General features: G+C 47.7%; 59 protein-coding genes (2 of these 59 running past the window's edge). 19 read left to right on the plus strand and 40 right to left on the minus strand.

Annotated features, from left to right (window positions below; genetic code table 11):
* The 3 genes from pfkA to PBN151_RS15825 all read right to left on the minus strand — a co-directional run.
* Window positions 1-747 carry the 5' portion of a 6-phosphofructokinase gene (gene pfkA / locus PBN151_RS15815; protein ID WP_028533856.1) on the minus strand. The gene continues 225 nt to the left of window position 1, outside the view, so 747 of the gene's 972 nt are visible here — the first part of the coding sequence; it begins with the start codon at window positions 745-747; its stop codon lies off the left edge, out of view.
* A gap of 24 nt (window positions 748-771) precedes the next feature.
* Window positions 772-1854: a tetraprenyl-beta-curcumene synthase family protein gene (locus PBN151_RS15820; RefSeq protein WP_021253243.1), complete on the minus strand. Its 1083-nt coding sequence runs from the start codon at window positions 1852-1854 to the stop codon at window positions 772-774.
* A 132-nt stretch (window positions 1855-1986) separates the two neighbouring features.
* The gene (locus PBN151_RS15825; RefSeq protein ID WP_021253244.1) at window positions 1987-2304 is read right to left on the minus strand and encodes a hypothetical protein; all 318 of its coding nucleotides are present in this window, start codon (window positions 2302-2304) and stop codon (window positions 1987-1989) included.
* 190 nt (window positions 2305-2494) lie between these two features.
* Between PBN151_RS15825 and PBN151_RS15830 the strand changes: the two genes are divergently transcribed.
* On the plus strand, window positions 2495-3691 hold the full coding sequence (locus PBN151_RS15830; protein ID WP_021253245.1) for an MFS transporter: 1197 nt from the start codon (window positions 2495-2497) through the stop codon (window positions 3689-3691).
* 93 nt (window positions 3692-3784) lie between these two features.
* Window positions 3785-4438 (plus strand): nitroreductase family protein, encoded by a 654-nt coding sequence (locus PBN151_RS15835; protein ID WP_021253246.1) that lies wholly within the window; start codon window positions 3785-3787, stop codon window positions 4436-4438.
* A gap of 129 nt (window positions 4439-4567) precedes the next feature.
* Here the strand turns inward: PBN151_RS15835 and PBN151_RS15840 are convergent, their stop codons facing one another.
* Window positions 4568-5461, minus strand: coding sequence for a helix-turn-helix transcriptional regulator (locus PBN151_RS15840; protein WP_072729767.1), 894 nt, complete (start codon window positions 5459-5461; stop codon window positions 4568-4570).
* A 154-nt stretch (window positions 5462-5615) separates the two neighbouring features.
* Between PBN151_RS15840 and PBN151_RS15845 the strand changes: the two genes are divergently transcribed.
* Window positions 5616-8912, plus strand: coding sequence for a glycoside hydrolase family 2 TIM barrel-domain containing protein (locus PBN151_RS15845; RefSeq protein WP_227774718.1), 3297 nt, complete (start codon window positions 5616-5618; stop codon window positions 8910-8912).
* A gap of 200 nt (window positions 8913-9112) precedes the next feature.
* On the opposite strand, the gene PBN151_RS15850 is transcribed toward PBN151_RS15845, so the two are convergent.
* A complete protein-coding gene (locus PBN151_RS15850; protein ID WP_005546053.1) occupies window positions 9113-9310 on the minus strand; it encodes a cold shock domain-containing protein in 198 nt (65 codons plus the stop codon).
* A 262-nt stretch (window positions 9311-9572) separates the two neighbouring features.
* On the opposite strand from PBN151_RS15850, the gene PBN151_RS15855 reads away from it, so the two are divergent.
* The 3 genes from PBN151_RS15855 (at window position 9573) to pepF (ending at window position 12067) form a co-directional block, all read left to right on the plus strand.
* Window positions 9573-9806, plus strand: coding sequence for a hypothetical protein (locus tag PBN151_RS15855; RefSeq protein WP_021253250.1), 234 nt, complete (start codon window positions 9573-9575; stop codon window positions 9804-9806).
* Between the two features lie 13 nt (window positions 9807-9819).
* Complete coding sequence (locus tag PBN151_RS15860; protein WP_072729768.1) at window positions 9820-9999, plus strand: hypothetical protein; 180 nt, start codon at window positions 9820-9822, stop codon at window positions 9997-9999.
* A 274-nt stretch (window positions 10000-10273) separates the two neighbouring features.
* Window positions 10274-12067 carry an oligoendopeptidase F gene (gene pepF / locus PBN151_RS15865; protein WP_072729769.1) on the plus strand — a complete coding sequence of 598 codons (1794 nt, stop codon included), beginning with the start codon at window positions 10274-10276 and terminating at the stop codon, window positions 12065-12067.
* Between the two features lie 156 nt (window positions 12068-12223).
* Here the strand turns inward: pepF and PBN151_RS15870 are convergent, their stop codons facing one another.
* A complete protein-coding gene (locus PBN151_RS15870) occupies window positions 12224-13831 on the minus strand; it encodes an FAD-dependent oxidoreductase (RefSeq protein ID WP_072729770.1) in 1608 nt (535 codons plus the stop codon).
* A gap of 184 nt (window positions 13832-14015) precedes the next feature.
* Between PBN151_RS15870 and PBN151_RS15875 the strand changes: the two genes are divergently transcribed.
* From PBN151_RS15875 to PBN151_RS15890, 3 genes are all read left to right on the plus strand, one after another.
* The gene (locus PBN151_RS15875; protein ID WP_072729771.1) at window positions 14016-14405 is read left to right on the plus strand and encodes a LapA family protein; all 390 of its coding nucleotides are present in this window, start codon (window positions 14016-14018) and stop codon (window positions 14403-14405) included.
* Between the two features lie 248 nt (window positions 14406-14653).
* Window positions 14654-15739, plus strand: coding sequence for a M42 family metallopeptidase (locus tag PBN151_RS15885; protein ID WP_072729772.1), 1086 nt, complete (start codon window positions 14654-14656; stop codon window positions 15737-15739).
* A 120-nt stretch (window positions 15740-15859) separates the two neighbouring features.
* Window positions 15860-16867 (plus strand): acrylyl-CoA reductase family protein, encoded by a 1008-nt coding sequence (locus PBN151_RS15890; protein ID WP_072729773.1) that lies wholly within the window; start codon window positions 15860-15862, stop codon window positions 16865-16867.
* Window positions 16868-16982: 115 nt separating this feature from the next.
* Here the strand turns inward: PBN151_RS15890 and PBN151_RS15895 are convergent, their stop codons facing one another.
* The 9 genes from PBN151_RS15895 to hemE all read right to left on the minus strand — a co-directional run bounded on the left by PBN151_RS15895 (window position 16983) and on the right by hemE (window position 27284).
* Window positions 16983-17513: an STM3941 family protein gene (locus tag PBN151_RS15895; protein ID WP_072729774.1), complete on the minus strand. Its 531-nt coding sequence runs from the start codon at window positions 17511-17513 to the stop codon at window positions 16983-16985.
* A gap of 103 nt (window positions 17514-17616) precedes the next feature.
* Window positions 17617-19542: an ABC-F family ATP-binding cassette domain-containing protein gene (locus PBN151_RS15900; protein WP_072729775.1), complete on the minus strand. Its 1926-nt coding sequence runs from the start codon at window positions 19540-19542 to the stop codon at window positions 17617-17619.
* A 247-nt stretch (window positions 19543-19789) separates the two neighbouring features.
* A complete protein-coding gene (locus PBN151_RS15905) occupies window positions 19790-20368 on the minus strand; it encodes a TetR/AcrR family transcriptional regulator (protein WP_083545163.1) in 579 nt (192 codons plus the stop codon).
* Between the two features lie 115 nt (window positions 20369-20483).
* Window positions 20484-21353 (minus strand): DUF92 domain-containing protein, encoded by an 870-nt coding sequence (locus PBN151_RS15910; RefSeq protein WP_072729777.1) that lies wholly within the window; start codon window positions 21351-21353, stop codon window positions 20484-20486.
* Between the two features lie 29 nt (window positions 21354-21382).
* Window positions 21383-22066, minus strand: coding sequence for a fumarylacetoacetate hydrolase family protein (locus tag PBN151_RS15915; protein WP_072729831.1), 684 nt, complete (start codon window positions 22064-22066; stop codon window positions 21383-21385).
* 52 nt (window positions 22067-22118) lie between these two features.
* Complete coding sequence (locus PBN151_RS15920) at window positions 22119-23372, minus strand: CapA family protein (RefSeq protein ID WP_072729778.1); 1254 nt, start codon at window positions 23370-23372, stop codon at window positions 22119-22121.
* A 380-nt stretch (window positions 23373-23752) separates the two neighbouring features.
* The gene (gene hemG / locus PBN151_RS15925; protein ID WP_072729779.1) at window positions 23753-25231 is read right to left on the minus strand and encodes a protoporphyrinogen oxidase; all 1479 of its coding nucleotides are present in this window, start codon (window positions 25229-25231) and stop codon (window positions 23753-23755) included.
* A gap of 26 nt (window positions 25232-25257) precedes the next feature.
* The gene (gene hemH / locus PBN151_RS15930; protein ID WP_072729780.1) at window positions 25258-26202 is read right to left on the minus strand and encodes a ferrochelatase; all 945 of its coding nucleotides are present in this window, start codon (window positions 26200-26202) and stop codon (window positions 25258-25260) included.
* 32 nt (window positions 26203-26234) lie between these two features.
* Window positions 26235-27284, minus strand: coding sequence for a uroporphyrinogen decarboxylase (hemE, locus tag PBN151_RS15935; protein ID WP_072729781.1), 1050 nt, complete (start codon window positions 27282-27284; stop codon window positions 26235-26237).
* Between the two features lie 499 nt (window positions 27285-27783).
* On the opposite strand from hemE, the gene PBN151_RS32305 reads away from it, so the two are divergent.
* From PBN151_RS32305 to PBN151_RS15950, 3 genes are all read left to right on the plus strand, one after another.
* Complete coding sequence (locus PBN151_RS32305) at window positions 27784-28158, plus strand: spore germination protein (protein ID WP_175560730.1); 375 nt, start codon at window positions 27784-27786, stop codon at window positions 28156-28158.
* A complete protein-coding gene (locus PBN151_RS32310) occupies window positions 28127-28747 on the plus strand; it encodes a spore germination protein (RefSeq protein ID WP_139295357.1) in 621 nt (206 codons plus the stop codon). Before PBN151_RS32305 ends, PBN151_RS32310 begins: the two co-directional genes overlap by 32 nt.
* A gap of 209 nt (window positions 28748-28956) precedes the next feature.
* Window positions 28957-30168, plus strand: a complete 1212-nt coding sequence (locus PBN151_RS15950; protein ID WP_072729784.1) for an MFS transporter — start codon at window positions 28957-28959, stop codon at window positions 30166-30168.
* 143 nt (window positions 30169-30311) lie between these two features.
* Here PBN151_RS15950 and PBN151_RS15955 read toward each other — a convergent pair whose 3' ends face one another.
* Window positions 30312-31301 (minus strand): LacI family DNA-binding transcriptional regulator, encoded by a 990-nt coding sequence (locus PBN151_RS15955; protein WP_021253270.1) that lies wholly within the window; start codon window positions 31299-31301, stop codon window positions 30312-30314.
* 153 nt (window positions 31302-31454) lie between these two features.
* Between PBN151_RS15955 and PBN151_RS15960 the strand changes: the two genes are divergently transcribed.
* Window positions 31455-32318 (plus strand): Cof-type HAD-IIB family hydrolase, encoded by an 864-nt coding sequence (locus PBN151_RS15960; protein ID WP_227774719.1) that lies wholly within the window; start codon window positions 31455-31457, stop codon window positions 32316-32318.
* A gap of 68 nt (window positions 32319-32386) precedes the next feature.
* On the opposite strand, the gene PBN151_RS15965 is transcribed toward PBN151_RS15960, so the two are convergent.
* The 3 genes from PBN151_RS15965 to PBN151_RS15975 form a co-directional block, all read right to left on the minus strand.
* Window positions 32387-33727 carry a sodium-dependent transporter gene (locus PBN151_RS15965; protein WP_072729786.1) on the minus strand — a complete coding sequence of 447 codons (1341 nt, stop codon included), beginning with the start codon at window positions 33725-33727 and terminating at the stop codon, window positions 32387-32389.
* A gap of 76 nt (window positions 33728-33803) precedes the next feature.
* Window positions 33804-35150, minus strand: coding sequence for a sodium-dependent transporter (locus PBN151_RS15970; RefSeq protein WP_072729787.1), 1347 nt, complete (start codon window positions 35148-35150; stop codon window positions 33804-33806).
* A 113-nt stretch (window positions 35151-35263) separates the two neighbouring features.
* Window positions 35264-35899, minus strand: a complete 636-nt coding sequence (locus PBN151_RS15975) for an O-methyltransferase (protein WP_072729788.1) — start codon at window positions 35897-35899, stop codon at window positions 35264-35266.
* Window positions 35900-35981: 82 nt separating this feature from the next.
* On the opposite strand from PBN151_RS15975, the gene PBN151_RS15980 reads away from it, so the two are divergent.
* Both PBN151_RS15980 and PBN151_RS15985 read left to right on the plus strand, forming a co-directional pair.
* A complete protein-coding gene (locus PBN151_RS15980) occupies window positions 35982-37142 on the plus strand; it encodes a THUMP domain-containing class I SAM-dependent RNA methyltransferase (RefSeq protein ID WP_021253275.1) in 1161 nt (386 codons plus the stop codon).
* Between the two features lie 246 nt (window positions 37143-37388).
* A complete protein-coding gene (locus PBN151_RS15985; protein ID WP_083545166.1) occupies window positions 37389-39371 on the plus strand; it encodes an LTA synthase family protein in 1983 nt (660 codons plus the stop codon).
* A 121-nt stretch (window positions 39372-39492) separates the two neighbouring features.
* On the opposite strand, the gene PBN151_RS15990 is transcribed toward PBN151_RS15985, so the two are convergent.
* The 8 genes from PBN151_RS15990 to racE all read right to left on the minus strand — a co-directional run bounded on the left by PBN151_RS15990 (window position 39493) and on the right by racE (window position 46222).
* Window positions 39493-40434 (minus strand): IS3 family transposase, encoded by a 942-nt coding sequence (locus PBN151_RS15990; protein WP_139295358.1) that lies wholly within the window; start codon window positions 40432-40434, stop codon window positions 39493-39495.
* Complete coding sequence (locus PBN151_RS15995; protein ID WP_072729789.1) at window positions 40368-41057, minus strand: helix-turn-helix domain-containing protein; 690 nt, start codon at window positions 41055-41057, stop codon at window positions 40368-40370. Before PBN151_RS15995 ends, PBN151_RS15990 begins: the two co-directional genes overlap by 67 nt.
* Window positions 41058-41205: 148 nt before the next feature.
* Window positions 41206-42735 carry a glycine betaine uptake BCCT transporter gene (locus PBN151_RS16000; protein WP_021253277.1) on the minus strand — a complete coding sequence of 510 codons (1530 nt, stop codon included), beginning with the start codon at window positions 42733-42735 and terminating at the stop codon, window positions 41206-41208.
* 116 nt (window positions 42736-42851) lie between these two features.
* Window positions 42852-43133, minus strand: a complete 282-nt coding sequence (locus PBN151_RS16005; protein ID WP_005545996.1) for a hypothetical protein — start codon at window positions 43131-43133, stop codon at window positions 42852-42854.
* A gap of 106 nt (window positions 43134-43239) precedes the next feature.
* Window positions 43240-43461, minus strand: coding sequence for a YuzB family protein (locus PBN151_RS16010; protein WP_072729790.1), 222 nt, complete (start codon window positions 43459-43461; stop codon window positions 43240-43242).
* Window positions 43462-43586: 125 nt separating this feature from the next.
* Window positions 43587-43865: a YkvA family protein gene (locus PBN151_RS16015; protein ID WP_081820002.1), complete on the minus strand. Its 279-nt coding sequence runs from the start codon at window positions 43863-43865 to the stop codon at window positions 43587-43589.
* 99 nt (window positions 43866-43964) lie between these two features.
* Window positions 43965-45167, minus strand: a complete 1203-nt coding sequence (locus PBN151_RS16020) for a M14 family zinc carboxypeptidase (protein ID WP_072729791.1) — start codon at window positions 45165-45167, stop codon at window positions 43965-43967.
* Window positions 45168-45361: 194 nt separating this feature from the next.
* On the minus strand, window positions 45362-46222 hold the full coding sequence (gene racE, locus PBN151_RS16025; RefSeq protein ID WP_227774722.1) for a glutamate racemase: 861 nt from the start codon (window positions 46220-46222) through the stop codon (window positions 45362-45364).
* A gap of 149 nt (window positions 46223-46371) precedes the next feature.
* Between racE and PBN151_RS16030 the strand changes: the two genes are divergently transcribed.
* Entirely contained in the window at window positions 46372-47544 is a 1173-nt protein-coding gene (locus tag PBN151_RS16030) for a phosphodiester glycosidase family protein (protein ID WP_021253283.1), read from the plus strand.
* A gap of 109 nt (window positions 47545-47653) precedes the next feature.
* Here PBN151_RS16030 and PBN151_RS16035 read toward each other — a convergent pair whose 3' ends face one another.
* The 7 genes from PBN151_RS16035 to PBN151_RS31345 form a co-directional block, all read right to left on the minus strand.
* On the minus strand, window positions 47654-48061 hold the full coding sequence (locus tag PBN151_RS16035) for a YtxH domain-containing protein (protein WP_072729792.1): 408 nt from the start codon (window positions 48059-48061) through the stop codon (window positions 47654-47656).
* Window positions 48062-48093: 32 nt separating this feature from the next.
* On the minus strand, window positions 48094-48534 hold the full coding sequence (locus tag PBN151_RS16040) for a DUF948 domain-containing protein (protein ID WP_028533839.1): 441 nt from the start codon (window positions 48532-48534) through the stop codon (window positions 48094-48096).
* 218 nt (window positions 48535-48752) lie between these two features.
* Complete coding sequence (locus PBN151_RS16045; protein WP_072729793.1) at window positions 48753-49400, minus strand: helix-turn-helix transcriptional regulator; 648 nt, start codon at window positions 49398-49400, stop codon at window positions 48753-48755.
* A 92-nt stretch (window positions 49401-49492) separates the two neighbouring features.
* The gene (locus PBN151_RS16050; protein ID WP_021253287.1) at window positions 49493-49921 is read right to left on the minus strand and encodes a DUF86 domain-containing protein; all 429 of its coding nucleotides are present in this window, start codon (window positions 49919-49921) and stop codon (window positions 49493-49495) included.
* 179 nt (window positions 49922-50100) lie between these two features.
* Complete coding sequence (locus PBN151_RS16055) at window positions 50101-50478, minus strand: cupredoxin domain-containing protein (protein WP_021253288.1); 378 nt, start codon at window positions 50476-50478, stop codon at window positions 50101-50103.
* A gap of 191 nt (window positions 50479-50669) precedes the next feature.
* Complete coding sequence (locus tag PBN151_RS16060) at window positions 50670-51566, minus strand: AraC family transcriptional regulator (RefSeq protein ID WP_065293618.1); 897 nt, start codon at window positions 51564-51566, stop codon at window positions 50670-50672.
* Between the two features lie 70 nt (window positions 51567-51636).
* On the minus strand, window positions 51637-51801 hold the full coding sequence (locus tag PBN151_RS31345) for a hypothetical protein (RefSeq protein ID WP_155987360.1): 165 nt from the start codon (window positions 51799-51801) through the stop codon (window positions 51637-51639).
* A 189-nt stretch (window positions 51802-51990) separates the two neighbouring features.
* Between PBN151_RS31345 and PBN151_RS16065 the strand changes: the two genes are divergently transcribed.
* The gene (locus PBN151_RS16065) at window positions 51991-52245 is read left to right on the plus strand and encodes a hypothetical protein (RefSeq protein WP_021253290.1); all 255 of its coding nucleotides are present in this window, start codon (window positions 51991-51993) and stop codon (window positions 52243-52245) included.
* A 251-nt stretch (window positions 52246-52496) separates the two neighbouring features.
* Here the strand turns inward: PBN151_RS16065 and PBN151_RS16070 are convergent, their stop codons facing one another.
* On the minus strand, window positions 52497-53228 hold the full coding sequence (locus PBN151_RS16070) for a CPBP family intramembrane glutamic endopeptidase (protein WP_227774724.1): 732 nt from the start codon (window positions 53226-53228) through the stop codon (window positions 52497-52499).
* Window positions 53229-53402: 174 nt separating this feature from the next.
* On the opposite strand from PBN151_RS16070, the gene PBN151_RS16075 reads away from it, so the two are divergent.
* Together PBN151_RS16075 and PBN151_RS16080 are read left to right on the plus strand one after the other, a co-directional pair.
* Window positions 53403-53675: a hypothetical protein gene (locus PBN151_RS16075; RefSeq protein WP_072729795.1), complete on the plus strand. Its 273-nt coding sequence runs from the start codon at window positions 53403-53405 to the stop codon at window positions 53673-53675.
* 17 nt (window positions 53676-53692) lie between these two features.
* Window positions 53693-53992 (plus strand): hypothetical protein, encoded by a 300-nt coding sequence (locus PBN151_RS16080; RefSeq protein WP_227774726.1) that lies wholly within the window; start codon window positions 53693-53695, stop codon window positions 53990-53992.
* Between the two features lie 210 nt (window positions 53993-54202).
* Here the strand turns inward: PBN151_RS16080 and PBN151_RS16085 are convergent, their stop codons facing one another.
* The 5 genes from PBN151_RS16085 to PBN151_RS16105 form a co-directional block, all read right to left on the minus strand.
* The gene (locus PBN151_RS16085) at window positions 54203-54529 is read right to left on the minus strand and encodes a hypothetical protein (RefSeq protein ID WP_072729796.1); all 327 of its coding nucleotides are present in this window, start codon (window positions 54527-54529) and stop codon (window positions 54203-54205) included.
* A gap of 3 nt (window positions 54530-54532) precedes the next feature.
* A complete protein-coding gene (locus PBN151_RS16090; RefSeq protein ID WP_072729797.1) occupies window positions 54533-55135 on the minus strand; it encodes a 4-hydroxybenzoate synthetase in 603 nt (200 codons plus the stop codon).
* 81 nt (window positions 55136-55216) lie between these two features.
* On the minus strand, window positions 55217-56239 hold the full coding sequence (locus tag PBN151_RS16095) for a bifunctional 3-deoxy-7-phosphoheptulonate synthase/chorismate mutase (protein ID WP_175560733.1): 1023 nt from the start codon (window positions 56237-56239) through the stop codon (window positions 55217-55219).
* A 52-nt stretch (window positions 56240-56291) separates the two neighbouring features.
* Complete coding sequence (locus tag PBN151_RS16100) at window positions 56292-57533, minus strand: phenylacetate--CoA ligase family protein (protein WP_072729799.1); 1242 nt, start codon at window positions 57531-57533, stop codon at window positions 56292-56294.
* A 77-nt stretch (window positions 57534-57610) separates the two neighbouring features.
* Window positions 57611-57671 carry the end of a phenylacetate--CoA ligase family protein gene (locus PBN151_RS16105; protein WP_072729800.1) on the minus strand. Its footprint extends 1283 nt past the window's final position, so only the last 61 of its 1344 coding nucleotides appear in the window; its start codon lies off the right edge, out of view — the gene reads right to left on this strand; its stop codon occupies window positions 57611-57613.

Here is a 57671-nt window from a genome sequence, read left to right on the forward strand (position 1 = left end):
CGTAACGCGCGGCTCAACAGTTGGGCAGCGTTCAATGATGGCGTTCGCGACATCTTCACCGCGTCCAACACCTTCCGCTACGATAACGATGCTGTGACGCTTGCCGCATTCGAAGTTCTCACGCATACGACCTGCAACTTCATCGATGTTATGGTCAACTTCAGGTACAAGAATCGATTCCGCACCACTAGCAAGACCTGCATACAGCGCTATATCTCCACAATGGCGACCCATCACTTCTACGACGGAAGAACGCTCGTGGGAGCTCATCGTATCGCGAAGCTTGTTTACTGCGTCAACTACGATGCTGACAGCTGTGTCGAAGCCAATTGTATAATCTGTAAAGGAAATATCATTATCAATTGTTCCTGGCAGACCCATTGTCTTGATGCCAAGCTTGCTCAACTTGTTCGCACCTTGATAGGAACCGTCGCCACCGATAACAATCAAGCCATCGATGCCGTGCTTGCGCAAAATGTCTGCACCCTTTTGCTGGCCTTCTGGAGTTCTGAACTCTTGGCAGCGAGCGGATTGCAGAATCGTTCCGCCACGTTGAATGATGTCACCTACACTGCGAATATCCATTGGGCGAATATCTTCGTTCAATAACCCTTGATAGCCGCGCTGAACTCCATAAACCTCAATTCCATTGAATATAGCTGCACGCACTACTGATCGGATTGCAGCGTTCATACCTTGTGAGTCTCCGCCGCTTGTCAATACGGCAATCTTTTTTACAGCAGACATGATTCGTTTCCTCCCTCATAATCCTCAATACATATGTTTACGTATCCAAAGACTGTTCAACCAGAAAAATAATCGCATAAGCGGACTATTCTTCATGAGACGCTTGGATACTTGTTGAACCGCGGCCTGTTCCCTTACTTTCGGATCTGATAAATATAGAGCTAGCAGCCCTTCTATAATCATACGATGAAATCGTCCATCCGGCAGTGAGCTAACTCGCACCGTTGCAAGGTCTGCAAAGTGGCCAATCCGGTTCACGACCAAGCTCTGATCGTCGTAATAATTGCAGAAATTCAAGTCTCCGCCGGCACGATCTTCTTCTTGGTCAATTAAATAATCTAACATAATATGCAGTCCACATACATATGGAAAATATGCCTCTAGAATGCGGTCTGCATCTGCTTGCGTCAGACTCTCGTCCGCCGCAGCCAAAAATAACTGGAACACACCTAGTGTGGAGCCGGTCGCCGCAGCGAATTCATTCCAGCCCAGCTCCGTATAAGCCGATTCATGCAGACTCCACCAATCCAGCAGCGCCTGCTCCCGGGAATCCGGGTGAATATGCTTGTACACCTGAAGGTCTGTATACAGTCCGACGAGACGAACAATATGCGGCTGTGCGATTCCATACGCCGGCAGTGAAGCAATACTATCTCTGCACGTCTGTACTAGATCACGCAAATAGCCCCCGTCCTCTTGATCATCACGGAGCGCATAATAGTCTTTGAGCGGTTCGTCCGGTTGGACCGCATCCAGCATAGCCTGATGGAGCAAGCGGAAATCCTCCGCATCCATCGAGGTGCTTCGGTCGCACAGGTTGTCCAAATAGTCACTGATCGTCTGAAAAGCAACAATGAGCGGGATCAATATATGGCGTACATCTAACCTAGCCGCAGCGTATACCGCACCGCCCTCACAATGAAATTGCTTGCTAGCGATGCTCGCGAGCGCCTGCTTGCGCAGCTCCTCGTTCGGAATTCGTTCAGCCCGCGTCTGCCAGCTTGCCAACGATTGACGAACCCCCGGCAATATATACTTATATACGCGGTACATGAGTCCGAGCGGCTCTTTCGGAGCTCGCGTACGGCGTTGCCTCACCTGATTCAAGAAAATCCTCCGTCCTCTGTGTAGGTCAACTTCTACGAGATGATGTTACTCACACTTATTGAGTACCCATTTTAACCACACCTATTATATTACGAAGTGACTAATTGCACAAACGATTGCATGCGATATTCACTAGTGGTGATTTTTGGCATCTACGTCCTGATGAACCCGGTACCACAAATTCAAATCGATAATTTGCGAAGCAAGCTCTGCGATCTCGCTATTCAGCCGGCAGGAAGCCTCAAATTGCTCCTCCTCATTCAGCGCATTCTGCTTCAAAACAATCGTACGTTCCAGCTCTTTAATACGGTCGGGAATTCTGCCGCGAGTGTGTTCCCACTTGTCCATAATGAGCACTTGTTCGTCCCAGCTCATTCCATCCCAAGAATCCTCAACTATGGGCACTTCAATACCAAGCCGTTCGTCGAATTCGAACCAATCATTCACCATGCTGCCGCACCTCCGGTAAATAGGATGCATCATTAATGCTGTTAATGTACCATGCCGCTTGCGAGGATGTAAATGACGAAACCGCCCCAATCCACAGGAAGCATGCTATACTAGGGATTATTCCATTTTTACTTGCTCAATTGACAACTCCGATTTATACACATTCATCTACTTCATGGAGGGAACACGCATGGCGTATCCGGCACCCCGGAACACAGAAGCGCATTGGCTGCGCGCCTTTACATTTATGATCTTTATGACCTCTTCGGTCGTTGTATCGTATTTGCCGCTCTACTACAAATCATTGCAGTTTACAAGTGTCCAGATCGGGCTTCTCTATTCCATTGGACCGCTCATCTCTATCATTTCCAACCTATTCTGGGGCGTAACCAGCGATAAACTCGGTACGTTGAAAAAAGTGCTCATCACGTTGTTGGTCGCACAAATCGTATTATCTGTGGCACTTGCTCAAGTATCCTCGTACGGGTTGGTTGCTCTGCTTCTCGTTTGCTTTTATTTCTTTTACTTTCCGATATATCCATTGAACGACAGCTTCGCGATTATGACTGCACAGGCTCAAGGCAAGAGCTTTATCGGCATTCGTGTTTTTGGATCGATCGGTTTCGCGGTATCTGCACTTTTATTCGGATTCATATTACGCTCGGTAGGCGCTTCGTACAGCATATGGGTCATTGTTCTGCTTGGCTTGCTGTCGCTGGGGCTTGCCTTCCCCCTTACGGATAAGCGCGCCACGATGAAGAAGATGGAACTGTCCGGACTGTGGGTTGTCCTGCGGCAGCGAGAAGTACTATTGTTCTTCCTGTTCGTGCTGCTGCTTGCCATCGGGCATCGTCTGAATGAAGCCTTCCTCGGATTGTCATTGTCCCAGATTGGGGCAGATGAATCTTTGGTTGGATGGGCTTGGATGCTCTCAGCGCTTAGTGAAATTCCAATCTTCTTCTTATTGAATGCCTATGGGGAGAAATTCAAGGAACTGCCGCTATTAGCATTCTCCGGGTTAACATATACCATTCGGCTTCTGCTTATTGCAGTGCTGCAAGATCCAACATGGATTGTTTCTACGCAGTTGCTGCACAGCGTGTCATTCGGGATCTTTTATTTCGTTGCCGTTCGCTATATAAGCCGTGTCATTCCTGACGAATATCGTTCAACAGGGCTTGCACTGTATACGATCGTCTGGTCCAGCATCGCAGGGCTCATAAGCGGAACTTTCGGTGGAATCTTAATGCAATCCTTCGGCAAGGATGTGCTATATGAGGTTGCAGCAGGGTTCTCATTTATAGCCTGCCTCGGCTTTATAACTATGGCTATCATTGCCCGTCATAGTGAAACAGCGACAATCCAAGCGTCCAGCAGACACAGCTAATTGCATTTTTTCAACTGTACCGTATAATAGTAGTAGGTCTTAATACAAGGTCTTAAAGCAATCATACTACTCGTTCGGTGGAGGGTCACCAATATGACAACAACGTATGAGACAATAAAGGAAGTCATTCATGGGCGCCGCAGCGTTCGTCGCTACGATGAACGTCCCGTGTCTGTCGACGACATTAAAGAGCTTGTGGATTGTGCGCGTTACGCGCCAAGCGACACAAACTCCCAAACATGGGAGTTCATCGCCGTTGTGAATCGTTCGATGATCAAGCAAATCGAGCAGCTTACATGGGATGCACTGCATGCCAAGGCTCAAATAGCGGAAGAGCAAGGATTAAACAAGGAAGCGAGAATGCTGCTCAAGTCCTTCGGGCCCTATGCAACGGCCTTCTCAGACGCACCAGCACTCATTGTATGCTTAGCGACGCCTTACACTTCGAAATTCCGTGAGCGCATCTTCGATCCGATTCAACTGGTGCCGACTGCGGTATGGGAAGAAGAGGGCATTAAGAGCAGCTGCTTGGCCATTCAAAATCTGATGCTAGCCGCTCATGCGCAGGGCTTAGCTACCTGTCCAATGACTGGCCCTGTCCTACTGGCTGCTGATGCAATCAAGTCACTGCTTGACATTCCAGAAGACCGCCAGGTCAACATGGTGCTTGCACTCGGCTATCCGCTGGAAACACCGGCCAAGCTCCCACGCAAGCCGGTCGAAGAGATACTGCGCATCATTGAATAACAGGGCATGTCCACGTACCAATCGCACATGAAGCCCCTTAGCTCCCCACAATAACTGTGGCGGAGCAAGGGGCTTCTCTTTTGGGGATTCGTATTATTCCTGCTATAAGATCTGATAATATTGCCTGATCTATGTTCCATTCACTTCCGTAGCATCAAATACACGATGATCACCCATCAGTTTCCCCGCATGAAGGAGACGGAACTGGACTGGCGTCATTCCCTCTTGCTGCTTGAATCGATGAATGAAATAACTCGTGTGCATGAAGCCAACCTCCTGTCCCACCTGCTGGACAGACAGCCTCGGGTAAGCGAGTAGAAGCTGCTTCGACTTACGAATCCGCAGACGTATCACATATTGAAGCGGCCGCATATCAAGTGTTCTTCGAAACAGCTTGCATACATATTGCGGAGTAACACCTATCTGGTCGGCCATCTGCTGAAGTGTAAGCTCCTGATGAACATGTTCTTGAATCCACTCCAACAACGGCGTTAACGGATCATTATCCACGTGCCGCCCTTCCCTGACCAGAGTCTCCCATCCGGATTGAGTCCACGCCATAATCAGCTCATAGGCAAGTCCTGACAGCATTGTGCCTTGTCCCTCATTGAACGAGGATCGGTTCAATAGAGCAATCGCCCTCTTGATTGGCTCTAGCGTGAGCTCAGGGTTCATTGGAGTAATCCTTGTCGATTGATACAATTGAGCCGCAGTCAGCAGCTCCTGCGATAAGCTTCCTTGAAATCCAAACCAATAGATTCCCCACGGCTCCTCAATTGGCCTATATTCATGCGGTATATGGGGAAATAAGATAACACCCTGCCCAGTCTCAACAACGATAGGCTCGTTCATCCCCTTCCACCAGAACTCGCCGCGGCCGGACGTGCATTGCAGCCACTGGTAATCAGGATATCCGCTCAGTCGCACAATTTCCTGTTGGCTTACCCAGCTTCCTACCGTGGTTACAACGAGTGGCAGTGACCGATCACGCTCGCTTATCATTGGAAAATGAAAATGCTGCATCGACTTCACCTGTTTCGAGTTTCATATATTGTTATTTCAAATAAAATCGTTAGATTGATTGAGCGTCTTTTTTCATTTTAACATATATACAATCAATAGCCTTTTACATTCATATCGTGATATTGAGTCTATAGCATTTGAAGGGAAGATGAGAATGTCAGTAGAACAAATGAACCTGGTAGATCCGCACAATGAACAAGCTTCATTAACACTGAATGAATTATTGCAGTCACCTACTGTATTGCATCAACAACGCCTCCATGACCGTGCCTACTTCATTCCTTGTGCAAGCGCCTCTGAAGCATTGACGTACGAGCGCGGTGCATCGGCCTATTTCCAGCAGCTGAGCGGCACCTGGAAATTCAGCTACGCAGCGAATCCCGAGCAAGCACCGGCACCGTGCTGGATGCCCCAGTACGATGATTCCGATTGGGACGAGATTCCGGTACCTTCGAATTGGCAAATGCACGGCTACGGAAAACCAGAATATACGAATATCCTCTATCCGTTCCCAGTTGAACCGCCCTTTGTTCCCCATGAGAATCCTACAGGAACGTACCGCAGGACTTTTTGGATTGAGCCAAGCTGGATGAAGCAGCGGGTCGTCCTTCGATTCGAAGGTGTGGACAGCGCATTTCGAGTATGGGTGAACGGGCACTTTATTGGCTACAGTCAAGGAAGCCGCATTCCTGCGGAATTCGACATCCGTCCCGCCCTGCAGCAAGGTATGAATCAAATTACCGTTCAGGTATACCAATGGTGCGACGGCTCCTATCTGGAAGATCAGGATATGTGGTGGTTAAGCGGTATTTTCCGCGATGTGTATTTGCTGGCCTTCCCGACGGAGCATATGTGGGACTTTACGGTTCGCACGCACCTGCTCGACAATGGTGAGCGTGCTCAACTGGACGTTGATGTCGAGCTCTGCATCAGCGAGGAGGCTGCGCAGTCACATACATTTGCATGGACATTATTGAATGCTGCCCGCCAGCCAATTTCACCGACGAACACAATCTTGGTATGTGATCGATGCCAGCAATCAGAGCCAATCATCCGGGTAAGCACTACCGTAGAAGCCCCTACACTATGGTCAGCGGAGACCCCTTATTTGTATCATCTCGTGCTGGAGCTTCGAGACAAGAACCAAGAGGTCATTCAAGTAATCTCGCAGCGAATCGGATTCAGAGAAGTGAAGCTTACCGGTACGAATCTTCTCGTAAACGGGAAGGCCATCATGTTCAAGGGCGTCAATCGGCATGAATTCCATCCGGATCATGGACATGCGGTTCCCTATGCCACAATGGTCGAAGATGTGCGCTTAATGAAGCAGTTCAACTTGAATGCTGTGCGGACCTCACACTACCCGAATGATCCGCGCTTCTACGCCTTATGTGATGAGGCAGGGCTATACGTAATCGACGAAGCGGACTTGGAAACACATGGATTTCAAGCTGCCGGGTGTTGGTCACTGCTCAGTGAGGATGAGACGTGGAAACAGGCCTATGTGGAGCGAATGCAGCGGATGGTAATCCGTGACAAAAATGCGCCGAGCGTCATCATGTGGTCGCTTGGCAATGAATCCGGCTGCGGGCCCAATCATGCAGCCATGGCTGAGTGGGCACAGCAATATGATCCGACTCGCCCCGTTCATTACGAAGGCGATTGGAGCAACATGCTTGAACTCGGCATCCGCTCGACGATGTACCCAACACTCGAAGCCATTGAGAAGGTTGTCCAGTCTGATGACGATCGTCCGTATATTTTATGTGAATTCGCGCATGCAATGGGCAACGGACCGGGAGCGCTTAAGGACTACGTGGAAATGTTCTATCGCTACCCGAAGCTGCAAGGTGCGTTCGTCTGGGATTGGGTCGATCAAGGCATTCGGCGTGAGCGAGAGGATGGCCGCCAAGAAATGGCGTATGGCGGTGACTTCGGCGAGCTTATTCATGACGGAAACTTCTGCTTGAATGGACTCATCGACGGAGACCGTAAGCCGTGGCCCGCTCTGCATGAATACAAAAAAGCGATCGAGCCTGTCAAAGTCTATGCCAGCAGTGAACCAGGAGAATATATCATCGAGAACCGGTACGACTTCCTTCCATTATCATGCTTGCGCGGTCACTATTCCATCATTGCCGATGGTGAACTAATTGCCGAAGGGACATTCGAGGTGCCCGAAGTACCTCCACGTGAGCGCGCTGCATGGCGGTGGGATGCGCGGACAGCGATTCGAGCCGCGTTCGGCCATACGATATCTGAACCGGCATTTCAGCATATGTGGCTTCGGTTCTCCTTCCGTTCGGGTAGCGGCACTTATGGCACAATCCCCTGGCTTCCTGTGGGTCATGAAGTGGCATGGGCTCAATTTGAGCTTGAGCCTTCGCAGGTTCTTCAGCTACAGCATATCGATTGCATACAGGAGACAGCAGCTTCCTCTACCATATCATCGTCTAAGAGCAGCCTGACATCCGGCTTCGGTATTAATACTGCCCCTGCAGGCATGATGTCGCTGAAGCCCATTTCGATCCATGACCAAGGAGCTAGCCTCATCCTTACAGGCAGCAGCTTTACTATGGAGATCAATCGGTCAGACGGAAGCCTTCTCTCTTGGCGTTTCCATAACACAGATTTGCTAACTGGCAGTCCCCGCCTTCAATTATGGCGTGCCGTTATCGATAATGATCGCTATCTGGTGACGGATTGGCGGAATGCTCGACTACATCAATTGAAGGAACGGATGAAACAGGTGACCATCGATTCATCACGCGCAGCAGAGGGGATGATTACCGTAACGACCTGCTTCCGGTTAGGAGCACCTGCCTTCATGTGGGGATTGGCCTGTGAGCAGATCATGACCATACAAGGAAATGGGATCATACAGCTGCACATTGACGTACGGCCTGAAGGATGCCATCCAGAGGTTCTCCCTCGTTTTGGCTACGAGCTTGGCATCCCTGCCGGCTTGAATTCCTGCAGCTGGTATGGACGCGGTCCAGGCGAAAGCTATGTCGACAGCAAGCAAGCAGCTGCAATTGGCTGGTACGAAGCGAAGGTCGATGATCTTATGGTGGCATACGAGAAGCCGCAGGAGAATGGCAATCGTACAGATACAAGATGGGTATCTTTTGTGAACACTCAAGGCACGGGACTATTCTTTACAAGCAGTTCTGGAGTGGACACCTTTGACTTTAGCGCCCATCGCTACTCGGTCATGGACTTGGAGAATGCCGCCCATCATGCTGATCTAGTGCCTCGAAGCGATATTGTTCTTCATCTGGACAAAGCACAGAATGGTCTTGGTAGCAACAGCTGCGGCCCGAGAGCGCTCCCTGAGCATGAATTGAAGTGCAAGGACATGTCATTCAGCCTGCAAGTGATCCCATTCAACTGTGAGACACTGTCTCCGAGGCAACTTGCGCGGCTCGTGAACAGCGGTATTCTATCTTAATCAAATCCACGACTCTCGGATCGAGCAATATCTTTATAAACAAGTCTGATGAACAAACAAGGTACAAGATAACAAAATAATGGGTTCAGGCTACTGCGATCAGATGAGAACATAAAAAAGCAGCCATGCTCAACATGAACATGGCTGCTTGGCGTTGCTAGTGCACTATTTATAAATGACAGCCCTTACGGGACAATTCATTATAATTTAATGACATTAGCTGCTTGCGCACCGCGATTGCCTTCAGTAATATCGAACTCTACTTCTTGGCCTTCGTCAAGTGTTTTGAAACCGTCGCCTTGGATTGCGGAGAAATGAACGAATACGTCTTCGCCGTTTTCCACTTGGATAAATCCGTAGCCTTTTTCTGCGTTAAACCATTTTACAGTACCTTTCAAAGTCAAAACCTCCTCACTTCTTCGCCCTGACAGGCGAATAGTAATATTATACTTAAGCAAAAAGTCAAACGCAACTTTTCCCACAAAAAAGATTTTTAAAAAAATTGCAAATAATGTGGTCTATATTGCGGCTTTCCAGTGAAATCAGATTTGATTTCATTTAATGGCTAAGGTATCATGATCGGTAAGACGAACTGCTTGGCAATACCGCTTACAACTTAGAGTGACAGTGCCCTGCACCAAGAAACGAGGGAACCAAATTATGATGAAGAAACATGTTATTTATAAAAAGGATAACTGGAATATGCTTACGGTTGAAGTACAAGGCCGTTATATCGTATTGCGTGAAATATCCGAACAATGGGGAGAAGAATGCCATAACTTCTTGAGCCGTCCGGCCTTGATGCATTGGGCTGAACAACGCTTTCCTAAAGAAGATTACGTAGGCAAGGAAGAAGAATGGAACGAGATCATGGACAAATTCAAGCAAGTATAAAGGCAGGATGCTTATGAATTCATCAACGAACCTTATTTTTGTTTTGCTTGCATTTTCACTTGGAGTGATCCTAGTCTGGAAGAGAGACACGCTGCCAGAGAAGCTGCGCAGGCCGTTGGCAATTACTGCATTATGCTTGATTACATTCGCCTTCTTCCTAATTGTCTATTCTTTCTTTGCGCTCGGCAGTTAGCTTCTCCAACGAACAAGCACAGCCGCCCGCAACAAATAGTTTGGCGTTCTCTGGTCATACTACCCTACAGATTAATCGGTGAGTGCACACAGCACCATTGCCGCACGGCAACGCTACCGGAGGGGGATATATGGCCACGACACGCCAATTGGTTATCGGGCTGGTCACCTCTGCCATCATGGTGACCAGCCTACTGTCTGCTTCAACAGCCGCTAGTTACAAGCAAGCGACAGCGAAGCCATTATCGCAATATCAATATATAAGGAGGGTACATATGGAACAAGTATGGAAACGTTCAGAAGTCCCACAGGATGTCCGCTGGAAATTGGAGGACTTATTCGGATCACAAGCAGAATGGGACAAAGAATTCTCGCTGGTTAACCAGCTGTTGGATAAAATGAAGCAATATCAAGGCAAGTTGAATGATGCGGGAGCACTGAAGAATTGCTTTGAGCTGGAAGACGATATTTCCCTACATACAGAGCGCCTGTACGTATATGCGAGCATGCGCCATCATGAAGACACAGCGGAAGCTGGATATCAGGCATTGTCCGAGAAGGCCAAGCAATTAAGCGTAACAGTTGGGGAGGCTCTCTCTTTCATTACGCCTGAAGTTCTGTCCTTGTCTGATGAGCAATTGAATGCCTTCATTCAAGAACCGAAGCTGGCTGCTTACCGCTTCACGTTGACTGAAATGCAGCGCCAAAAGGCACATATTCTGTCCAAGCAAGAAGAAGCGCTGCTCGCGCAAGTTGGAAGCATGTCCAAGGCGCCTGAGACCATTTACAGCATGCTGAACAATGCCGACATGAAGTTCCCAACGATTAAGGACGAGAACGGCAAGGATGTAGAGCTGACACATGGCCGCTACATTCAATTCCTTGAAAGCCGCAACAGCGAAGTTCGCAAGGCTGCTTTTGAAGGCGTATACGGTACATATCGCAAGCTTCGCAATACAGTTGCTTCTACACTCAATGCGAACGTACAGAAGAACCTGTTCTATTCTCGCGCACGCAAATACCCTTCCACATTGGAAATGTATCTGTACGGCGACAACATTCCGAAGGAAGTATATACGAATCTGATTGACACGATCCACAAGCACTTGCCGCTTATGCACCGCTACATGAAGCTTCGCAAGCAGCTTCTGGGTGTGAAGGAACTACATATGTACGACCTATTCGCTCCGGTTGTCGATGAGTTCGACATGAATATTACATTCGAAGAAGCGAAGGCAACTGTTAAGGAAAGCTTGAAGCCGCTTGGTGAATCGTATCTGAATGTGCTTCAAGATGGTTTCGACAACGGATGGATTGACGTTTATGAAAATGAAGGCAAGCGTACTGGCGCATACAGCTGGGGCGCATACGGCACGCACCCTTACGTGCTGTTGAACCATAAAGACAATTTGAACAGCATGTTCACATTGACACATGAAATGGGTCACGCACTGCATTCGTACCATTCGGACAACAACCTGCCATATCGTGACGCGCAGTACACCATCTTCTTGGCAGAGGTTGCTTCCACATTGAATGAAGCGCTGCTCATGGATTATATGCTGAAGAAGACAACGGATAATAAAGAAAAGATGTATCTGCTTGCATACTACATCGATCAATTCCGTACAACTGTATTCCGTCAGACGATGTTCGCTGAATTCGAGATGATTATCCATGATCACGCTGAGAAAGGTGAAGCACTGACACCGCAGCTCCTCTGTGACGTGTACTATGACTTGAATAAGAAGTACTACGGAGATGACATGGTCATCGACAAAGATATCGAGATGGAATGGGCACGTATTCCTCACTTCTATACAAGCTTCTACGTGTTCAAATACGCGACAGGCTTCTCGGCTGCACAAAGCTTCGCGAAGCAAATTCTCGAAGAAGGTCAACCGGCAGTCGATCGTTACACAGGCTTCTTGAAGAGCGGCGGCAGCGACTTCTCGATCAACATTCTGAAGAAGGCCGGCGTCGATATGTCCACTCCGAAGCCAATCGAAGAAGGCATGAGCTTGCTTGAATCCCTTATCAAAGAGATGGAACAGCTCGCAGCAAAATAAATGTAAAAGAGACGCTAGACAGCCTAACTAACTGCTGTCTGGGCGTCTCTTTTTTTGTCAGCTATCCTGTCACATTCACTCTTGTATCAAATTGAGTAAACCTAGGGACACGATGCGTGCTAATAGGTAAGAAGCGAAGAAGTTGATATAGCTGCGCTATGTGATTTCGGTTCCATCGAACGGCCAGCTTCGCTGTACGCCTGCCCCATCCAGCTCCGCTTGATAAGCGCTGAGATGCTGCTTATCCTCATAGACCTTGCGCGGAATGATCCCTTGCTCAATCGAATAAGCGATCAAGTGACCGACGGATTCTCCAATATTCCATTCGGTTGGATGCAAGCGATAGCACCCGTTAGTAAGCTGAGTCGTACCGATATTTTTGCAAGCAGGCAGAACATTCGTGACCCGCTTCGGAATGAGAGATCCAAGTGGAATTTCATAAGGCAAGGTCGGAATATAGCAGCTTCGTCCAGTCTTGGTTGTTGTATGCAAATCCATAGAATAATGCCCTACTCCTACACTATCCTCATATCGACGAATACCTAGTCCCTGCCCCTTGCGAAGCTCCTTGCTCACATCATGTTCCGTTATCGTATATAAGGCATGAATTCTTCTCGATTCACGAATGTAAGCCGACTTAGCAAGACCATCATCAGTGCCGACAGATGGGCGATACAAGCGGAATTCGGGGTACCCTACTCCACCATCTTCACGTGGCGCTTCTGTCTGAAGCCAGTATAACAGAGACAAGCTTAACTGCTTAGCCTCCTCAACAATCGCATCCCGCTCTTCATAACTCATCTCAACAGGAGATGCAATGGAATAATCATTTTGCGGCCAATTAATTAAGGACAGATCTCCCTCATAATGGCCGTCCCGAAACTGCGATGCGTCCACAGTACGGCGATACGTCCACAGAGGCAGCGGGTCTATACCGTCGGGCATGCAAATGAACTTGCGCAATTCATGAGTCGCATTCGGCTTTGTATCCCACCAACTTAACAAAGGATAAGGCGATCCTTCATGGTGAAAGCGCCTCCACCAATCATAACTTGCCGGCTTGGCAATCAGCTCATTGTGTTCAGCGGCGTTGGCATCCAGCTTCTCCAGCGACATCACTACTGTAAACGCTTGCAAATCAGCGGGGTCTGCTTCTGTTAGCGCATGAGGCTCCCCTGTCATCTGCTGTGATTCAGCACCAACGATATATTCAACACCTGCGAGCGGCAGCACGTCACCACATTCTGTTGCATCTACGTAATATTGTCCAGTGAGTACTGTCTTCTCTCCTGTAATTCGATTGAGCACGGTGATGTCTTGTACGGCATCGCCTTGCGTGTGCGCTTCAAGCGGAACCGTATGATACAAAATGTGCAGACGCCCTTCCTCAACATGAGGGCGAAGCCACGCTTGCAGCAGATCATGCGCAACATTCGGCTCGTGACACAGCCGGCTTACCCATCCATTCCCCGGATTGAAAGTATTGTCGTATGCATCTCGATCCTGCAGCAGCTCCGGCTTCACAAGTGCAGCATAATAACTCCGAATCTGATTGCGGAATACTCGATAAGCAGCAGTACATCCTGTTTGTTCAATCCATGGGTGTTCATCTGGTGGAACTGCTTGACTGGTAAGCTGGCCGCCAATCCAGTCCGTCTCTTCTGTCATGATCACTTCTAGGCCCCGATTCGCCAGTGTCCAAGCTGCCAGCGTTCCCCCAAGCCCTCCACCAATAATGACAACGTCTGCCTTCCTCGTATTCATGAATGTCCCTCCATTCACTTCCAGATCATTCCTCCCATGATCATATCATGACATGTCTGTATTATGAATCCTTTTTCCATAATGAAAATATTTGATTGGAGCAACCATTCAACTTGTGGCGAATGAAGTCGAACATTATACTGAGAATAGATACATAAACATAATGGTAAGGAGGCTACCTGCAATGCGTATTCAATGGTCCCTGCTAGCAGGACTTATATTTGCGCTCATTACGGCGATATTTGCAGTCATTAACGTGAATCCAGTACAAGTGAATCTCTTGTTCGGCACGTTCGATGTACCGCTCATTCTTCTCATTTTGGGCTGCACCCTGCTTGGAGCTGTAATTGTCGGTTCATACAGCATCTACCTGCAGTTCCGCTCCCAGAAGAAGATTAAGCAATTGGAGCATCAGCTTGCTCAATATACAGGCGACGCTGACACTAGCTTGTTCGAGAATCATGAATCGACAAACAACCTGGAAGAATTGCATCCTCATGGCGACAGCACGACAAATGAGGATTTAACAGGACTCACATCAAGCACAGCCAATTCGAGCAAGATTGATCACTAGCACCAGTACTTGCATCAGTACTTGTATTAGTACTTGCATCAGTACTTGTATTAGTACTTGCATTAGTACTTGCATCAGTACTTGAATTAGTACTTACATTAGTACTTACATTAGTACTTACATTAGTACTTACATTAGTACTAGTCTCAGAACTAGTATTTGCATTAACATTAACACTGATTAACACTGGTATTTAGCGTTTAGCGATTAAATCGTACCCATTTATCATATCAAGGAGGAATACAGTCATGACTGCACCTGATCATTCAACTATTTCATCACAACCCTTCCAAGCGATAATTGACGAAAATTACGTAACTTCCTTCCTGCTCGAATTGCTTAATACACCGAGTCCAACAGGCTATACCCACCATATTATGGCCCGCATTGGCCGTGAAGCGGAACAACTCGGATACGCATTCGAGCAGACTCAAAAAGGCTGTGGCGTCATTAAGGTAGCAGGAGAGAAGCACGATTCGAACAAAGTCATCGGATTGTCTGCCCATGTCGACACGCTGGGTGCTATGGTACGATCCATCCATGCTGATGGCACACTTCGCTTAACTTCCCTAGGCGGATATATGTCTAGTTCCATGGAGAATGAATATTGCCACATACATACTCGTGACGGTCGTACATACACAGGAACAATTATGACGAACCACCCTTCCGTGCATGTATACAGCGACGCACGCGAATACGCACGTGAAGAGAAGAACATGATTGTGCGCATCGATGAGCTTGTACATACCAAGAAAGATACCGAGGAACTTGGCATTCGCACAGGTGATTACGTTTCATTTGACGCACGTCCTGTACACTTGCCAAATGGATTTATTAAGTCGCGCCATCTGGATGACAAAGCTAGTGTAGCTGCCTTATTCGGATTGCTGGAGAGCATGAAGCGCCACGCATGGCAGCCAAAGCACGATATTGTCATTTTCATTACGAATTACGAAGAAATCGGACATGGCGCATCCTACATTCCCCAGGAAATAACGGAGATGCTTGCTGTTGATATGGGAGCTATGGGCGATGATCTGTCTTGCAAGGAGACGGACGTGTCCATCTGTGCGAAAGATTCATCCGGGCCTTACGACTATATGATGACGGGCACTCTTATTGCTCTGGCAGAACGAGAGGGAATCGAGCATGCAGTTGATATTTACCCTCACTATGGTTCCGATGCTTCAGCTGCGCTTCGCGGTGGCAACAACATCCGTGCTGCCTTAATTGGGCCAGGCGTTCATGCCTCACATGCGATGGAACGCACTCATCAGCGGGCAGTAATCAATACAGCACGCTTGATTGCTGCATACATCACAGAGGAATAAGAACCTGATCCCTTATAATAAATGCTGTCTAAATGTCAACTCTGAAGCGAGTGATATCAGCCTGTCTTCTACCTAATTACACATAAGCAGCATGGAATGAAAGGGAGGTTCGAAGGTAAGATGAAACAGCAATTTGCAGCGTTATGGATTAACCAGCAAACGGATGGGATGCTGGATGTAAGTGTTCAACAATGTACCCCCGAGCAATTGTCAGCGGGAACCGTAACGATTCGTACCGCGTATTCTGGATTGAACTACAAAGACGCGCTTGCCTGCTCGCCAACAGGAAATATCGTAAAATCATACCCCTTCATCCCCGGAATTGATGTATCTGGGGTCATCATTGAATCAGAGGATAAACGATATTCGGCAGGACAGCGTGTACTAGTAACGGGATATGGGCTAGGCGTAACCCATACGGGCGGTCTCAGTGAGATTGTCCGCGTACCAGGCGATTGGATCGTTCCACTCCCCGATTTGCTCAGCCTAAGGGAAGCGATGATATTCGGCACAGCGGGTCTCACTGCTGCTCTCGCTGTCGAACGGATAGAACGCCATGGTATTACAACTGATAAAGGCCCTATCCTTGTTACTGGTGCGACAGGCGGAGTCGGCTCCATCGCAGTCTCTATGCTGGCACAGCTCGGATATGAGGTTGCCGCTTCTACAGGTAAAGCTCAGTATGAAGAGTTACTTCGTTCTCTTGGTGCCAAGCAGATTGTTGCACGTGAGGAACTTCTTCCAGAGCGGCCTCGGGCTCTCGATAAGCAGCGCTGGGCAGGAGCGATCGACGTCTGTGGCGGCGCGATTCTTGCCTCTGTCCTAGCGTCCCTCCATTACGGCGGGGCTGTGGCCGCAACAGGAATGACGGCTGGTGGAACTTTGCCGGCTTCTGTCTTCCCATTTATTCTGAGAGGGACCGCCTTATATGGCATCGATTCTGTATTCGTACCGAGTACAGATCGTGTCCGCCTCTGGTCACGAATCGCGGCGGAGTGGAAGTCATTCACCCATACCCCGAACTGGATTCATGAATTGCAGCTGACTGATGTCCATAGCTATCTCAACCAGTTGCTCCAGGGCCAATCATCTGGGAGAGCCATCGTCAAGATTGGCGAAGATGAATAACAGTATGAATTGCGATTAATCGGCAGAATTGTTGAACGGTTTGCCGTACGAAAAAAAGAGCAGGAACCTCACATGGGGACTACCCACTGAGGTTACCTGCTCTTCTCTTATTCGCCTAAGTATGTTGCGACTTGGCACGATCCCAGCGTACGAGCATCTCTTGAGCCACTTGCTCCAGCGAGCCTCGAATGCCAACCTTTGGGATGTTGATCTGCGTATCAACGAATGCTCGGTTCGCTGACATGAGCGAACGTTTCCAGCCTGGACACCGAGCAAGGAATTCTTCCGGATTGGCCATCTTCACTCCCAGGAAGGATTGGCCCATCATATCGTACACTTTAATTTCTTCTACCTCTGACCACGATACTCTCCCTGCTGCCCCAAGCGAGGCTTGATCATAGAAGGCATCCGCTGTCAGGATGACAGCTGGCTTAGGGACTAACATGCGGTATGCGCAATATACACCGCTCATACCGAAAAATACGACACTTACTCCCCCTAGAAGCACGACTCCACCTTCATTTTGCATGAGCATGACCATTCCAATCGCAATAAACACTATGGAACATAGGAACATGACGATTAACTTGCGCTTACTAGGATATATCACTATATCATGTGGTGCTGGTTCATACTTCCCCATCATACGAACGCTTCCCTTCACTCCGCTGATATTCCATCGTAGTTGCTTCGATCGCTATAATCATCGATGAACTATGGTGTATTCACATTCACTCGAACCAGCAGCATTATTTCGACTTCTCAGCCTCGATTTGCTCCGCTAGCTCGCTTAAATAAGTCCATCTCTCCATCAAATGCTCCAAGAGCTTCTGAGCCTCCGCATCTTCCTTCATCAGCTCCTGCAAGCGTACTGAATCATTGAACGCTTGTTCCATATCTTGCTGGATACGTTCAATATTGCTTTCCGCTTCCATGATTCGTTCCTCAATCTGTTCATACTCCCGCTCTTCCTTGTATGACATCTTGAGCTTAGGCTTGCGCTCCGATCGGCCCGCAGGATCTGCAGCAGTTCCTGTCTTCACTGTTGGCGTGCCGCCTTCTGTATTCGCCGCATGTGCATGCTTAGCTCTCCATTCCATATATTCGGAGTAATTGCCAACATGCTGGGAGACACGACCGTTCTCAAACGACCAAATACGTTCTGCCACTCGATCTAAGAAGTAACGATCATGAGATACCGTAATAACAACGCCAGGGAAGTCATCCAAATACTGTTCCAGCACAGCAAGTGTCTGTACATCCAAGTCATTCGTAGGCTCGTCAAGGAGCAGCACATTCGGCGCTTCCATCAAGATACGAAGCAGTTGAAGGCGTCGCTTCTCACCACCGGACAGCTTGCCAATCAATGTCCATTGCATTGTAGGGCTGAACATGAACCGTTCGAGCATTTGTGCAGCCGTTACGGTATACCCCTCGGCGGTTTGCACGGTCTCTGCTCCCTCACGTATATATTCGATGACACGAAGGGATTCATCCATCTCTTCATGTTCTTGTGTGAAGAATCCAATCCGAACCGTAGGACCGAGCACAATTGTCCCTTGCTGAGGTTCGCGCTTGCCTGCAATGACACGAAGCAATGTCGACTTGCCGCTTCCATTTGGCCCTATGATACCAATGCGATCCCCTGGAACTGCGATGTAGCTGAGATCCTTGAACAGCTCCCGTCCCTCAATCGAACATCCCAGAGACTCAATCTCCATGATCTTCTTCCCTAGCCGTGCAGACATCGCAGATATCTCCACTTGACCGTTCTTCGCAGCAGGGTTATCGGCCTGTAATTCCTCAAAGCGCTGAATTCGCGCCTTCTGCTTCGTCGACCGAGCCTGTGCCCCGCGCCGAATCCATGCCAGCTCATTACGGAGCAAATTCTGACGCTTATCCTCCGAGGCTGCTTCACGCGCCTCACGATCTGCCTTCAATTCAAGGAAACGCGTATAATTCGCTTCATAGAAATACGCGCGTCCTTGATCTAATTCAATCATGCGATTCGCGACGCGATCGAGGAAATAGCGATCATGCGTAATCATAATCAATGCACCGCTGCGCTTCTGAAGCAATGATTCCAACCACGCTACGGTCTCATTATCAATATGGTTCGTAGGTTCGTCCAGCAGCAGAAGATCCGAAGGATGAATAAGTGCTGACGCAAGCGCCACACGCTTACGCTGGCCACCTGAGAGATCGCCCATTCGGGCATCGAAGCGCTGAATCCCCAGACGGGACAGGATCGTCTTCGCATCGCTCTCAAGCTGCCAAGCCTGGAGGCGATCCATGTCGTCACTCGCGCGTACCAAGCGATGCTGTACTTGCTCATCATTCGGTTGGGAAGATGCTGCTTCCAAGCACGCGGTATACGTCCGGATTGCGACCATTTCTGGGGCATCCCCACCCATCACCTGATCCAATACAGTTGCATTAGGATCAAATTCCGGCTCCTGCGGCACAAATTGAACCCGAACGCGGCTGCCAACCATGATCTTGCCTTCCTCAACGGGCTCTAATCCCATAATCGTACGAAGGAATGTAGATTTCCCCGTCCCATTTACCCCAACAATTCCGAATCGATCCCCTTCTTCGATTCCGAATGATACGTCTTTAAATAAAGTTTTGTCCCCATAACTTTTACTTAGTTGTTCAATCGTCATTACATGCATGAATTCCGTTCCTCCAATCAAGCGTCGGCCATCTATAACGAAGGTGAAGCTGCAAGCGAACTAGGCTCGCTTTACTTCATCCCCTTATAACCTTTTATCCTAACCCATAGACACATTCTATCTATCCAGATAGCAAATAGCTGTCAACAGTACTTAGTGCAGATCATCTATCTGCCTATCTCCGCTCCCATCATCGAAAGAGGAGAACCTTCGGTTCCCCCCTTGCACGCGATTAGGTATGAAGCTGCTAGAGCGGTATGCCCTGCTTACAGCCATTCACAAACAACTCAGATGCGAACTGAATCCGCTGCCGCAAATCCTGGTTAGAGAAGGTCGGATTAAATAATATATCCATCTTGAGCATATCGAGCATACCGATAAATGATTTGGCATGAAGGAGAGGATCTGGCAAATTGAAATCCTCCATCGAGCTTGCGATTCGCTGTACATAACTCTTCATGAAGTTGCACAGCGCCTCCATCATTTCCGGATCCTTATTTGGCGCCTTGAAGAACAGCTTCGTATACTCTCTGCGATTATAATAATATTCCAAATGATGCTCGGCAACGAAACCTAGACTTCCCGCCAAGGAGTCCCGCTCAAGCAGCCCCTGATCCAACTCTTGCAGAAATTGCTCAAAGCCTTGCATCATCATTACGGTAAACAGCTGCTCTTTGCTCTCGAAATATAAATATAGCGTTCCTTTGGCAATACCTGCCTTGTCAGCTATATCCGACATTTTCGTTTCATAAAAACCATTCGAACCGAAGAGTTCATAAGCCGCGTCCATAATCAACTGCAGCTTGTCACCCTGTCCATAACTCACTCGGTTCACCTCCTTGTACGCTGCTGCCATGGTTACTTACATTCTGCTTCGACTATAACATGAGACAGGAATGTTGTCGATTTCAATTGCATGACAATTGATCAACTCTTTTCGCCTATAACAGCAGAATGACAACAATAGACATCAGCCCGCCGGCACAAGAAGCAAGCAAGTTCACGTTATCATTATTTAACCAGGATAGGCCGCGGATGTGCTTGGTTGCTGCACCGCAGTGCATAAGCCGCTCAGTCGACGCCCCGCAAGCGTTGCATTGATATCCTGCTTGGATAGTTGCCCCCAGCAGGGAATCGACTAATGCGCCTGCAGTACCGCCAATTGATGCTGCGACTATGATAATCAGGAAATAGGTCCAATTCAATCCTTCAACAGGCTCTTGGCCTATGATTGCATGCTGCAGGATCATCAAGCACATTGCCGCCATTCCAATCGTGAACGCGCCTGCAACCGACGCCAGGGTTCCGAGGAGTGATATCGCCCCTGAAGTACCCGCTTCGACTTGCTTGCCACTTAACAGTGAGCGTGGTAATCGACGGCTCAGGCTGCCAATTTCGGTTGCCCATGTATCTGCATTCACGGTCGCCATTACCCCAATGAACAGCCACAGCCAATAGGGACTCGGCCAAATGAAATTGACGATGCATAGCAGCATCCCAATTCCACCATTTGCGAATACTTGTCCAGCATCACGCTCGCCTGTCTTCTCATAAATCTGATCCAGATGGGCCTTCTTCCGTTTCTTCCATTTCGACCAGAAGGTCGAAGATATGAAGAAAGTAAGCAGCAAGCCAAACCAGACAAGATCACCGCAGCTATAATAAATCGTACCCATGATCACGGCTGCAGCAGCCCCGGATCGTGTTAATGCACGCTTCCACAGGGCTGTTCCTGCTACAGCAGCGCTGCCGATAAATCCGATCAACCACGGATTGATGCTAAGCCCGAGTTCAATCCAACGATGGAGCATTGTAGCCCTCCTTACGTTCTACCATACCATCACCGCTCAACAGGAGGCTTGGCTGTAATGCGACAGCTGCCAACCAATTCTTCACCAAGTTTAAGCACCAATTCATCATGCTCTTCTATCGGCCCTACACCGGCTGGTGTGCCTGTGAAGATGATGTCGCCTGCACCTAGCCCATAATGCTCGGCAATGTGGTTGATAAGCACATCGATAGAGAACAGCATGTCCCGTGCTGTACCGGATTGAACAGCTTCTCCATTGCGTAGAAGGCTGAATGGCGAATCGAGCAATGCCTCAGTTCCTGGATACGGAAGGAAGTGTGTAATCGGGGCAGAATGCAGCACCCCCTTCGCCGCCATCCACGGATGACCCTTGCGCTTCAACACATCCTGAACATCACGCAGCGTAAAATCAATGCCCAGCGCATAGCCGTCAACTGCCTCATCTGCAGTCATGCCTGGCTGCACGGTTGTTCCGATATGCAGGACAAGCTCTAACTCATGGTGAACGGCTCCCAGATGCAGCGGAAGGGGCAGCAGTGTCCCTTCTGCTACGCTATGAACCGCATGAGATGGCTTCATAAATACCATTGGCTCTTGCGGAACCTCGTTGCCAAGCTCGGCAGCATGCATGCGGTAATTACGGCCAATGCAATACACATTACGAATATTAGAAGGATCTATCTCTCCTGTAAATTGCGACTTTACTGGATTCATGTTCATCCGTTTTTCCCCCACTTCATATGCAATTCATTATGATAAGTATAAGCTATGATTTCTTCCGAATGTTCCCGCCCTGATCGATCTGGACGCCCGGGGATATTTCCTGCACCCGTTTCATTAGCTTCTGCCCTCGTTCACCTTCGAGTGGAATAGCTTGCCCTACGTTTGTAAAGAACGGGGTCATCTTAAGCTCGCACTTCCCATCCTTCTTGCATTCCGCTTGAAGCGCCATCGTTTCCCAGGTTTTTGGGTTTTCTGCTTGCGTAAAAATAAAGTTGCCCATTGAGTATGCAATCCAGCTGTTTTTTTGCTGCTCGAAGCCCTGCACGACATGGGGATGGCCGCCAACGATGAGGTCTGCTCCGGAATCCACGAACAGCTTCGCCAGCTCCTTCTGCTTCGCATTCGGCTCGTCCGTCCGTTCTTCTCCCCAATGCGCAATCACGACAACAATATCCGCTTCCTTCTTGGCGGACTTGATTGCTTCTGCCGCCCGCTCCTTCGTCCCTTCATAGGTTGTTGCTACTCCAGGCTTGTTCTTCCACGCATACCAGGTGTCGTCCGGAATGACTCGACTAAGTCCTAAGAATGCCAGTTTAATGCCATTGCGCTCTACAATATGCGGCGTATAGGCTTCTTTGGAATTGTTTCCAGCTCCTATGTAAGCAATGTTAGCAGATTTTAATGCTTTAAATGTATCAAGCAGCCCTTCTTCACCTTGATCCATCGAATGATTATTGGCCAAATTGACAATATCGATTCCGGCCTCAGCCATTGCCTGTGCCATCTTCGGAGACGATTTGTATACAAACAGTTTGTTGTCTGCTGGAGAACCACCAGTCGTGAGCGGCGTCTCCAAATTTCCAATCGCAAGATCCGCATCCTGCAGCAGTGACTTCGCATAATAATAAGGGAAGTCATACCCTTTATCCTTCACAACATCCTCAACGCGACCTGACATCATCATGTCACCTACGAAGGCTAGACGAACTGTCGGCTCCTTCTTATCATCCGGCACTGCTGTTGCATCATCCGCATTGGCGTCCTTAGAATCCTTCGAGTCATCCGCACCTTCTGCGGTCTGATCTTGTCCGCCTGTCCCTTGCTTATCTCCGACAGGAGCTGTTATTCCATCCTGCGCTTCCGTTCCACCCAAATCGAACAACTTCCCCTGCCATGCAAACAGCGCTGCTGCAATGATGATGATACCTAGAACACTGTATCCCCATACAGCTCTCCGCTTCCTGTTCTGACGCTGCTCTCGCTGCTGCTTGTGACGTTCCGTTCTTGATAGCTCCATAAGCCCTCCTTCGTATGTTCATTTTTTTGTATGGTTAGATCCAATACATGCTTATTCTATTATAACAAGGGTACGATAGCCTCGGCAAAGAAGCATTTTCAACTCCCTCTACTCTGCCTATACCCAAACGAGGAACGAATGAACTACATTCTAAGTCCAACCAGTTCCAGTTCCAGTTCTAGTTCTAGTTCCAGCAGATGTTATTTAGTCTCATGGGCAGACATATATCTTTTTGCACCAATTTGCACCGCATGAACAATACAAAAAAAGAGGCCGTGTTCATACACGACCTCCTAATTATCACGATCTGTTATATACGTACGATATCGCACTCATTTTATCATGGCAGTATGTCAAGAACTGCAAGCTTCTGCAAGCGTTCAGGCCATGCTGCTCGCACATGCTGTCGGCATGCCGTTCTCTGAAGCAGTCTCAGCTAAGATTGCAACGGACTGTTCACCCGCCATTCGCCCGCTGTGAATACAGTCTGGCATTCCAACCCCTTCATAGGGTTGACCCGCAAGAAATACACCTGGCAATTGAGTTCCAACTGACGCGCGCAGCTTCTGAATCGCCTGCACATGTCCTACCGGATATTGCGGCATCGAGTGCTTCAGTCTCGTAACCTCTACGAACTCCGGCTCGGATGTAATTCCCATAAGGTCTCGCAATTCATTGCGAACCGTGCGCTTCAGCGCTTCATCCGGCCAGTCGACACGCTCCTCATCTCCCGCTCGCCCAATGTAGCAGCGAACGATAAGCTTATCCCCTCTTGAAGTATGGGGCCACTTGATCGATGTCCATGTGCAAGCCGTTATGGCTCGCTTCTCTTTGCGTGAGATGAGGAAGCCAGTTCCATCCATAGGCTTCTTCACCACACTGCGTTCGAATACACTGACAACATTGGCAACCGATACATGTTCAATCGCCCGTAGTGCAGATGTATCCACATGTCCCTCTAAGAAGGTCGAAGCATGGTACGATGGTGTTGTGACCACGATTGAGGACGTCTCTATCTGGCTCCCATCATGGAGATGGATGCGATAGCGGCCATCTTCCATCTTCTCGAATCGGTCAGCACTCACGCCCAATTGAACATTCACCTTCAATTCTCGCAGCACATCCTCCAAGCGCTCAACAAGTGAGGTTAGTCCGCTGCGGAACGTTAAGAAGGTGGAGCCTCTTGCCACATCCGGCAATCCAGGGAGATTCTGTCCAGCCTTCCGACTTGCCATCATTCCCTTGATAAGACTCCCATACTTCCGTTCTACTTCGGCAAATTGCGGGAACGTCTGCTGCAAGCTCAACTTGCTCATATCCCCTGCATAGATGCCGGCAAGCAGCGGCTCCGCAATGTGCTCCATCACTTCATGACCTAATCGCCGCTCCAAGAATGAGCCTAGCGACTCATCCTCAGTCGACATACGCGGCTTCTTGAACAAATCCATCAACGCTCGCAGTTTGCCCATGACAGAAATAAGGCCTGTCTTCGCGAATGGAGTAAGCTCAGTAGGAATTCCAAGAATAAGGCCTGGCGGCATGCGATGCATAACCCCCCGCCTTACAATGTATGTCTTCTTGGCATGTGGATTCGTAGCTACAAGCTCCGTCTCCAGTCCGAGATCGCGTGCTAAATCGATCATCGGCATCTTACGGGCGAGAAAGGAATCCGGTCCCTTCTCGATAACACATCCATCCTTGCGCAAGGTCTCGATCTTGCCTCCAAGTCGTGTTGCTTGCTCAATGATAGTTATATTCAGAGTTCGTCCGTTCTCTTCCGCCTTCTTTGCCGCGTAGTAGGCAGCGGACAACCCCGTTATTCCCCCGCCGATGATGACCAGATCCCGCGAACAGTTCATGTTACGCCCCTTCTTTCTCTAGCTCCCTATTGATCCAATTTCATAATCGTGTCGGCCAATACCGACATGAATTGTGGATCGTCGTTCAACATGCGAATGCGCTTGAAGCCAAGCTGCAAGTTCTGTGCATTCTGAAGTGCTTCAATGTCCAAATCATACAGGACTTCCAAATGATCGGATACGAATCCGATCGGTGCAGACAGCACCCACCTGGTTCCCTCGTCCGCAACAGTGGACAGCGTGTCTAATATATCTGGGCCAAGCCATGGTGTTGCAGTCTGGCCTGCACTTTGCCATGTAAAGCGCCATTGGCTATCCTTCAAGCCACACTGCTTGGCTATAGCTGCAGCTGTTGCATTCAATTCATCTGGATACGGATCGTTCATCTCCAGTATTCGTGCCGGCAAGCTGTGGGCGCTGAACAGCACCTCAACCGCTTCACGATCCGCTCCTTCCTGTACGAATGCATCCAGCTGCTCATTCACTCGCTCCGCAAGCGCATCAATAAGTTCCGGATGCAGATGATAGCTATTCACACATTTCATCCGAATACCGTGCTTTTCCGCCTCTTCCTGGGCACGTTTATTGTAGCCGCCGACACTCATCACGGAGTAATGCGGAGCCAGAACAATACTTACGGCCTCCGTAATACCGTCGTGCGCCATTGCCGCTACGCCGTCTTCTATATAAGGCTGAACATGCTTCAACCCTTGATAGCACATATACTGTACATTTGTATCTTCCGTGAGTCGATCCAAGGCAAGCTGCAAGCCAGCGACTTGGCGATCCGTATGCTCACGAAGTGGAAATACACCGCCTACAATTGCTTCATAGCGCTCTTGCAGTTCAGTTAGCTGCTCGGCAGAAGGCGGATTTCCTCTCCGGATGTGCGTGTAATAGGGTTCGATTTCTTCCATGCTGCGTGGTGTCCCGTAAGACATGACGAGGACCCCTACTCTTCTCTTACTCATGCGCCACCTCCATCGTGATTTACTGCCATGTTCTATTTACGAGAAGCAATGGCTTCAGCCGAGTACGAGTGAACAAATTCCGTTAATTGCTTCAGCTTGTCTAGCGATGCCTCAGGAAATAGTCCGTGTCCAAGGTTGAATATATAACCTGGCTCCTTCACGCCTTCGTCTATAATATGAGCCGCTTCACGTTGAATAATGTCCATCGGACCGGTCAGCAGATAAGGATCAAGATTGCCTTGCACCGCATATTTGCCAGCCAAGCGCTTGCGACCTTCTGCAATTGACACACGCCAATCCAGTCCGATCACATCAGCCTTCAGCCCATGCAAATACGGCAGCAGCTCACCTGAGCTAACGCCTGGGAAGTAGATGCTTGGCACACCCAAATCAGATAATTCAGAATGAATCCGTTCCATAACAGGGAGGACATATCTCACGTAATCACGTGGCGACAAGGAACCCACCCAGCTGTCAAATAACTGGAATGCCTTGCCTCCATTCGCAATCTGAGCACGAATATAGCGAATAACCATATCGCCCAGCTTGTCCATAAGAGCGAACCATACTTCCGGCGCTTCATACATCATCGTCTTCGTCCGAATATAGGACTTCGATGGCCGTCCCTCAATGAGATAGCTCGCAATCGTGAACGGTGCTCCCGCAAATGTAATCAACGGTACGTTCAGCTCCGCGTCCAGTATCCGAATTGTCTCGAGAATATGCCCAAGATCTCCTTCTGGATCAACTGGCTTCAAGCGCTCAACATCCTTAGCAGTGCGGATCGGATTATGAATAACTGGACCAACCTGCGCTACAATATCGAAATCAATACCAATCGATGCGACTGGATTCATGATGTCTGAATAGAGGATAGCGGCATCGACACCAAGCTTCTTCACTGGCATCATCGTCACTTCCGCTGCCAAGTCTGGCTGGCGGCATATTTCAAGTAAGCTGTACTTCTCCTTAATCTTGCGATACTCCGGATCATAGCGACCCGCCTGGCGCATATACCATACTGGCAAGCGATCTACTGATTGTTTGCGGCATGCGCGGATAAAACGATCATTATAAGTCATAGATACCCTCCGAACGAACGGTATTGTGCAAATTGTTACAACCTGACGCTTCCATTATGCCCGTTTTCCAGAACGACCACAACCAGACCATCTCTCGAAGCTATGACAATCTGTTGACAATCGACGTCCGGAAATGAACAGACTTTGACATTTTATCATACATGCCCCTCCTTTGCCGATATTCCACCACTTCTCTGCGTTCATTCTACGTATTTAAATTTGAACATGGACACGTTCGAGACAACCTTACCTTCATAAAATTTATAATGTTGCACATCATATGCTCATGGATTAGGGACACATAGGAGGGACAGCACTTATGGACTGGCTTCAGCAGCTGAATGACGCGTTCCATGATTGCGATGACTTAACCGTGCGTTCTTATGCTGACGGAGAAGTAACGCTATATTACTTTGACCGCCTGCTTGATTGAAGGCAGTTCCAACAAATTGTGACCTCTCTCTTCGAGTATAATCCAACGGATGTGAGCATTATGCGAATGTTGTCCACATGGCAAGCCGTCAATGAGCCTAGCCCAGCAGCAAGCGAACGCTGCTTCATCACTTCCGTATTGGAAGGTCAGATTGGTGCGGTATACCGTTCAAAACTGTATACCGTTGCCTCTGGAGGCGCCCCGACTAGACCCGTTGGCGTTACAGAGCGAGAAACCTTAATCACGGGCCCACACGACGCCTTCATCGAAGATGCGTGCACCAACATCGCTCTCTTGCGCCAGCGTTTGCGCACAACTCACCTCAAAGTGAAGCAAATAGACATCGGACACAAATGTACTCAATACGTTTACCTGGTTTACTTGGAAGGGAAAGTGGATAAGTCTGCACTTGCGCCGACTGCAGTTCCTTCAAATGGATGAAGTGATGGATGGAAATACAGTTGCAAAATATTTGGAGAATTCGCCGTACTCATTTTTCCCACAGTGGTACGATACAGAACGGCCTGATGCAATTGCTAGTTGTCTATCGCTTGGCAAAATCGCGCTAATTACGGATAACAGCCCTTCCGTGATGGCGGCTCCTGCACGTTTCTTGGAATTCTTCGCATCAACAGGGGACGCATATGAGAGATGGCATTTCTGCGTTTTTATTCGCTTTCTGCGTTTAGCTGCCTTCATGCTTACTATGCGTCATAACCGGATGACTGCCCCACTGTATATCGCTGAGAAGCATCTCAACACCACCCAGCCGCTCATTATTGAGAACGCTCAAGTCAGAAGGGAAATTCGAGTCCTTCGAACAGATCCCCATCCGGAGATGGAAATTGTGCTAACCATCAAAGGAGCCACCACCTCTTCATTGAACGAGCTCAGCAACAATAAGGTTGGCACTTCAACAAACATTGCCAAAGAGCTTCAGCGCAAGTATGAGCAAGTCATTCACTTTCTGCAGGAGAATCGGACCGATTGCCTCGGAGTAGGCATGCATGTGCGCAATAAAATCGGGTAACCCGCTTATAAAGGGGAAGAATGGCCGGAGCGATTTGCGAAATCCAACATACGGTGCACAGTGAGTTTCATGAAAATTAACGAGGTGTAAGATTGATTGGCACGACACCTTTCAATATGACAACATTGTTATAGTACAATATGGTATACTGATACCAGTTGCTGGCACATCGGACGGACCGTGACCTAAGAAAGTGGTGAACAGGATATATGCAGCAATGGAAACTAAATCTCATCATTTTATGGTTCGGTTCATTTCTTGCCATGGCGGGAATGACCATGGTAACACCGTTTCTCGCTTTATATTTGCAGCATGATATCGGGCTAACCGATACCCATCAAATCGCACTCTGGTCGGGTTTTATATTTGCTGCGAACTTCTTCACTTCATTCATCTTCCAGCCAATCTGGGGGAAATTTGCCGACAAGTACGGTCGTAAAGTAATGCTGCTCCGCTCTGGATTCGGAATGGCGGCAGTAACCGCGTTAATGGGGCTAGCGCAGACACCTTGGCACCTCCTGCTGCTGCGCATGCTGAACGGAACCATTTCCGGGTTCAACCCTGCCGCCGTTGCCCTCGTATCGTCAACGACACCGAAGGAACGAATGGGCTTCGCGATGGGTGTGCTTCAATCCGGCGTCGTTGCCGGATCTATCTTGGGTCCACTGATTGGCGGCGTTCTAGCCGATTGGGTCGGATATCGCCCTATCTTCTACATTACAGGCACCTTGCTCTTCCTCGCGACCTTGCTGACGATGTTCATGGTGAAGGAATCATTCGACCGCGAGAAGGCAACCGACGCAGCCGAAAAGTCTGTACTCGAGGGCTTCAAGGAATTGGCTCGCATCCCGCAATTGAAGTCGTTATTGGCTGTAACCTTCCTACTTCAATTTGCAATGCTCAGCCCCATGTCGCTGCTTCCGCTCTATGTACAAGAGCTGCATGGGTCACAGAAAGATCTTGCGCTGCTCGCGGGCATTGTCAGTGCGGTTACCGGGCTATCCAATATGATATGCTCGCCGATACTCGGGAAGCTTAGTGATAGGATCGGGTCGCATCGCATCTTGACCGTCTGTCTTATTGGTGCAGCCTGCTCCTTAATCCCTCAGGCATTCGTCAATCAAGTATGGCAGCTTGCTGCCGTACGATTCGTGCTTGGCATATTTATGGGAGGTCTTCTCCCATCCGTCAACTCGCTTATTCGCAAATATACGCCTGACGGAATGGAAAGCCGAGCTTACAGCTTCAACAGCAGTACACTGGCACTAGGCAATATGGTTGGGCCAATCGTCGGAGGATTGGTCTCCGGCGTGATCGGGATAGAGGGAATCTTTATTATGTCGGGAGCGTTATTGCTTATCAATACTGTGTGGACTCGCTTCTCGTTGTACAGCAGTACACGTGCACAAGTCCGTCCGTAGTGTTAGCGAAGCACGTGTTCCATTTGAGTAGTCGTTCATAAGCAGTTCAAGAATAGGTCACAGCAGCATGCCAGTTACCTCAATAGGCTTCAGACATAACGAGAATATCGCCAACAAGACCCAGGGATGCCCTGGGTCTTGTTCTATATTAGACTCGCCACCGAGCTTCGCTCTACGAACTCAAAACGCATAATATGCTGCTCTGGCATCGCTTCTGGCTGCATTATGCGGGTATAGCAAGCCTGGAACATGGCAGCACCAGCCTCTTCGTTGCGATAATCAATCGAAGTTACGCCGATTACTGCCGCCATAGGGAAGTTCTCACAGCTTATCAGGGACAGATGTTCCGGTACATAGATGTCCCGCTTCCTTCCCTCCAATATAATCCCAGCCGCAACTTCATCGCCAGAAGCAATAATAGCGGTCGGACGATTATCCATGGCAATCCACCTCTGCAGCACCTCAGCCCCATGCTGTATATTACTGCTTCGATAGAACATCCAATCCTCATCAGGTGTTACACCAACATCCCGCAGGGCATCCATATAGGCCTGCAAGCGGATTGAACTATTGTAGCTATACTCCCTACAGACTGATATCCCGATATGTCGATGACCTTTATCGATTAGATAGCGCATGGCATAGCTGTAGCTTCCATAGTAATCGAAGCTGATCGAGCTGATCGGGCGATTGCCAGCATGCTCTAACGACACAATCGGCCCATAGTGTGCGTACTCCTCAATCGTATCCCATGATAAATCCTTCGATACAATAATCAGTCCGTCAATTTGTCTACGCTTCAACATATGAAGCGCGCGCAGCTCTTCTTCCTCGTTATAATCCGTTTGAAAAAATACGAGGTTATATTTATGTTTCAGCGCTTCATCTGCCAATCCCGTCATGAAACTGGAGAAGAAAGGCATATCCATGCACGGAAGCAGGATGCCAATCATCTGTGTTCTCCCTTTGACTAGATGAACCGCATTGAAATTTTGACTGTAATCAAGCTGCTCGACCACCTGCATGACGGCCTCACGCTTCTCCTGACTCACATAGGGATGATTGTTCAATACACGGGATACCGTGGTGACGGATACCCCCGATAGCTCCGCAATCTGCTTAATATTCGCCATATACGTAATCCCCCTCATTCATCCATCGCACTCTTTATTATAACGCATGGTAACCGTTGTCTGAAAAAAAGTAAAAAAAGCTTGCTATGAAATGCATTTCATCTGTTACGTTATAGCTGTAGCCGTTATCTGCTGGCGTAACCGATGCATGTGATGCAGCACGTACAGCATTGCTTCGTCCCATGGAAGAGGGCGTTACGGCAGAACGGCTCGCAGCCGAGCAGCATGAAGAAGGAGAGAGAAATGATGACAAGAAGCATCGTATTTTTTGACATAGACGGAACATTATTGAATGAACAGAAGCGGATCGATCCTTCTACGAAGCAGGCTATCACGCAGCTCCAGCAGTCCGGCATATATACAGCGATTGCAACCGGCCGCTGTCCTGCATCCTTCAAGTGGGTATGCGAGGAGCTCAATATCCAATCCTTCGTGTCCATGAACGGACAGTATGTCGTCTTTGAAGGACAAGTTATCCATGATAATCCGATTCCAGCTGCTGAAGTTGACCGCTTAACTACAATGGCTGACGAGCGCAACCATCCTCTCGTCTACTTGCAGGCAGATGCCATGCAGAAGTCCATGAAGCAGAATACATTTGCCGAGGCGCTAAAGCAGTTCCAAATCGATCGACTGCCGGTTCGACAGGCCAGTGATTCAAATAAGCCCGTTTATCAAATCTTACTATTCTGCAATGAGCAGGATGGAATGGAATACGCCGCACACTTCCCTGATTATCAGCAGTATCGCTGGGGCACCTACGCAGTAGACTTCCTACATGCCAATACAACAAAAGCTGTTGGGCTGCAAAAGATGATCGAGCATGCCGGATTCTCTCGAGAACATTGCTATGCTTTTGGCGATGGTACGAACGATATTGAAATGCTCAAATTCGTTGGCACTGGTGTGGCGATGGGGAACGCATCCGATGATATTCAGATACATGCTAATTATGTGACATCCTCAAATAATGAAGACGGAATTCGGAATGGTCTGCAAGCGATTGGTCTCATTTAGCACATATATGAACGAACAACCCTCCGGTCTGCATGCTGGAGGGTTGTATGTTCTATTACTATGATTTCTTATATAATGTGCAGAAGGTTCAAGAATACGAGCAGAATGACTATCGGAATGACATAACGCAACAGCATCACATATAGGGCAAGCCCCTTATGCCACCATGCTGCTTCTGTACGGAACTCCTCCTTCAACCGATCCTTAGGGAATCGATAGCCGACGAATAATGCGATTAGCAGTACGCCGAGCGGCATCAAAATATTCGTTACTGCGTAGTCAGCAGCTTCGAAGATCGTCAAGCCGAATAGCTGAACTTCGGACAGTACGCCGAAGGACAACGCAGAAGGTACACCAGCCAAAAAGATCAAGATACCAAACAGCACACTTAATCGTTTCCGATTGATTTTATTCCCGCGCGAGAAGCCCGACACCAAGATTTCCAACATCGAAAATGCGGAAGTCAATGCCGCGAATAAGAAAAGCGCCAAGAATAACGTAATAAAAATTCCGCCGTAAGGCATTTGCTCGAACAGTGCTGGAAGCGTGCCAAACAGCAGACCTGGACCTTCCTGCGGCTTCATCCCCAATGCGAACAACGCTGGAAAAATCGCGATTCCCGCCATAATCGAAGTCAACACGTTCAAGCTAACGACCGACGTCGCAGATTTCACCAACGACTCCTTCTTGTTCAGGTAAGAGCTGTATGTGACCATAACAGATACACCGACACTGAGGCAGAAGAAGGACTGTCCCAGCGCATTCAGAATAGCTTGTCCGGTCAGCTTGCTGAAGTCCGGCATAAGGAAGTACTCAAGCCCTTCCGTCATGCCCGGAAGTGTCAGCGATCGAAGAATGAGGACAAGAAACAGGATGAACAGCCCTGGCATCAAGATGCGGCTTGCTCGCTCAATACCTGATTTAATCCCTTGACCGACGACGACAATCGTAATCAGCATGAAGGATAGCTGCGCCATGACTGCAGTCCATGGATTGGAGACTGTCTGCGCAAACAGCTCATCATAATTTCTGCCTTCTACGAGCAGTCCCCCTACAATACCACGGGCCAAATACAGTAGAATCCAGCCGCCTACCACACTGTAGAAGGAGAGCAGCAGGAAACAAGTTCCCATCCCTAAATATCCTGTCCAATGCCAACGCGTGCCCGGCGCAATTTCTTTATATGCACCGATTGCTTCCTTGCCTGTTCCACGACCGACCACAAATTCTGCAATGAGCAGCGGCAAGCCAATGCCTAATGTAAAAATAAGAAACAGAAGTAAAAATGCCCCGCCACCGCTAGTGGCGACGACATTCGGGAACTTCCATATCGCTCCGAGGCCAATGGCCGATCCCGCCGAGGCCAATATAAATCCAATCTTCGAAGTCCACTGCTCATTACCCTTCATGAATTCCTCCTGCAACCGTTCTTTCTCGTTGTCATCATCTCATCTTGCTTGTTGCCTAATCTGTGATTGTTGTACCTTAGAACGGAAGCCAATTCATTCCGTGCAAAAACACAATACCTACGATAATTGGCAGAACGTAGCGCAGCAGCACTACATATAACATTAGCCCCCTATGCCACATCGATGGCATTGTGCTCCATTCTTCCTTCAATCGCTCCCGAGGGTATCGGAAGCCGACAAATAAGGAAATAAGCAGTACCCCCAGTGGAAGCATCACATTCGTTACCGCAAAGTCTGCCCACTCGAATACATTCTTGTTCAACCATGTCAGCTCGCTGCCTATTCCGAACGACAGTGCGGATGGCACGCCGAGCACGAAAATAATCGTGCCAAACAACCAGCACATTCGCTTTCTACGTACTGCATCATGATGCGAGAAGGCAGCGACAACGATCTCAAGCAGCGAGAACGCTGATGTTAGTGTTGCGAACAGGAACAAAGCGAGGAAGACCGCTATAAATACACTGCCGTACGGAAGCTGCTCAAATACATTTGGCAAAGTCACGAACAGCAACCCAGGCCCGTCCACTGGCTTCATCCCCAACGCGAACAATGCAGGGAAGATGGCGATTCCCGCCATGAATGAGGTCATCACATTTAAGCCAACGACAGACAGTGCAGGCTTGCCAAGCGATTCCCCCTTCTTCAAATAGGAGCTGTAGGTCACCATACAAGAACCGCCTACGCTCAAGCAGAAGAACGACTGCCCCAGTGCATTCAGCAGTGCTTCCGAGGACAGCTTGCTGAAGTCAGGCTTCAAAAAGTATACAATACCTTCATACATTCCAGGCAGCGTCAAGGAACGCACAATCAGCACCAGGAACAACACGAACAATCCTGGCATTAATATACGGCTTGCACGCTCGATGCCCGCCGTAACCCCTTTGGACACGACGATTATCGTCAACAGCATAAAGGCGCCCTGTGACAATACCGCAAACCACGGATCTGCTGAGGTTTGCGAGAACAGCTGCCCGTAATCTCGTCCGTTCTCCAGCAATGTGCCGCTAATTGAACGAATGAAATAAAGTACAATCCACCCGCCTACTACACTATAAAAGGAGAGCAGCAGCGAGCATGTTGCCATTCCGAGATATCCGACCCAGTGCCAACGGCTGTTCGGCGCCAGATCCCGATAAGCGGACACGGCTTCCTTGCCTGTTCCACGACCGATAAGAAATTCGGCAAGGAGCAGCGGAAGACCGATACCGAATGTAAACAAGATAAATACAAGAAAGAAGGCTCCGCCGCCGCTCGTTGCGACTACATTCGGAAACTTCCATATAGCTCCGAGACCAATAGCGGCTCCGGCAGAAGCCAGTATGAATCCAAGCTTGGACGTCCATTGTTCTCCCGATTTCATATCATGATCCATCCTTCATAGTCTAATTGCTGTCACATATTATAACATAAGAAGGAACGGCTTCACGCATGATTTTAGGGCTTCGGCTGCGGAATTCATACACCAAATTACGGTTATCGAACAATCGCGAGCGCCAAGCCGTCATAGGCAGGCAGCAGCGTGCTGATCAGGCGTTCATCCTGAGCAATTCTCTCATTGAAGAGACGCATAGCCTGTACAGCTGGCCCTTGCTTGGATTCATCGAGGGTGCGTCCACGCAGCATCAAGTTATCTCCTGCAATAATGGCTCCCGGTCTAGCCAACCGTATCGCATACTCCAAGTAGTTCGGGTAGTTTCCTTTGTCCGCATCAATAAAGAAGAAGTCAAATCTTGCCTGCTCCTTCTCTAGTTCAGCCAAGGCGTTCATCGCTTCACCGACTCTATATTCCACTTGACTTCCGTATCCCGCTTCTGTCAAGTTGTTCTTGGCAATATCCGCATAATCCTGACGCAATTCAAGCGATACCAGCTTGCCGTCTGACGGCATTCCGCGAAGCAGACAGCAGCCGCTATAACCGCCTAGGGCTCCAATTTCCAGTACATCCTTGCCCCCTGACATACTTACAAGCATGGTCAGCAATCTTCCGTACCCTTCGTGCACGGATATATCAGGCAAGCCATGTTGCCGAATATTTTCCTTAATCCTCTCTAATTCATGATCCTTCTTATAGAGCTGTTCCAAATATGTTTCAACCGCTTCATTAGACATTTTCACAACCTCCTGCTTTTTATGATATGATGAATGCCATATGAGTACAAGTCAGACGAGAAAACGGAGTTGAATGAGAACAATGAATCGACCTTGGTCGTTAATCGCAACTACGCCGATGGGGCTGGAATCCGTCGTCGCACGCGAATTGCAGCAACTAGGATATGAAACCCAAACCGAGAACGGACGCGTCAATTTCACTGGCGGCCCGCTGGATGTGTGCCGCGCCAATTTATGGCTGCGCTCCGCGGATCGCATACTTATTAAGATGGGACAATTCCCTGCCCGTACCTTCGATGAGCTATTTGAAGGAACCAAGGCCATTGACTGGCATGATTGGATTCCGGCTCACGGCGAATTCCCGGTTGATGGACGCTCACACAAATCCCAGCTGTCCAGTGTGCCTGCCTGCCAAGGCATCGTGAAGAAGGCAGTTGTTGATAAATTAAAGCAGCAGTACCATATTGAGTGGTTTGAGGAAACAGGGCCGTTATACCGGATTGAGGTATCCCTGCTTAACGATATCGCTACCATTACATTAGACACAACAGGGCCTGGACTCCATAAGCGTGGGTATCGCAAGCAGCTGACTGGGAAAGCCCCGCTCAAAGAAACAATGGCCGCTGCACTTGTTCAGCTTAGCCGCTGGAATCCAGAGCGGCCGCTGTATGACCCATTCTGCGGCTCCGGCACACTGCTCATCGAGGCAGCTATGATTGGATGGAATGTAGCCCCCGGACTTCGCCGCACCTTCTCCAGTGAAGCATGGTCCGTCATCGGCGAATCATACTGGGAAGAAGCACGAGATGAAGCATTCGATGCTGTTCGGGACGATATTGAACTGCAGATCATGGGCTCTGACATTGATCCGGAAGCGATTCGCCTAGCTGAAGCAGCAGCGAAGAGCGCCGGCTTCGGTCGTGAGATCCAGTTCCGTGTTGCACCGGTTGCACAGGCTAAGCCTACCGGAGATTACGGCGTCATATTGACGAACCCGCCGTACGGGGAACGCTTAAGTGAGCAGGAAGAAGTCGACCGCATGATCCGCCAGCTCGGCTTCGTCTATAAGACGCTTCCGACATGGTCGATGTTCGTCATCAGTCCAAACCGCCAGTTCGAACATCGAATCGGCGATCCAGCAACGAAACGCCGCAAGCTGTTCAACGGCAATATCGAATGCCAGTTTTATCAATACATGGGCCCGCTCCCACCACGCAAGCCGCGTCCGGAGCAACAGTCTTAATTTTAATCGGAGGCCGCCTCTATCCAATCGAGTTGTACATCACTCGATTAGGATGAGGCGGCTTTTTTTATCGAATCCATCGGATAGAAACGTTGACGAAAATACCTCCATTTTTAAATAATTGGTAAATATATAAACGAAGTCCACTACTGTAACAGGTACCTTCTTTTTCAATTATTACATTATCGTAAAATCTGGTATGATGAAGATTGTTTGAATAAGTAGAAGTACAGAAAGGATGAAAGTATGAATTCGTCTATGTATGGCTCGTACCACAACTCAAGCCGTCGTCTTTCTTTCTCGTCCATATTCGGACGATTCGATATGGTATGGTTCATTGTCTTCATGATGTGGAAGCTGTTTTGGTTCGATCGAACGCTATCGATTCCCTATATGACAATGACCACGCCCGACTTTTTCGTCGCACTTGGCGCTGTTATCCTTATCGCCGGTTGGACGTTCTGGCTGTCCAAGCGCTGGCGTACAATAGTACTGCTTGTGCTCAATGTACTACTTACAATTCTTATCTTTTCCGACTTGGTATACTTTCGTTATTTTCAAGACTTCATCACAGTACCGGTGCTGCTGCAAGCTGGACAAGTTAGTTCGCTTGGCGACAGTATCGCATCCTTGATCCATATCGGGGACATCTGGCTATTCATCGATTGGATCATCGTTATTCCATTAACGATCATGTATTTCAGAGTACTGTCCAAGGAACGCCGGGAACATCGGAGTGGATACTCGCTTAGCAGTGAACGGCGCCGTCGACCGGCATGGGTGAGTCGCTTAATCACCTATATTCTTAGCCTTGTCATAGGCGCATTAATGATGGCTGTGCCGATACATCAAGCAACGACAACATGGGCATCCGGCGTCTTCTCGAGCAATTGGTGGAATGCTTCCATCTATAACATAACAGGGCTGTTCGGATTTCATGGGTATGATGTGTACCGCTATGCGGAATTGAAATGGTTCGGCGGAAATAAGCTTAGCGAAGAAGAACTGGATAAGGCGCAGCATTGGTTCGACGATCACCGTGCGAAGCTGCAAGGCCCGCCTGCCTCTTTCGGCAAATATAAGGGCAGCAATGTCATTATTGTGCAGGCAGAAGCTTTTGAGAATTTTGTCATCGGCAAGTCCTTCAACGGACAAGAGATTACACCGAATTTGAACAAGCTGCTGAAGGAAAGCATGTACTTTAGTCGTTTCTCCCATCAAACCGGACAAGGTCGGACGTCAGATGCAGACTTTGGTGTGAACGCAAGCCTTCACCCATTGCCAACCGGTTCTGTCTTTATCCGTTATCCAGATCAAACGTATGATTCGCTGCCATCTATTCTGAAATCGTCAGGATATTCCACTGGTGCGTATCATGCCTATGATGCGGGGTTCTGGAATCGATATATTATGTACAGCAATATGGGATACGACACCTTTATGAGCCGTACCGATTATAAGATAGACGAGCCGCTTGGGTGGTCACTTGGTGATAAGTCATTCCTGCACCAATCCGTAGCGCACATGGCAGACGGCAAATCTCCATTCTATAGCTTCCTTATTACGCTGACCAGCCATCATCCGTACAAGCTGCCAGCAGATAAACAGGAGCTGAATGTCGATCCATATCAGGACACGATCTTTGGCGACTATTTGCAGGCTATCCATTACGTAGATGCAGCGCTGGGCGAAATGATTGAAGATTTGAAGCAACGCGGTCTATGGGATAAGACAATTTGGATGATGTACGGGGATCATGATAATTCGATTGAAGATCGCGAACCGCTTGCTCGCATGCTTGGTCATGAGATCAGTGATTTCGATATGCTTGAAATGAAAAACCAAGTGCCACTTATCGTGCACTTGCCTGATGGAGCAAATGCAGGTACCTATGATACCGTGAGCGGTCAGCTAGATGTTGAGCCGACGCTCTTGCATTGGCTCGGAATCGATGCAAGCGATAAGCACCTCATGGGGCAAAATCTGCTGAACTCAGCAAATCGCTTAGTCGTCTTCCGTAATGGCTCATTCACAAACGGCAATATATATTATGTACCGTCTGCTGACGGACTGCTCGAACACGGTACCTGCTATGATTATGGGACACGCCAGCCAACTGATGTAGCTGCGTGCCAGCCATTCGCGGCAGAAGCGCAGAACCGACTTCACATCTCAGATCAGGTCATTATGAACAATGCAATTAAACAATTGCGTGAACGTAAGAAATAAAATAAACAACGAAAAGAGCCGCTGCATCATGAAGTGCTCCCTGTCAAGTAGACAGTGTAAAAAAACAAAAATCGTTCGTTTATTTTCCTCAGCTCGGTTTAACAGAGCTGAGGATTTTTCATTATGCAGCTCGTCGGTATTCGTTAGGTGACAAGCCATCCAAACGCTCTGTGTAGCGGTGATTGTTGTAGTAGTGAATATATTTGCTAACATCGCTGAGGACATCTTCATAGGTATCAAACTTTGCAAGATAATAGCTTTCTGACTTGTAAGTACCCCAAAATCGTTCAATAGGTTGGTTGTCCAAACATCGGCTCACACGAGACATGCTTTTCCTAAATCCGTATTTTACATGGAGTCGGTTATACTCATGAGACGTGTACTGGAAGCCTCTGTCGCTCTGTAGAAGTGGGGATACGCCAGGGTTCTTCGCGTAAGCCCTTTTTAGCGTGTCCATCACGAGTTTATTATTGTTAGAATGGCCTAATACCCATGAGACAATGGAATTATCATATACATCAATAATGGCACTCAAATAGGCCTTGCGCCCATTCCCATACTTCAGTTCTGTCACATCTGTACACCATTTTGAATTAGGGGAATTGGCATCAAAGTTACGGTTCATTACATTTTCAGCTACATGGATCTCCGAGGTCTTCACATAACTTGGTCGCTTTCTGCGAATGACCGCTTTGAGCCCAAGAGCACACATGATTCGGTAATAACGCTTTTTGTTGTATTTCTTTTTGAGCTTTCGGTTTAATTGCGTGCGCATTTGACGATAGCCAAGTATCCCTTTTCGCTTGTCATATCGAAGCTTCACTTCTTTGGCTAACGCACGAACTTCAAGTTCCATGGCAGATGGTTTCCATGTTAACCACTTGTAATAGGCAGATCGAGCAACTCCAGCTAACGTACACAACTTCGTAATTGCGTAACCTTTTTCTTTGTTCAGTTCTTGAATCACTTGATACAAGTTTCCTTGTCGAACGAGGGTTAGCGTTGATTTCGTCGCTTGATCTCCGCTAACTTTTTTGCGAAGGCATTCTCCATCTGTAGGTATTCATTTCGCGCTTCCAGCTCTTTAATCCGCAGCTTAAGACGTTCATGCTCATCTAGTTCTTCTACAGGCTTTTTGCGACCGCGATTGTCCTTAAGAGCATCCTCACGGCCTGCTTGATATTTCCGAACCCAGGTGTACACCTGCTGATAAGATACACCGTACTTTTCGATCGCTTTTTGATAAGCCAACCCATTAGCGATTGTATATTGAACAATTTCAATGCGTTCTTCGAAAGTTGTTTTACGTCCTTTGTTCATATGAGATAGTCCTTTTCCTTTATGTGTAGGTTTCAATTCTATCTCATTAGTATACTTGGTAATCCATTTCCCCAAAACACTTCTACTCGAAATACGATGCTTCTTTGTCGCCTCTTCTACAGAACAATGACCAGACAATACATCGTTAACTGCAGCTAGCTTCAATTCCTTTGAGTACGATCTCCATGTATTCGATCGCTTTAACCCATGCAAACCATCTTCTCTATATTTCCTTATCCATTCTTTAACTGTGTGATAGCTAATACCTAGCTGATTCGCTTCATAGTTTGGATTTGATTTGTGCTCTAAGCATCGCTGAACGACATGTACTTTTGTTTCAAAAGAAATTGAACTTATTTTGGACATCAGAAAAACTCCCATCACTGTAGCAGTAGAAACTTTTATTTTTTCTACTGTCTACTATGATGGGAGCATATCATCATCGCAAGCGGCTCTTCTTGTATCTTCTTGCTGACCGTGAACCAAGGTGCACAGACATCATGTAGTGCAGTGTTTACAGTAAATCCTCCTGCTCCAACAGCTTATCAACCTTGCGCCGTCTGCGCTTCTCCTTCAAACGGTAGTCCCGCTCCTCTTTGCGAAGCGCCTTCGTTATGGACAGACACATCCCGAGCAGAATGACGGCAAATGGCAGGGCTGTAAGAATAGATGCGGTCTGCAATGCCTCCAAGCCGCCTCCGAGCAGCAGAACAACTGCGATAAGGGACTGGAATAAACCCCATGCAATTTTAATCAGCGCACTTGGATTCGGATTCCCGTTCGTCGACATCATCCCGAGCACGAAGGTTGCGGAATCTGCTGATGTAACGAAGAAGGTAATAATCAGCAGCGTCGCCAGAATGGCAATATAACTTCCAAACGGCAGAGCATCCAGTGTTACAAACAATGCTGACGTAATATCCGCCTTGACCGACTCTACGATTGGAAGTCCATCGAACATTTCCAGCTTCAGACCCGTAGCACCGAATACCGAGAACCAAATAAAGCTGAATCCACTTGGCAACAGCATCGTTCCTAGTACGAATTCCTTAATCGTTCTCCCCCTGGAGACACGCGCAATAAAGGAACCGACAAATGGCGCCCATGCTATCCACCACGACCAATAGAACAAGGTCCAGCTTGCTACCCAGGAATCTTCTGTGAACGGCGTCAGCCGCAGACTCATCTGAATAATATTTTGCAAGTAACCGCCAAGCGTCGTAGTAAAGGAATCAAAAATAAAGGATGTTGGACCCAGCAGCAAAGTGAACAAGAGCAAGCCTAACGCAATAAGTAAATTTGTATTGCTGAGAATACGAATTCCCTTGTCCAGTCCCGACACTGCAGAAGCAAGGAACAACACCGTTACAATCGCAATAATGATGACCTGCACCGTTGCATTGCTCGGAATACCGAATGTGTGGGCAAGTCCACCATTAATTTGCATCGCACCGAGACCTAGTGATGTTGCTACCCCGAAGGCCGTTGCAATAATCGCCAATATGTCGATTGTTTTACCAATTGGCCCCTTTACCCGATCGCCAAGCAATGGCTCAAAAGTCCAACTGATCAAGCCATTATGGCCTTTTCGGAACGTAAAGTAGGCGATTCCCAGCGAGACAAGTGTATAAATGCCCCAAGGATGCAATCCCCAATGGAAGAAGGAATAGCGCAACGCTTCATTCGCAGCACCTGGCGTCATCCCTTTTAGCGTTGGCGGATTTATGTAATGGCTGATGGGTTCGGCCACCCCCCAGAATACGAGCCCGATCCCCATACCTGCACTGAACAGCATGGCGAACCAAGAAATATTAGAGTATTCCGGATCGTCATCATCGTTGCCTAGTGTAATGTGTCCGAACTTGCCAAAAGCAAGATAAAGACAGAAGACTAAAATGATTAGCGCCGTAATCAGGTAGAACCATCCAAACCGCTCTGTCGTAAATGACAAGGCTGCGCTAGATTGCGTGGATAGGCTCTCTGGGGACAGGAACCCCCAAATAACAAACGCTAATATAACTACTACTGATATACCAAATACCATAACCTCACTCCCAGATGCTAAGACTTGATGTCGGCGATGGAAGGGCAAAAAAATCCCAGACATAGTCCGGGACAAGAACAAACATCATGACGATAAAGACAATAAATTGCGTACACCTATCCCTCAAAGGAATCCAGTTGGTCTGCACCAATGGAATTCAACCGGGATTGCTCCGCTGCAAGCATTTCTTCAGCTAATTGGACCGGATGTGGATTATCGCTGTCTGCTGCCTGTTGTACGGCACGCTCAGCGTGTTGAAGAGATTGCTCCGCCTGATAGACGGATTGGTCCGAAGGATGTGACATTGCTTGAGATACAGCGTTGTGCGCTGTCTTGACTGCGTTCTGCGCTTGCGAAATCGGGTTTTGCGATTGCAAGCTTGAGTCATATTTGGACATGCTGCGAGCCTCCTTCGCCAGAGTATGGACTGTTTGTTCCCAACAGAGAGTTGTCTCCAACGTTAGGATATCGCTTCGCAGCTTTTTCTATGCGGTTAAAAACTTACTATTTCACAAAAGGCTTCGCCTTCTCGATAGCTTCATCCTCCGTTGGTGCAGTAACATATCGCCCATTGATATAGATGAACACTCGCTTGGCACAATGCCCACAGTATGACTTACAGCCTATCTTGATATCCGATGCCGGATCCAGATTTTTAACTTTCGGCAAAAAAGTTTTCATTTTGATATGCCGACATTTATCACAAATACGAATATCGTTCGCCATTGTTCTTCACTCCGCTTTACCCCATTGTCTTGTTGTACTTTCGCAATGAAATTGTTGCGTTCGCCAACCTCTATGTCATTGTACGGGAACCTGGGGCGAGAAGCAACCTTTTGCGTCACATTCCGTCATTTTAGGTTCGGATCTTCATACTTTAGGGCACGTTTGGAAAACCAAGGCAGCAGAATCAAGGTGAGAATAATGTCATCAATCGGCATAAATGGAATCAAATCTACCGGAATCAACCAGTAGATAACAATTGCGCCTACAAATACTGCCTTCTCCCAAAAAGGAACACGCTTCGATGTCAGTAATCTTGGCACCGAACTGAGAAGCAGCCACAGCCTCTGCCAAGATCGCTTAGGACGTGGTCGCCGTTGTGGACTGCGTGGAGTTGGATTCGCCAATGGTTACACACCTCCTGCTGTTAGTGTGCGTAGCGAATCAGAGATCATACAGCAGCAAGCAGCAATGCCCTTGCGTGTCCTTCATTATCGTTGCCTTCGCTATGGAAGCAGCGCTTCCTTCATGATAGCGGCGACTTCCCGATACATTCCATCGAAGTCATCGAGCGGTAGTGGACTAATACCGTTGCCAACTTCAATCGTGAAACCAGGCTTCCTGTAGCGCTGTATGAACCAATCCTTATAGCCTGCATCGCTGCCTGACAACTTCACTGCCCGATATCCACTCGCCCTCTGGAATCGTTCTGCCCACGCTAAGGATTCATCTGGTTCGAAATCACGATAGTTCCAATATATTTCCTGTCCTTGCGTATGGAAGGACAGAGCTAGTTCAAATGGAATCCGCTCGGATAATCCCGCCAGCGCAGCTGCTTCCGGCTCAGACAGCGGCCTAGTCCCACCATAGTTGAGAGGTGCTGGCGAATACACACCCCTTCGGGCTTGTTCTTCCTCCCAAAAGGCAGGGAACTGATCATTGAGATCAATCCCGCGAATATTGGCTTTCCAACGATGGAATCTGCGAGAGCCTTGATTCCATTCCATAATCGAATTGTAGAACGGGTGATTCGGGGAGATTCCTTCTTGCACAAGCTCTACCCCATCAGGATTCGTCATCGGTACGATCCACAATGTCGTTCGCTCATACGCAGCAAGGGGATCCCACCCGTTCCATGCCCCGCCACTGTCGTAGGCTCTTGCATAATCTTCGGCAAATTGCATCAATAGCGCCGATGTAATCCATTCATTCGCATGTACAGAACCATTCGCATGTACGGGCACAGTACCGTTGCCGATTACAATTGCGGGAATCGGCTTCCCCAGCACACTCATTCCGATCTGCTCAACGCGGACGAAGGGATAACTGTTCTGCAAATGATGAATGTCTCGTACTAACTGACCATAACCGTATTCGGTGGTCTTCCTCTCCCATTCCCTACTCCACTCGAAAGGAATTAGCATCAATTGCCCTTGTATGATTCTCCTCGGATCAATGGTTGGATTCGCTTCGGCGAGCCGCTGTGTCGATACTTGGAATCGCTGAGCGATATGATAGAACGTGTCTTTTGCCTGCACAACATACTTATTAAACGGAAGCTCCGGAATATCAATTACTTGTCCGGGAATTGCGTATCCCTCTAAGCGCAGCTGAGGGTTGGCGTTCATCAACGCATGCAGTTGGATGCCGTAACGTGAACAAATACGAAGATAGGTATCCCCTTTTTGCACTAGATAAGGAACAGCCACGATTGTCGCTCCTCTCCCAATTCGTTATTGGTTGAGCATATGCGGCGGGATAGAGGTTCATAACTTCAAGGATGATCATCCCTAGGTCGTAACACAGAGAAGACGTTCCTATCTGGCAGACTATCTGCTCAAAGGAACGCCCTCAAATATCATGATCATATATAAGTTCATGTTTCTCATTGAATGATTTTGGATTACATGATTTTAGGAATTTGCCAAATGACTGGAGTAGCCTGAATCTGCTCGCCAAGCCACTGGCGGGCGATATTCTGGAATATTTCCGGATCGCCGCTGCAGAAAAACTGATGAACCGGTACTGCTTCCGTATTCGCCAACTGGCTTTTGTCCTGCAAAATCGTACTGATCTCGCGAGCTGTCTCTTCCGCTGAGTTTATTAATTGTACCTTAGGCCCAATCGCATCTTGGATAGAATCGGACAGGAATGGATAATGGGTGCAACCTAAAATGAGAGTATCAATAGGTACATTCTGCAACTGTTCGAGTGACTCGCGTACAACATCAGAGGTCGATTCACTGTTTCTGAACATCCCCCTCTCAACAAGAGGAGCTAGACGAGGACAAGCTTGACTGACTACTTCAACATGAGGAGACAGCCGCTTCAATGCTTGTTCATATGCGCCACTGCGGATTGTGCCTTCTGTTCCGATAACACCGACATAGCCGCTATTGGTAGCGGACAGCGCCGCACGGGCACCTGGATGAATGACTCCGATTACAGGAATGGACACGTATGCTCGAATATATTCCAATGCTACGGCTGTCGCTGTATTGCATGCAATTACGATCATTTTAGGCTGAAATTGAATAAGATAATCTACGATTTGACGGGTGAACAGCCTTACTTCCTCGGCAGTACGAGGACCATAAGGCGAACGGGCTGTATCACCGAAATAGATGACTTTCTCCCGCGGCAGTTGACGCATCACTTCTTTGACAACTGTCAACCCACCGACACCCGAATCGAGCATGGCTATAGCTTGCTGCACGAATACACCGCTTCCTTCGTCTCTTGATTGACTGACCTTACTTACCATATGTATTCTTTAAATAAAACGTACCTCGATCTTATCAGTAAGAAGGACAAGGTTCAAGTCATCTAGTACTGGCAAAACACGGTGCGAAACTTTTTGCTTCCAAAAAACGTCATTAATAGGTGGAGACAAATCAGAAAGGGTTGAAAAAGATGCAAACGGAGCGTTCTATCTCCAAACACAATAAGAATCGAGCGTTGCCTCCGCGCCACGCAATTCGGGCAAAACAGCGGACTAGCAATCCCAAGCAAGGGAAGCCGAGGAAGAAACGATCTGTATGGCGCATTCTGCGCATGGTTGCGGCTATCTTCATCCTAATTTGCTCCCTTGGCGCCGGATGGTTATTCCTGACCCCTTCCGGTACAGATATGCGGTTCTTGATTGCCGATACACTAATCACGACGCAGCATCGACATTGGGCCAAGTATATTATTGGTCAGGCCGAATTAGACAAGCGTGTCCAAGAGTATTGGAAGAACTTCGAGCGAATGGGAGATGAGAAAGCCACGATTGATATCAAGAAGCCTTCCATTGCTGAACAAACCAAAAAACCACTCATCGAATATAAGGAAGTAAGTGGTACAGGCGCTACCGGTGCTTCGTTCAGTGGGTATCTGATGATAGTGAACGATCCATCCAAAATTCGAATTGGCGTTCCCGGCAAGGCCGGAAGAGGCGAGAAGGTCTCTAGCATGGTAAAACGTACTGGTGCCCTTGCAGGAGTCAATGGCGGTGGATTCGCTGATCCGAACTGGGAAGGCAATGGCTTCAAACCAATCGGAGTCGTCATCAACGACGGCAAGTTATATTACAACGGAGTAGGCAAGAAAAATACACAAATTGTAGGGATAGATAAGGATGGGAAAATGGTCGCCGGCAACTTCTCGGTGAGCGAGCTGCTCGACATGGGGGTAAAAGAAGCAGTTACCTTCCAGCCTCGCATGATCGTGAACGGCAAGGGGCAAATCCGCAATCATGCGGACGGTTGGGGAATTGCACCTCGGACGGTAATGGGGCAGCGTGAGGATGGAGCAATTTTATTCCTTGTTATTGATGGCCGCCAGCCTCATAGTATCGGGGCCGACTTATACGACTGCCAAAAAATTATGCTCGAGAATGGCGCAATCATCGCTGCTAACTTGGACGGAGGCTCGTCTACTGTACTTGTCGAGAAGGACGGCGTCATCAAAAATTCACCATCAAGCCAATATGGCGAACGTTACTTGCCTACTGCATTTTTAATTTTTGAACATCCTGAAGAAGCGAACATCCCCAACATTTGGGAAGGGTTGAATCCGGGTGATATCGATCCATCCAAGTGGTAATCAACGTAATTAGACGTATTTGAAAACACAATGATCCCTACCATCTCATTGCTTTCGCATAAAGTGGTAGGGATTTTTAACAATAAACGCTGCTAATGTCTCCTTGCGGCTATTGTACTTCTTCCTTATTCTCCCCATCCTGCACGTTCACTTCCGCCTCTGCTTCCTCATTCCATTCCTCAGTCGGTTCTGCTGTCGGTTCTGCTGTCGGTTCTGCTGTTTGTTCAGCAGATAAGCTTGAAATGGCCGCGATTTGCGCCTCTTCTGAATTCCGCTGTTTCCATGAGCTGAAGCCTTGCTTGAAGGATGCAACCTTGCCCTTGGCGGATGAAATCAACTCGTCTGTCTGCTCTCCAACCTGCCTTGCCCACTCCTGTGTCCGTTCACTGACCTGCTGTGCACCCTCTGCAATATCTTTGCGCAGCTCGCGACCGCTCTTCGGTGCGAACAGCAATGCCGATACCGATCCAATCACACTTCCGATTAATGCACCTATCCAAAACTTCTTATTGCTCATCTTTCCTTCCTCCTCATCACTCAGTTCCCGGTCTATTTCTCCGAGCTAGGAGATGTAGACGAGCTAGGAGAGCGCCCAGATAGCTTCCCTTGAATGGAGGCCCATATAGAGCATCCTAGCTCAAATAGCTGGAGGATATCCGTCAATCGCTGCTTCCCTGCAGATTCCGTACCTTGCTGGCTAGCATGAGATATAATTCGCTCCAATGCATCATTTCCTCGTTGAATGATATCCCGGGCACGCTGCAATTCATGTGTCCACTCCTTGACCGTTCCTACTGTCTGTTCTGTTTCCTTCAGCACATCCTCAGCACGACGCGTCAACACTTGGAGCTGGTGAGCTAATTGCTTCCCTTCATCCAAACTAGCGTCTGCCTTCCCCAATGTGCGCATCCCACGGATAATCAGAACGATAGCAGCTATACATACAGCACTCCAAGCAATAGCAGCCAACAAGATGCTCCATTCCGTCATCGTCTCCCCTCCTTAGCTGTGAAATCAACCGGGCGCATGCCCATGTCGTATTGACAGTATAAGGAAGTTGGGCTCGTATTGACACAACCATGCCTGTACTTTTTGGGTATGCCTGTCCTGTGCAGCACAAAAAGACAGACCCCTGAGGGGTCTGCCTACATCTACCTAACATATGCAGGAATACGGCTGTGCAACGGTGTGCGCTGAACTCATTCCATTTATTCCTGCTTGTCTGTTCGAGGACGAATCTTGTACGTACAGCGCTGACCCCGCTCAGCAAGGCATTCTGTCCGTTCTACATCACTATTCAGTAAATCCCGGAACAATGCTAGTTCACAAGCACACGGTTCTTTATATTGCTGAGCGACTTGTGCGATCGGACAATTGTACTCATGCAGGAGCCAGCTTCCATCGTCTGCTTGCTCCGTCTCTACCATATATCCATTTGAGTCTTGGATGTGACCAAGCGCTTCTAATCGTGCTTCAAAATTCTTGCCTTGGACAAGGGGTGTGTATTTTTCCAGCATCGACTGTTTTCTGCCTTCGAACAGACGTTGGACACTATTCTCATCCTGCCAAGATTCCATTTCTTGAAGCAGATCTAATATAAGCTGATGATATTGCTTTGGAAATCGTTCGTCACCCGTATCAGACAAGCGATACATTTGCAAGGGACGACCCATCTGCTGACGAACCATTTCGGTATCCAGCAAATGATCCTGCTGCATGGCATATAAGTGCCGTCTTACCCCCATCTCTGTCATCTCCAGCTGCTTGGCAAGCTGAGCAACAGACATAGCTCCATTTGTCTTGAGTAAGCCCATAATCTCTTCACGTGTGGATAATTTGCGTACTGGTTGCTTCATGTAACCACCTTAACTTTGGTTGTCATCGTATCGTCATTGTATCGCATCACTCCCATACAGACAACAACCTTGCCTCAGATCCCATACATGAATTATTTCAGTGCCAGTTCTTTCGTTATGAAGTGGCGAACAGATTGAGCGAATTCTGGCAGCCATACAGGGAGGCTGGACAGCTGAGGATGTATCGCCCCTCTCTCCCAAGCGATATAATCTTGAACCAGCGCCCTGCGCAAGACAACAAGCTGAAGCAATGACGCATGAAGCTCAGGTGATACCGCTTGTTCCTGAGCAATAATCTCGACGATATCCTCATAGCTGCTCGCATCACGCATCAAGAATCCGTCAATAAGCAAGCTTCCGACATCGGTTATAATCTCGATCGCGATGTGCAGCGCACGTTCCTGCGCGAACGAACTATGTAGACTTCCGTCCCATTTCGCTATAATCTGCTCTACTGTCTGTATGAGATTCGGTATAAAATCAAGACGCTGCTCGATCTGCTCCATGTTCACGTAATACATTCGTTAGCCCTCCCTTGAGATGGTATTGCGTATAACGCGGAATGTCGACTTCTACTTCATCCCTCAAAGCCTAAGTCTTCCGTCCCATTACTACATTCGGCGTAGGTGATCAATCTCCTGTTCCTGCCTGCGGCATGAAAAAAAGGAGCTTGCCAGCCCCTTCTCTCAACTGAAACGTATTATTCTACAATAAGAACCGATTTCATATCATCATGGCCTGTTCCACACATAACCGAACATTGGATTTCGTATTTGCCTGGTTTCTCAAATACAACGTCCTTTTCCATTTGGCCATCCTTCAGATCAATGCCTAAATCTTTAATTTCAGCACCATGCAAGCCGGATTTGTTCACAAGCTTCATGCGAACCTTCTCTCCAGCCTTCACTTTATACTCCGGTTGGTCGAACTTAAAATCACTCGTTGCCACAAGCTTAACTAGAGTGACTCCCTCAGGAGCTGCCTCCTCGACCTCCGGCTTCGGCATATTGAACAGCATCAAGCCAGCGGCAAGCAGGCACGCAATGCTGAACAAAATGAACATAGCCCATTTCTGCATAACAGTTCTACGCCCCTTCGTCAGTTACATTCATCACTTCTCATATTACAAAATCTTTCCTATTTCTCTCAATACATTCTTGCAAATTTCGGAAGCAAATTTTGTAAATGTGACAATTCAATGAACATCAAATAGGTGTAAAATGACATCTCTTGTGTCTTGAGGAGAAGATATCCATGTAAAAAATAATATTACGCTTCTAGCTGTTCATTCGTATCTCGCAGTTCACTAGGTGACATTTGGAAGTGATCCTTGAATAGTCGATTGAAGTTGGACAGGTTGCGGAAGCCACTTTCTGCGGCAATCTCGATGATTTTTTCATTCGAAGAGGTTAATAACTGAGCTGCATATGTCAATCGAAGCCTGATGAGATAATCCAGTGGTGATGTGCCTACCGTCTGTTGGAACAACGCACTGAATCGGGATGGGCTTAAATGTGCCAAATCAGAGAGCTTCTTCAACGTCCATGGAAAGGCTAGTTGACCTTCCATTACGCGAATGACCTCTTTCACCGTCTGCACACCTCTAGATGGCGCAGGAGTATAGCTAGAGAGGGGTTTGCTAGCATATCTGCTAAGCAGCGTCAGCAGCCGCATGTATTGTGCTTGAACGATAGATACATAGCCAAACTCCCTCTGAGCCAGCTCTTGCTTCACATCCATCAACACTTCGGATAGCAATCCGCATTGCGGCATAGACCGATACAGGACATGTGGCACAGTTTGTCCGATACGATGTATTACGGAACTCATATCTTCGGCCCACCAACCATTCATCTGGTGAGGCGTCTCAAGATGAAACGCTTCCAGCAGCAGCTGATCTGTCCCGCATACCCGATGCAATTGCTGAGGTGGGATAAGCACAATGTCGCCCTGCTGGATCGTATACTGTGTTCCGTTAATGATATATAGGCCGTTGCCCCCAGCGACACGATTGATTTCCCAATGCGAGTGCCAATGCGCGAGGGTCACCCTTGGATGATTGCCATGCACCATTTGCTCGATTCTCGGCATCATCACGTTCTGCTGCTCGCCTCCCATTTCAACTGAAGCGTGGCCCGATGATTCTAAGTCAGAGTACCTTATCATATAATTATCAACCTCCTGGCATTCTGCTATGAATATAGAGGTGAACATTGGTTAAGATTATGAGAAAGGCTTATTTGCGTTTGTGTGAAGCGGAAATACTCTCAGCAAGTTTGGACACCCGCTCCTCCTGCTTCATCGTCATTCGCGCAAGTATGGAGTTAATTTCATTTTGAAGTTCGTTTCTCTTTTCAATTAGTTCACTAAGATGCTTGAATTCTGTGTCGTCTTCGTGCATGGTGGGCTCCTCCAATTTTGTCTCAAAGTCATTCGCTCACTATATGTATCACCATCTGCAAGACAAATGAAAATACTTAATTTTTGGAATATGGATTTTCCACCCTTCGTGAAGAAATAAATTGACAAACGAGCCCAAACAACATAATATGTTACTTGCAAAAAATTTAAGGATGCAGGTGAAGCCAACGTGACCTATGAACCGATTGTAAAGGAAAAAACGTTAATCGAACGCAACGATGCCGATAACCTTTATCAAGTAAAAGTAAAATTGCAAGATGGTACGCTATGCCGCGTCTTTTATAATCACGGTGCCAAACATGTTAGCAGACTGCTTACTATTCCATGCCCGATTTGCCGCAAGGATTTCATTTGCAAATGCATGAGTCGCTTCGCAGACCAACTTGACGAGCAGATCAACTTGCCTGAACTGCTGGCTAAGTAAATCGCACAACGATTCATCCGTTCGGATTCGTTCACTGAATATAAGCAGAAATACAAACTCTCTTACTGCTTCGTGCAGGAAGGGAGTTTTTGTTATGCCTTGCAGCATAAACTTCCAGCCCTTTTTCTCCTCTCAACAAAGCAACCTAATTATACCATTTATTCATTGTAAATTTGAATAACCCTCCATTTTCTAAAATTTTTTTTATCTTCCCTTTCCTAGCTGTGAACGCATGTTAGTACCGCTCGCGGCTATAAGAGCAGACCACTGAAAATCATAAGAACATTCATCCACGTATGCCAGACCACGACAGGAATGAGGCTGTTGGATTTGATCGTAATTCCTCCCAAATACAGCCCACCCAGCGCAAAGGCGATGCAAACGCCCCAAGGAAATCCAAGGGAATAATGCTGTAAACCAAACCCTGCGCTAGTCACAATCACTGCCCACTTATCACCTAATTGTTCAGAGAACCGGCTAAGAAGCACCCCTCGCCAGATGATCTCCTCCAACACATTTATGAATGAAAAAGCGAGCGCGAATAACCAAATCTCTTGCACGTGTCCCCATCCGTTTCGAATCACAAACGGCATAAAAGCTACAGAAGTCGCTGCAATTGCGACGGGCAAGAAAACCTTAACTTTGGATTGACGGAAGCCCGACCAAATAAATGGTATATCTATCCGCTCGTTCCAAAGCGGTTTTTTCGCATACAGCATAAAAGGTAATTTTTGAATAAGCGCTAAGACAAGCAAGGGAATGAGGATACAAATCAGTGACAATCTGTTGAGAAGGATATGCCATTCCTTGGGCTCCAAATCAATAATCCAATTTGAATTTATGAATAGGTATAGAGCAAATCCGACACCCAAACCTATCGTTGTCAGGAGAAATGATCGCATTGGCTTGTAAATGAAAAGCAATCCAGTACAGCATACCCACAAACTCATCAATATGTAGTTTTGCGTTTGCAGGGAGATCATAAGTGATCCAACCAGGAACAGACAAGCTACATTTCGAAATAAAGTGAAATTCATTCTTTATCCTCCTTATGGAATAGACAATCGTGGAATTACGCTGGAGGGTACTCATGTGTCCATATTATCGAGGCACTCCATACATATACTGGACTATTGTGAGAGGATGTGAGTATTGACATGGATAGGAAGGAAATGGGCTTTGCAGATCGTGTAATCTTTATTCTCGGACTAACCCTAGCCGGTGTACTGACATTTGTCCTTCTGGTCGGAGTCATTGTTGCAATATTAAAATTTTTCATGGAGAGAAAAGAACGAACCATCCAAGTTCAGCCAGCTCCAATGCTAAAGGATGATCCGAAAGCACCTTTGGAAAGTGTTTCGACAAGTGAGCAATTATCTGAAGAAAAAGAATTGCAACTCAATGATGAGCAAGAAAGACCACCGAATTAGATGATTTTAGAATGGAGATGACGCAATTGACAACGAGTAATCAAGGGATGTCGAAGTTCTTTAGTGATGTGAAGAACGGATTTTTACACTTCGCCAATACCTATTCCGTAGCGGTGAAAAGCGGCGCGAATGTGGCAGAGAAGCAAATTATTGAAGCGATGGAGGATGCGGATCAACCATCCGATATTCCTGCTGGAAAGCTGTTCGCAGCCGTTAAAATTGGCGTACAACATGCCAGTGAGCATTTGGTGAATTCAGGTATGGAATTCGCAGAACAAATGAAAAACAGTCAGAAAAGCAATATGGAGAGAAAGTGAATTTTGCCATCGCTACAATTAAATAAAAGGGTTGACTCTCTGTTTCGTGTTTTCTCCTCTCGGTTGATGAACGTACGTTATTGACCAGAGGTTTTTTTGAGTTGGACACGCATCTGCTACGAGAGCATGGTTTGAATTATTAAGAAAACATAGGACCACTTCCTTCAACGATAATAAGAAAGCAGTCCCTATTACATTTTCATGTATTTATTACTCTTTATTTTCCTTCTCTTTTGCTTTTTTTTCTTTTTCTTTTTCCTTTTTATCTTTTTCACGCTGCTCTTTCTCAATCTCTTTTTGTGCTTTTTCTTGCTCCTTTTGTGCCTTTTCTTGCTCCTTTTGTGCTTTTTCTTGCTTCTTTGCTTGCTCTTCTTCTTTTTTCTTAGCTTTTTTCTCAATCTCCTTCTGTTCTTTCAGTCTCTCCTTTTCTTTCTTTTCTTCCTTTTTCTTTGCTTTCTTCTCAAGTTTAGCTTGCTCTTTTGCCTTTTCTTTTTCCTCTTTATCCGTTGATTTCTGTTCTTTCATTTCCTCACTCATGTTTTATCCCTCCATTTTGGAATTGAGAACCTTGTTTACTCGGTATCTAATGACTTCTGGATTAAAATATTCAAGCATATGAATCCCTGGAAATACCTGAAAATAGATGTCATATCTCTTATAAGGGATTGTAGTGTGCAGATCAGGGATACGAAGATTGAGAGGCTTTCGGAACAGATCAACAGCCTCTTCTTCGCCCTTGAGCCCAGAATCAACCACTTTCCTATAGGATTGTAATCCCATCGAGCTGATTGCTTTGCCAATCCCCTCTTGTCTATGAGCAATACTCTCAAACAAAGAAGCGGGTACGTACTTTGAATTCACGATTGCAATATTGTGAGAAACGATAAAGTCACTTTTGTCGCTTATCAATAATGATTCTCTCAGATATAAAGAAGCGTCAGAGGAGTCCACTTGATAATCAGCAGGTACTTCATTCAATTGCTCTTGTCGAATGACCGTTACGAGCATCTTTTCATCCAACAAGGTTTCCAGCAAATCTGTTGTCCTTCCATCTGTCACTAATAGCAAATCGAAAATCAGTTTCTGCAAAAAGTCCAATGCTTTCCCCGCATACTGCGAGTCCTTGCCATCGGTATCTGTCATACAGTTACCTCCATTAGCCGTATGTCAGCTCGTGTTGATATATAACCTGTGTACAGCAACTTCTGGTATGATAACTTGCTGCTAACGATAGAGACCGGAATCGCGGAGACCCTGCAAAAAGGTGTGAAATTCGTCAAGATTCAACTGCTGCTTCGCATCAGAAAGTGCAACCTGCGGATTCGGATGCACTTCGACCATAATACCGTCCGCGCCAGCCGCTAACGCTGCTTTCGCGCATGGAAGCATAATATCCTTACGACCAGTCGCATGGGTAACATCCACGAGAACGGGGAGATGGGTCTCTTGTTTCAATATCGGAACAGCAGAAATATCGAGTGTATTACGCGTCCATTTCTCGTAGGTGCGAATTCCGCGCTCAATTAACATAACTTGGTTATTCCCGCTGGATAGCAAATATTCAGCCGCAAATACGAATTCCTCGAGCGTGGCGGAGAGACCGCGTTTCAACAAGACAGGCTTTTGAGTTTGGCCAACGGCTTTCAGCAAATCAAAGTTATGCATATTGCGGGCACCAATCTGAAAGATGTCAATGTAACGAGCTGCCGTGTCAATATGCATAGGGCTCATGATCTCACTGATCGTCACCATCCCCGTCTCATCAGCCACTTCCTTCATGATTTTCAATCCTTCTTCACCAAGGCCTTGGAAATCATACGGTGATGTTCTCGGTTTATACGCGCCTCCTCGTAAGACGGTAATGCCGGCATTCCTCATTGCGGAAGCAACGGTAAGCAGCTGATCTCTGCTTTCAATAGAGCAGGGGCCAGCGACGATAATAGGCGAAGAGCCGCCGATTTTAGTATGATTTACTTGAATAACGGTATCCTCACTCTTATGCTGGCGGCTAACGAGAAGCTTGCGCTCGGCAGGAGCCTCTTTTTTTATTTCAGGATTCGCCAAAGAATGGGTAGCAAGCTCTTTCAGTAGTTGTTGGTTGCCAACTGGCTCCGCATGTGAAATGCCCTGCTTATTCTTTTCTTGAACGATTTCCGCAGCCATTCGTGCACGTTCGTTCATCAGATCAAGCAATTGTTGGTTAATTCCATCCCATTGCGTAATTAATTGTTTCCATTTGTCGCTCAATACGAGTACACCCCTCTTTTTCACAATTGACTGCAGCCTTTCCCTCATCAGCTTAGATTTTATTTCGCTTCTGGATATATACCGGTTTGGTCGATGGCGCGTTATTCACGAGCCCAACTCGATCGAGAAGCGTTGCGTCGGTAATGATTTGAAGGGTGATTGGTAAATGAAGCTTTTCAGCTAATCGAGTTTGGATGTCCTCCCTACTCCATTGTCCAGCATCGTGCGAATCAAGAAGAACGTACAATCCCTCTTCTTGCTCCAATACCTTCCACGCATCTGGGGCAGGTGTCAACGAATAGACAGCTTCTTGGATGTCATAAGCATCTAGAATCGTATCACCGATTACGATTCGATCCTTACTTCTACCGTAATGCATCAACTTGCCCATTGCTCGCCCACAAACACACTTGGAAGGTTCGACGGAGATAATATCTTCATTAAAGTATCGCAACAGAGGAGAAGCTTGATGTGTGAGCGTTGTTATCGCCGCAAACCCTCTTTCCCCTTGAGCAACAGGGCCTGAACCATCTTCATGCAGCACTTCCACGTAAAAATCCTGCTCCACGATATGCATCGATCCATACTCACACATGGTTGCAATATTCGCGGTTTCAGTCGAACCATACATATTAAAAACGGGTACACCCCACAGCCTCTCGATATGCTCTTTGCGTTTCTCGCTCATTAACTCACCAGCAACGCATATAGCCCGTAGCGCTGGTAATTCTGTGTTCACATCCAAACCAATGAGACGCGCTGTCTCAGCCAGAAGCTCCATTTCGCGCGGAAGCCCCGCTAATACGGTAACTTGTAGGCGCTTCATAAGACTTAATACTCTCGGATATGGTGTAACTACCGTACGTCCGCTTGCAGGTACAACCCCTGCTCCTGTCTGCCAAGCAGCTTGCTGCATTAAGAAGGCGGGCAGCGCCAGGGCATACGGGAATCGAATCAGCACAAGATCATTCGCTGTTAATCGGACTCCGCATTCCTGAAGCTGTCTTCCGCCTACTCGCATATCTTCATGCGTGAACCAAGAAGCGGAAGGTTCTCCGGTTGTACCCGTGGATTCGTGGTATTGGGCAATCTTACTCATTTCGACAGCTAGGTGTCCGAAAGTACCGGCATTCCGGAGATCTTCTTTCGTTGTCAAGGGCAGTGTTTGAATGTGCTCCATCCCGATATCATCGATGTTATAGTTCGCTAATCGATCCTGATATAGAGGAGATTTTATTAGGCGTACTAATAAATTCTTGAACTTCTCCTCCCGCTCCCTCTGAATATCGGTCATAAGGGCACCTCCTCTCGGCGTAACACGGCGCTTTAGGATGGTTAATGCGAATCCTTGGCCCCATGCTCCTAGCTGTCTTACGTGAATATTCGCGTTGCTTTGCCAAAAGTCCGAGGAATATCATGTCTGATTTCCACT

It is taken from the genome of Paenibacillus sp. NAIST15-1, assembly GCF_001894745.1.
Lineage (GTDB): Bacteria > Bacillota > Bacilli > Paenibacillales > Paenibacillaceae > Paenibacillus_B > Paenibacillus_B suaedae.

What these genes read in the sequence shown, in the direction of transcription:
- PBN151_RS15970 (WP_072729787.1), bottom strand. Translation starts at nt 35,150, where the DNA reads ATGAAATCGGGAGAACAATGGACGTCCAAGCTTGGATTCATACTGGCT.
- PBN151_RS15955 (WP_021253270.1), bottom strand. Translation starts at nt 31,301, where the DNA reads ATGGCGAATATTAAGCAGATTGCGGAGCTATCGGGGGTATCCGTCACC.
- PBN151_RS15915 (WP_072729831.1), bottom strand. Translation starts at nt 22,066, where the DNA reads ATGAATCCAGTAAAGTCGCAATTTACAGGAGAGATAGATCCTTCTAAT.
- PBN151_RS15960 (WP_227774719.1), top strand. Translation starts at nt 31,455, where the DNA reads ATGCAGCACGTACAGCATTGCTTCGTCCCATGGAAGAGGGCGTTACGG.
- PBN151_RS16000 (WP_021253277.1), bottom strand. Translation starts at nt 42,735, where the DNA reads ATGGTATTTGGTATATCAGTAGTAGTTATATTAGCGTTTGTTATTTGG.
- PBN151_RS16055 (WP_021253288.1), bottom strand. Translation starts at nt 50,478, where the DNA reads ATGCAGAAATGGGCTATGTTCATTTTGTTCAGCATTGCGTGCCTGCTT.
- hemE (WP_072729781.1), bottom strand. Translation starts at nt 27,284, where the DNA reads ATGACTTATAATGATCGTTTTATCCGCGCATGCCGCAAACAATCAGTA.
- PBN151_RS15975 (WP_072729788.1), bottom strand. Translation starts at nt 35,899, where the DNA reads ATGTCTAATGAAGCGGTTGAAACATATTTGGAACAGCTCTATAAGAAG.
- PBN151_RS16060 (WP_065293618.1), bottom strand. Translation starts at nt 51,566, where the DNA reads ATGATAAGGTACTCTGACTTAGAATCATCGGGCCACGCTTCAGTTGAA.
- PBN151_RS15845 (WP_227774718.1), top strand. Translation starts at nt 5,616, where the DNA reads ATGTCAGTAGAACAAATGAACCTGGTAGATCCGCACAATGAACAAGCT.
- PBN151_RS16005 (WP_005545996.1), bottom strand. Translation starts at nt 43,133, where the DNA reads ATGTCCAAATATGACTCAAGCTTGCAATCGCAAAACCCGATTTCGCAA.
- PBN151_RS16075 (WP_072729795.1), top strand. Translation starts at nt 53,403, where the DNA reads ATGGATAGGAAGGAAATGGGCTTTGCAGATCGTGTAATCTTTATTCTC.
- PBN151_RS16090 (WP_072729797.1), bottom strand. Translation starts at nt 55,135, where the DNA reads ATGACAGATACCGATGGCAAGGACTCGCAGTATGCGGGGAAAGCATTG.
- PBN151_RS16085 (WP_072729796.1), bottom strand. Translation starts at nt 54,529, where the DNA reads ATGAGTGAGGAAATGAAAGAACAGAAATCAACGGATAAAGAGGAAAAA.
- PBN151_RS15910 (WP_072729777.1), bottom strand. Translation starts at nt 21,353, where the DNA reads ATGCTCCATCGTTGGATTGAACTCGGGCTTAGCATCAATCCGTGGTTG.
- PBN151_RS15855 (WP_021253250.1), top strand. Translation starts at nt 9,573, where the DNA reads ATGATGAAGAAACATGTTATTTATAAAAAGGATAACTGGAATATGCTT.
- pepF (WP_072729769.1), top strand. Translation starts at nt 10,274, where the DNA reads ATGGAACAAGTATGGAAACGTTCAGAAGTCCCACAGGATGTCCGCTGG.
- PBN151_RS15995 (WP_072729789.1), bottom strand. Translation starts at nt 41,057, where the DNA reads ATGTCCAAAATAAGTTCAATTTCTTTTGAAACAAAAGTACATGTCGTT.
- hemG (WP_072729779.1), bottom strand. Translation starts at nt 25,231, where the DNA reads ATGAACTGTTCGCGGGATCTGGTCATCATCGGCGGGGGAATAACGGGG.
- PBN151_RS16100 (WP_072729799.1), bottom strand. Translation starts at nt 57,533, where the DNA reads ATGACCGATATTCAGAGGGAGCGGGAGGAGAAGTTCAAGAATTTATTA.
- PBN151_RS15840 (WP_072729767.1), bottom strand. Translation starts at nt 5,461, where the DNA reads ATGCAGCATTTTCATTTTCCAATGATAAGCGAGCGTGATCGGTCACTG.
- PBN151_RS16080 (WP_227774726.1), top strand. Translation starts at nt 53,693, where the DNA reads ATGACGCAATTGACAACGAGTAATCAAGGGATGTCGAAGTTCTTTAGT.
- PBN151_RS15920 (WP_072729778.1), bottom strand. Translation starts at nt 23,372, where the DNA reads ATGGAGCTATCAAGAACGGAACGTCACAAGCAGCAGCGAGAGCAGCGT.
- PBN151_RS16010 (WP_072729790.1), bottom strand. Translation starts at nt 43,461, where the DNA reads ATGGCGAACGATATTCGTATTTGTGATAAATGTCGGCATATCAAAATG.
- PBN151_RS15965 (WP_072729786.1), bottom strand. Translation starts at nt 33,727, where the DNA reads ATGAAGGGTAATGAGCAGTGGACTTCGAAGATTGGATTTATATTGGCC.
- racE (WP_227774722.1), bottom strand. Translation starts at nt 46,222, where the DNA reads ATGGTAAGTAAGGTCAGTCAATCAAGAGACGAAGGAAGCGGTGTATTC.
- PBN151_RS15875 (WP_072729771.1), top strand. Translation starts at nt 14,016, where the DNA reads ATGCGTATTCAATGGTCCCTGCTAGCAGGACTTATATTTGCGCTCATT.
- PBN151_RS15835 (WP_021253246.1), top strand. Translation starts at nt 3,785, where the DNA reads ATGACAACAACGTATGAGACAATAAAGGAAGTCATTCATGGGCGCCGC.
- PBN151_RS16045 (WP_072729793.1), bottom strand. Translation starts at nt 49,400, where the DNA reads ATGAAGCAACCAGTACGCAAATTATCCACACGTGAAGAGATTATGGGC.
- PBN151_RS15985 (WP_083545166.1), top strand. Translation starts at nt 37,389, where the DNA reads ATGAATTCGTCTATGTATGGCTCGTACCACAACTCAAGCCGTCGTCTT.
- PBN151_RS16050 (WP_021253287.1), bottom strand. Translation starts at nt 49,921, where the DNA reads ATGTATTACGTGAACATGGAGCAGATCGAGCAGCGTCTTGATTTTATA.
- PBN151_RS15885 (WP_072729772.1), top strand. Translation starts at nt 14,654, where the DNA reads ATGACTGCACCTGATCATTCAACTATTTCATCACAACCCTTCCAAGCG.
- PBN151_RS16070 (WP_227774724.1), bottom strand. Translation starts at nt 53,228, where the DNA reads ATGATCTCCCTGCAAACGCAAAACTACATATTGATGAGTTTGTGGGTA.
- PBN151_RS15870 (WP_072729770.1), bottom strand. Translation starts at nt 13,831, where the DNA reads ATGAATACGAGGAAGGCAGACGTTGTCATTATTGGTGGAGGGCTTGGG.
- PBN151_RS15830 (WP_021253245.1), top strand. Translation starts at nt 2,495, where the DNA reads ATGGCGTATCCGGCACCCCGGAACACAGAAGCGCATTGGCTGCGCGCC.
- PBN151_RS15980 (WP_021253275.1), top strand. Translation starts at nt 35,982, where the DNA reads ATGAATCGACCTTGGTCGTTAATCGCAACTACGCCGATGGGGCTGGAA.
- PBN151_RS15900 (WP_072729775.1), bottom strand. Translation starts at nt 19,542, where the DNA reads ATGCATGTAATGACGATTGAACAACTAAGTAAAAGTTATGGGGACAAA.
- PBN151_RS16040 (WP_028533839.1), bottom strand. Translation starts at nt 48,534, where the DNA reads ATGACGGAATGGAGCATCTTGTTGGCTGCTATTGCTTGGAGTGCTGTA.
- PBN151_RS32305 (WP_175560730.1), top strand. Translation starts at nt 27,784, where the DNA reads ATGTTGTCCACATGGCAAGCCGTCAATGAGCCTAGCCCAGCAGCAAGC.
- PBN151_RS15950 (WP_072729784.1), top strand. Translation starts at nt 28,957, where the DNA reads ATGCAGCAATGGAAACTAAATCTCATCATTTTATGGTTCGGTTCATTT.
- hemH (WP_072729780.1), bottom strand. Translation starts at nt 26,202, where the DNA reads ATGAGTAAGAGAAGAGTAGGGGTCCTCGTCATGTCTTACGGGACACCA.
- PBN151_RS15895 (WP_072729774.1), bottom strand. Translation starts at nt 17,513, where the DNA reads ATGATGGGGAAGTATGAACCAGCACCACATGATATAGTGATATATCCT.
- PBN151_RS31345 (WP_155987360.1), bottom strand. Translation starts at nt 51,801, where the DNA reads ATGCACGAAGACGACACAGAATTCAAGCATCTTAGTGAACTAATTGAA.
- PBN151_RS15825 (WP_021253244.1), bottom strand. Translation starts at nt 2,304, where the DNA reads ATGGTGAATGATTGGTTCGAATTCGACGAACGGCTTGGTATTGAAGTG.
- PBN151_RS16035 (WP_072729792.1), bottom strand. Translation starts at nt 48,061, where the DNA reads ATGAGCAATAAGAAGTTTTGGATAGGTGCATTAATCGGAAGTGTGATT.
- PBN151_RS15860 (WP_072729768.1), top strand. Translation starts at nt 9,820, where the DNA reads ATGAATTCATCAACGAACCTTATTTTTGTTTTGCTTGCATTTTCACTT.
- PBN151_RS16030 (WP_021253283.1), top strand. Translation starts at nt 46,372, where the DNA reads ATGCAAACGGAGCGTTCTATCTCCAAACACAATAAGAATCGAGCGTTG.
- PBN151_RS15890 (WP_072729773.1), top strand. Translation starts at nt 15,860, where the DNA reads ATGAAACAGCAATTTGCAGCGTTATGGATTAACCAGCAAACGGATGGG.